Annotated in this window: 36 protein-coding genes, 2 tRNA genes, 3 rRNA genes and 6 pseudogenes; 31 read left to right on the top strand and 16 right to left on the bottom strand. The window is 62.3% G+C overall.

Annotated features, from left to right (window positions below; all coding sequences use genetic code 11):
* From Q427_RS06425 to rrf, 5 genes are all read left to right on the top strand, one after another.
* Nucleotides 1-755, top strand: a 16S ribosomal RNA gene (locus tag Q427_RS06425); the annotation flags it as partial.
* A gap of 180 nt (nt 756-935) precedes the next feature.
* A tRNA-Ile gene (locus tag Q427_RS06420) sits at nt 936-1012 on the top strand.
* A 171-nt stretch (nt 1013-1183) separates the two neighbouring features.
* Nucleotides 1184-1259, top strand: a tRNA-Ala gene (locus tag Q427_RS06415).
* Between the two features lie 303 nt (nt 1260-1562).
* A 23S ribosomal RNA gene (locus tag Q427_RS06410) occupies nt 1563-4450 on the top strand.
* Between the two features lie 99 nt (nt 4451-4549).
* Nucleotides 4550-4665, top strand: a 5S ribosomal RNA gene (rrf, locus tag Q427_RS06405).
* A 345-nt stretch (nt 4666-5010) separates the two neighbouring features.
* Here the strand turns inward: rrf and Q427_RS06400 are convergent.
* Complete coding sequence (locus Q427_RS06400; RefSeq protein WP_081785854.1) at nt 5011-5292, bottom strand: hypothetical protein; 282 nt, start codon at nt 5290-5292, stop codon at nt 5011-5013.
* 101 nt (nt 5293-5393) lie between these two features.
* Here Q427_RS06400 and Q427_RS31040 point away from each other — a divergent pair, with 101 nt between their 5' ends.
* Nucleotides 5394-5552 (top strand): hypothetical protein, encoded by a 159-nt coding sequence (locus Q427_RS31040; protein WP_155833469.1) that lies wholly within the window; start codon nt 5394-5396, stop codon nt 5550-5552.
* Between the two features lie 156 nt (nt 5553-5708).
* Here the strand turns inward: Q427_RS31040 and gdhA are convergent.
* Nucleotides 5709-7060, bottom strand: a pseudogene (gdhA, locus tag Q427_RS06395) (NADP-specific glutamate dehydrogenase).
* A gap of 253 nt (nt 7061-7313) precedes the next feature.
* Here gdhA and Q427_RS06390 point away from each other — a divergent pair.
* Together Q427_RS06390 and rlmM are read left to right on the top strand one after the other, a co-directional pair.
* Nucleotides 7314-7754 (top strand): DUF2721 domain-containing protein, encoded by a 441-nt coding sequence (locus Q427_RS06390; protein ID WP_043512082.1) that lies wholly within the window; start codon nt 7314-7316, stop codon nt 7752-7754.
* The gene (gene rlmM, locus Q427_RS06385; RefSeq protein ID WP_442905463.1) at nt 7751-8842 is read left to right on the top strand and encodes a 23S rRNA (cytidine(2498)-2'-O)-methyltransferase RlmM; all 1092 of its coding nucleotides are present in this window, start codon (nt 7751-7753) and stop codon (nt 8840-8842) included. Before Q427_RS06390 ends, rlmM begins: the two co-directional genes overlap by 4 nt.
* 68 nt (nt 8843-8910) lie before the next feature.
* Here the strand turns inward: rlmM and Q427_RS06380 are convergent, their stop codons facing one another.
* Complete coding sequence (locus tag Q427_RS06380; RefSeq protein WP_043512077.1) at nt 8911-9198, bottom strand: antibiotic biosynthesis monooxygenase family protein; 288 nt, start codon at nt 9196-9198, stop codon at nt 8911-8913.
* A 31-nt stretch (nt 9199-9229) separates the two neighbouring features.
* Between Q427_RS06380 and tusA the strand changes: the two genes are divergently transcribed.
* On the top strand, nt 9230-9481 hold the full coding sequence (tusA, locus tag Q427_RS06375; protein WP_043512075.1) for a sulfurtransferase TusA: 252 nt from the start codon (nt 9230-9232) through the stop codon (nt 9479-9481).
* Between the two features lie 91 nt (nt 9482-9572).
* Here the strand turns inward: tusA and Q427_RS06370 are convergent, their stop codons facing one another.
* The 3 genes from Q427_RS06370 to Q427_RS06360 all read right to left on the bottom strand — a co-directional run bounded on the left by Q427_RS06370 (nt 9573) and on the right by Q427_RS06360 (nt 12898).
* Entirely contained in the window at nt 9573-10283 is a 711-nt protein-coding gene (locus Q427_RS06370; protein WP_043512074.1) for a hypothetical protein, read from the bottom strand.
* 136 nt (nt 10284-10419) lie between these two features.
* Entirely contained in the window at nt 10420-11478 is a 1059-nt protein-coding gene (locus tag Q427_RS06365) for a DUF3080 family protein (protein WP_051496178.1), read from the bottom strand.
* The gene (locus tag Q427_RS06360; RefSeq protein WP_043512071.1) at nt 11450-12898 is read right to left on the bottom strand and encodes an MATE family efflux transporter; all 1449 of its coding nucleotides are present in this window, start codon (nt 12896-12898) and stop codon (nt 11450-11452) included. Before Q427_RS06360 ends, Q427_RS06365 begins: the two co-directional genes overlap by 29 nt.
* Before the next feature lie 153 nt (nt 12899-13051).
* On the opposite strand from Q427_RS06360, the gene Q427_RS06355 reads away from it, so the two are divergent.
* On the top strand, nt 13052-13612 hold the full coding sequence (locus Q427_RS06355; RefSeq protein ID WP_043512065.1) for an elongation factor P hydroxylase: 561 nt from the start codon (nt 13052-13054) through the stop codon (nt 13610-13612).
* Here the strand turns inward: Q427_RS06355 and Q427_RS06350 are convergent.
* Nucleotides 13537-14445, bottom strand: coding sequence for a LysR family transcriptional regulator (locus tag Q427_RS06350; RefSeq protein WP_051496177.1), 909 nt, complete (start codon nt 14443-14445; stop codon nt 13537-13539). The two genes, Q427_RS06355 and Q427_RS06350, sit on opposite strands and share 76 nt — an antisense overlap.
* 107 nt (nt 14446-14552) lie before the next feature.
* Between Q427_RS06350 and Q427_RS33465 the strand changes: the two genes are divergently transcribed.
* From Q427_RS33465 to Q427_RS06340, 4 genes are read left to right on the top strand one after another with little or no spacing between them, the layout of a single operon-like run.
* A complete protein-coding gene (locus Q427_RS33465) occupies nt 14553-15746 on the top strand; it encodes a thiamine pyrophosphate-dependent enzyme (protein WP_231613478.1) in 1194 nt (397 codons plus the stop codon).
* Complete coding sequence (locus Q427_RS33460; RefSeq protein ID WP_231613477.1) at nt 15710-16321, top strand: alpha-ketoacid dehydrogenase subunit beta; 612 nt, start codon at nt 15710-15712, stop codon at nt 16319-16321. The genes Q427_RS33465 and Q427_RS33460 overlap by 37 nt, the downstream gene beginning before the upstream one ends.
* Nucleotides 16279-16785: a transketolase C-terminal domain-containing protein gene (locus Q427_RS33455; RefSeq protein WP_231613475.1), complete on the top strand. Its 507-nt coding sequence runs from the start codon at nt 16279-16281 to the stop codon at nt 16783-16785. Before Q427_RS33460 ends, Q427_RS33455 begins: the two co-directional genes overlap by 43 nt.
* Nucleotides 16782-17837 carry an ACP S-malonyltransferase gene (locus tag Q427_RS06340; RefSeq protein WP_043512063.1) on the top strand — a complete coding sequence of 352 codons (1056 nt, stop codon included), beginning with the start codon at nt 16782-16784 and terminating at the stop codon, nt 17835-17837. The genes Q427_RS33455 and Q427_RS06340 overlap by 4 nt, the downstream gene beginning before the upstream one ends.
* 18 nt (nt 17838-17855) lie before the next feature.
* Here the strand turns inward: Q427_RS06340 and Q427_RS06335 are convergent, their stop codons facing one another.
* Together Q427_RS06335 and Q427_RS06330 are read right to left on the bottom strand one after the other, a co-directional pair.
* On the bottom strand, nt 17856-18335 hold the full coding sequence (locus Q427_RS06335) for a hypothetical protein (RefSeq protein WP_043512061.1): 480 nt from the start codon (nt 18333-18335) through the stop codon (nt 17856-17858).
* A 1-nt stretch (nt 18336) separates the two neighbouring features.
* Nucleotides 18337-19259 (bottom strand): annotated as a pseudogene (locus tag Q427_RS06330) (TatD family hydrolase).
* 97 nt (nt 19260-19356) lie between these two features.
* Between Q427_RS06330 and Q427_RS06325 the strand changes: the two are divergent.
* Nucleotides 19357-21281 (top strand): annotated as a pseudogene (locus tag Q427_RS06325) (ATP-binding cassette domain-containing protein).
* A gap of 115 nt (nt 21282-21396) precedes the next feature.
* On the opposite strand, the gene Q427_RS06320 reads toward Q427_RS06325, so the two are convergent.
* A complete protein-coding gene (locus Q427_RS06320; protein WP_043512060.1) occupies nt 21397-21852 on the bottom strand; it encodes a universal stress protein in 456 nt (151 codons plus the stop codon).
* Nucleotides 21853-21957: 105 nt separating this feature from the next.
* Between Q427_RS06320 and Q427_RS06315 the strand changes: the two genes are divergently transcribed.
* A complete protein-coding gene (locus tag Q427_RS06315) occupies nt 21958-22500 on the top strand; it encodes a hypothetical protein (protein ID WP_043512058.1) in 543 nt (180 codons plus the stop codon).
* A 23-nt stretch (nt 22501-22523) separates the two neighbouring features.
* Here Q427_RS06315 and slyA read toward each other — a convergent pair whose 3' ends face one another.
* Together slyA and Q427_RS06305 are read right to left on the bottom strand one after the other, a co-directional pair.
* A complete protein-coding gene (gene slyA / locus Q427_RS06310) occupies nt 22524-22967 on the bottom strand; it encodes a transcriptional regulator SlyA (protein WP_043512057.1) in 444 nt (147 codons plus the stop codon).
* A 103-nt stretch (nt 22968-23070) separates the two neighbouring features.
* Nucleotides 23071-24318 carry a DUF5924 family protein gene (locus tag Q427_RS06305; protein WP_442905458.1) on the bottom strand — a complete coding sequence of 416 codons (1248 nt, stop codon included), beginning with the start codon at nt 24316-24318 and terminating at the stop codon, nt 23071-23073.
* A gap of 201 nt (nt 24319-24519) precedes the next feature.
* On the opposite strand from Q427_RS06305, the pseudogene fadB reads away from it, so the two are divergent.
* From fadB to Q427_RS06290, 3 genes and pseudogenes are all read left to right on the top strand, one after another.
* A pseudogene (gene fadB / locus Q427_RS06300) lies at nt 24520-26705 on the top strand (fatty acid oxidation complex subunit alpha FadB).
* 28 nt (nt 26706-26733) lie between these two features.
* Nucleotides 26734-27912, top strand: a complete 1179-nt coding sequence (gene fadA, locus Q427_RS06295; RefSeq protein ID WP_043512055.1) for an acetyl-CoA C-acyltransferase FadA — start codon at nt 26734-26736, stop codon at nt 27910-27912.
* A gap of 132 nt (nt 27913-28044) precedes the next feature.
* Nucleotides 28045-28230, top strand: a complete 186-nt coding sequence (locus tag Q427_RS06290) for a CCGSCS motif protein (RefSeq protein WP_043512054.1) — start codon at nt 28045-28047, stop codon at nt 28228-28230.
* Nucleotides 28231-28345: 115 nt separating this feature from the next.
* Here Q427_RS06290 and Q427_RS06285 read toward each other — a convergent pair whose 3' ends face one another.
* Entirely contained in the window at nt 28346-28807 is a 462-nt protein-coding gene (locus Q427_RS06285; protein WP_043512051.1) for a flavodoxin family protein, read from the bottom strand.
* A gap of 144 nt (nt 28808-28951) precedes the next feature.
* Here Q427_RS06285 and Q427_RS06280 point away from each other — a divergent pair, with 144 nt between their 5' ends.
* The 4 genes from Q427_RS06280 (at nt 28952) to Q427_RS06265 (ending at nt 32575) form a co-directional block, all read left to right on the top strand.
* Nucleotides 28952-29428: a YbhB/YbcL family Raf kinase inhibitor-like protein gene (locus Q427_RS06280; RefSeq protein ID WP_043512049.1), complete on the top strand. Its 477-nt coding sequence runs from the start codon at nt 28952-28954 to the stop codon at nt 29426-29428.
* A gap of 307 nt (nt 29429-29735) precedes the next feature.
* A complete protein-coding gene (gene thpD, locus Q427_RS06275; protein ID WP_043512095.1) occupies nt 29736-30644 on the top strand; it encodes an ectoine hydroxylase in 909 nt (302 codons plus the stop codon).
* A 192-nt stretch (nt 30645-30836) separates the two neighbouring features.
* A complete protein-coding gene (locus Q427_RS06270) occupies nt 30837-31451 on the top strand; it encodes a transglycosylase SLT domain-containing protein (protein ID WP_197030528.1) in 615 nt (204 codons plus the stop codon).
* A 68-nt stretch (nt 31452-31519) separates the two neighbouring features.
* Nucleotides 31520-32575, top strand: a complete 1056-nt coding sequence (locus Q427_RS06265; protein ID WP_051496176.1) for a hypothetical protein — start codon at nt 31520-31522, stop codon at nt 32573-32575.
* Nucleotides 32576-32670: 95 nt separating this feature from the next.
* On the opposite strand, the gene Q427_RS06260 is transcribed toward Q427_RS06265, so the two are convergent.
* The 3 genes from Q427_RS06260 to Q427_RS06250 all read right to left on the bottom strand — a co-directional run bounded on the left by Q427_RS06260 (nt 32671) and on the right by Q427_RS06250 (nt 35437).
* Nucleotides 32671-33651 (bottom strand): ribose-phosphate diphosphokinase, encoded by a 981-nt coding sequence (locus tag Q427_RS06260; RefSeq protein ID WP_197030527.1) that lies wholly within the window; start codon nt 33649-33651, stop codon nt 32671-32673.
* Nucleotides 33652-33720: 69 nt separating this feature from the next.
* Entirely contained in the window at nt 33721-34488 is a 768-nt protein-coding gene (locus Q427_RS06255) for a class I SAM-dependent methyltransferase (protein ID WP_043512041.1), read from the bottom strand.
* The gene (locus tag Q427_RS06250; protein ID WP_043512039.1) at nt 34481-35437 is read right to left on the bottom strand and encodes a 2-dehydropantoate 2-reductase; all 957 of its coding nucleotides are present in this window, start codon (nt 35435-35437) and stop codon (nt 34481-34483) included. Before Q427_RS06250 ends, Q427_RS06255 begins: the two co-directional genes overlap by 8 nt.
* A gap of 189 nt (nt 35438-35626) precedes the next feature.
* On the opposite strand from Q427_RS06250, the gene Q427_RS06245 reads away from it, so the two are divergent.
* The 8 genes and pseudogenes from Q427_RS06245 to Q427_RS06215 all read left to right on the top strand — a co-directional run.
* Complete coding sequence (locus Q427_RS06245; protein ID WP_081785852.1) at nt 35627-37222, top strand: thymidine phosphorylase family protein; 1596 nt, start codon at nt 35627-35629, stop codon at nt 37220-37222.
* On the top strand, nt 37222-38127 hold the full coding sequence (locus Q427_RS06240) for a ribose-phosphate diphosphokinase (RefSeq protein WP_043512037.1): 906 nt from the start codon (nt 37222-37224) through the stop codon (nt 38125-38127). The genes Q427_RS06245 and Q427_RS06240 overlap by 1 nt, the downstream gene beginning before the upstream one ends.
* A gap of 79 nt (nt 38128-38206) precedes the next feature.
* On the top strand, nt 38207-41497 hold the full coding sequence (locus Q427_RS06235; RefSeq protein WP_051496175.1) for a chemotaxis protein CheB: 3291 nt from the start codon (nt 38207-38209) through the stop codon (nt 41495-41497).
* 22 nt (nt 41498-41519) lie between these two features.
* Nucleotides 41520-41906, top strand: a complete 387-nt coding sequence (locus tag Q427_RS06230; RefSeq protein ID WP_081785855.1) for a response regulator — start codon at nt 41520-41522, stop codon at nt 41904-41906.
* Nucleotides 41907-42042: 136 nt separating this feature from the next.
* Entirely contained in the window at nt 42043-42672 is a 630-nt protein-coding gene (locus Q427_RS06225; RefSeq protein WP_331280559.1) for a substrate-binding domain-containing protein, read from the top strand.
* A gap of 26 nt (nt 42673-42698) precedes the next feature.
* Nucleotides 42699-42947, top strand: coding sequence for a hypothetical protein (locus Q427_RS36060; protein ID WP_331280558.1), 249 nt, complete (start codon nt 42699-42701; stop codon nt 42945-42947).
* Between the two features lie 43 nt (nt 42948-42990).
* Nucleotides 42991-44123, top strand: a pseudogene (locus Q427_RS06220) (ABC transporter permease subunit).
* Nucleotides 44120-44947 (top strand): annotated as a pseudogene (locus tag Q427_RS06215) (phosphate ABC transporter permease PstA); the annotation flags it as partial. The pseudogenes Q427_RS06220 and Q427_RS06215, both read left to right, overlap by 4 nt.

Here is a 44947-nt window from a genome sequence, read left to right as displayed (position 1 = left end):
TTAGATACCCTGGTAGTCCACGCCGTAAACGATGTCGACTAGCCGTTGGGTCCCTCGCGGACTTTGTGGCGCAGTTAACGCGATAAGTCGACGCCTGGGGAGTACGGCCGCAAGGTTAAAACTCAAATGAATTGACGGGGGCCCGCACAAGCGGTGGAGCATGTGGTTTAATTCGATGCAACGCGAAGAACCTTACCTACCCTTGACATCCTGCGAACTTGGTAGAGATACCTTGGTGCCTTCGGGAACGCAGAGACAGGTGCTGCATGGCTGTCGTCAGCTCGTGTTGTGAAATGTTGGGTTAAGTCCCGTAACGAGCGCAACCCTTGTCCTTATTTGCCAGCGGGTAATGCCGGGAACTCTAAGGAGACTGCCGGTGACAAACCGGAGGAAGGTGGGGACGACGTCAAGTCATCATGGCCCTTACGGGTAGGGCTACACACGTGCTACAATGGTCGGTACAAAGGGTTGCCAACTCGCGAGAGTGCGCTAATCCCATAAAGCTGATCTCAGTCCGGATCGGAGTCTGCAACTCGACTCCGTGAAGTCGGAATCGCTAGTAATCGTGAATCAGAATGTCACGGTGAATACGTTCCCGGGCCTTGTACACACCGCCCGTCACACCATGGGAGTGGACTGCACCAGAAGTGGTTAGCCTAACCTTCGGGAGGGCGATCACCACGGTGTGGTTCATGACTGGGGTGAAGTCGTAACAAGGTAGCCGTAGGGGAACCTGCGGCTGGATCACCTCCTTAAACGACGTATCACGCCTCGCGGCAAGTGCTCACAATGAATTACCTGATCGACCAGAGCAAAGACTGTGTTGTAAGCTGGGTCTGTCGCTCAGTTGGTTAGAGCGCACCCCCTGACCTTAAATGGAAAGCAGGGTGAGGTCGGCCAGCCGATTGCCAGCGAGCTTGCAGCGGTACAGTGCCGGGTCTGTAGCTCAGTTGGTTAGAGCGCACCCCTGATAAGGGTGAGGTCGGCAGTTCAAATCTGCCCAGACCCACCAAATTTGCGTGATACGTCGTTGCTTCAATACTCGCATAGCAGGCTATGCGTCGCATTGAAGCGCCTAGTCTCACACAAAATTACATTTTATCTAGTTCCGCGTATGTTCGGTGTTACCGATGCAAGCGCCTTGTCCTGAATAAAATTCCCCATGTCGCGTCGGGAAATCAGAGGGGCCATAGCTCAGCTGGGAGAGCGCCTGCCTTGCACGCAGGAGGTCAGCGGTTCGATCCCGCTTGGCTCCACCAAACTTCCTGATGCTGCGTTGAAAGGCTTCTCGCATAGCGAACTATGCGTCGTCACCTTTCGCCTTGCCTCAGATCGTTTGGTCGCTGCACCCCCACAGTCGAATTACCTGATCGGATCCACAGTCATAAGCCACCGTCGCACAGCGCGATGATAGGTTTATGACTGTCGATTGACAGTCTGCTCTTTAACAATGTGAATCATGCTGACAAGTTCTTCCAGAAATGGAAGGACAACGTGATACGTCTCAAGCGTATCCGGCAATTGTCGTGAGTAATCGCGGACCAGACCCTTTCGGGTTATATGGTCAAGCGATTAAGCGCATACGGTGGATGCCTAGGCAGCCAGAGGCGATGAAAGACGTGGTAGCCTGCGATAAGGCTCGGCGAGGTGGCAAACGACCTGTGACCCGGGCATTTCTGAATGGGGAAACCCACCCAGCATAAGCTGGGTATCCCACACTGAATACATAGGTGTTGGGAGGCGAACCAGGGGAACTGAAACATCTAAGTACCCTGAGGAAAAGAAATCAACCGAGATTCCCCCAGTAGCGGCGAGCGAACGGGGACCAGCCTTAAGCGTGTGACTGATTAGACGAACGAGCTGGGAAGCTCGGCCATAGTGGGTGATAGCCCCGTAGTCGAAAATCTGATCACGTGAAATCGAGTAGGTCGGGGCACGAGAAACCTTGACTGAACATGGGGGGACCATCCTCCAAGGCTAAATACTCCTGGCTGACCGATAGTGAACCAGTACCGTGAGGGAAAGGCGAAAAGAACCCCGGAGAGGGGAGTGAAATAGATCCTGAAACCGTATGCGTACAAGCAGTGGGAGCAGACTTGTTCTGTGACCGCGTACCTTTTGTATAATGGGTCAGCGACTTATATTCAGTGGCGAGCTTAACCGTATAGGGGAGGCGTAGCGAAAGCGAGTCTTAACTGGGCGACCAGTCGCTGGATATAGACCCGAAACCGGGCGATCTATCCATGAGCAGGTTGAAGGTTGAGTAACATCAACTGGAGGACCGAACCAGGATCTGTTGAAAAAGATTTGGATGACTTGTGGATCGGAGTGAAAGGCTAATCAAGCCCGGAGATAGCTGGTTCTCCTCGAAAGCTATTTAGGTAGCGCCTCACGTATCACCGCCGGGGGTAGAGCACTGTTTCGGCTAGGGGGTCATCCCGACTTACCAACCCGAGGCAAACTCCGAATACCGGTGAGTGCAAGCGTGGGAGACACACGGCGGGTGCTAACGTCCGTCGTGAAAAGGGAAACAACCCAGACCGTCAGCTAAGGTCCCGAAATCCTGGTTAAGTGGGAAACGATGTGGGAAGGCTCAGACAGCTAGGAGGTTGGCTTAGAAGCAGCCATCCTTTAAAGAAAGCGTAATAGCTCACTAGTCGAGTCGGCCTGCGCGGAAGATGTAACGGGGCTAAACCAGGTACCGAAGCTACGGGCTTGCCGAATGGCAAGCGGTAGAGGAGCGTCGTGTAAGCCGATGAAGGTGGATTGAGAAGTCTGCTGGAGGTATCACGAGTGCGAATGCTGACATGAGTAACGACAAGGGGAGTGAAAAACTCCCCCGCCGGAAGACCAAGGGTTTCTGTTCGACGCTAATCGGAGCAGAGTGAGTCGGCCCTAAGGCGAGGCCGAAAGGCGTAGTCGATGGGAAACGGGTCAATATTCCCGTACCTCACATGGTTGCGATGGGGGGACGAAGAAGGCTAGGTGAGCCAGGCGTTGGTAGTCCTGGTGAAAGTCAGTAGGCTGGGAGTTCAGGCAAATCCGGACTCCTAAGGCCGAGAGACGAGACGAACACCCCACGGGGTGGAAGTCATCGATGCCACGCTTCCAGGAAAAGCCTCTAAGCTTCAGATCATGTGGGACCGTACCCCAAACCGACACAGGTGGTCAGGTAGAGAATACCAAGGCGCTTGAGAGAACTCGGGTGAAGGAACTAGGCAAAATGGTGCCGTAACTTCGGGAGAAGGCACGCCGGCGTAGTGTGAAGGGCCTCGCGCCTGGAGCATGAACCGGTCGAAGATACCAGGTGGCTGCAACTGTTTATTAAAAACACAGCACTCTGCAAACGCGTAAGCGGACGTATAGGGTGTGACGCCTGCCCGGTGCCGGAAGGTTAATTGATGGTGTTAGCCCTCGGGCGAAGCTCCTGATCGAAGCCCCGGTAAACGGCGGCCGTAACTATAACGGTCCTAAGGTAGCGAAATTCCTTGTCGGGTAAGTTCCGACCTGCACGAATGGCGTAATGATGGCCACGCTGTCTCCACCCGAGACTCAGTGAAATTGAAATCGCAGTGAAGATGCTGTGTACCCGCGGCTAGACGGAAAGACCCCGTGAACCTTTACTATAGCTTCACACTGGACGCTGATGTTGCCTGTGTAGGATAGCTGGGAGGCTTTGAAACCCGGACGCCAGTTCGGGTGGAGCCAACCTTGAAATACCAGCCTGGCATCATTGGCGTTCTAACTCAGGTCCGTTATCCGGATCGAGGACAGTGTGTGGTGGGTAGTTTGACTGGGGCGGTCTCCTCCTAAAGAGTAACGGAGGAGCACGAAGGTACCCTCAGCACGGTCGGAAATCGTGCAGTGAGTGCAAGAGCATAAGGGTGCTTGACTGCGAGACAGACACGTCGAGCAGGTACGAAAGTAGGTTCTAGTGATCCGGTGGTTCTGTATGGAAGGGCCATCGCTCAACGGATAAAAGGTACTCCGGGGATAACAGGCTGATACCGCCCAAGAGTTCACATCGACGGCGGTGTTTGGCACCTCGATGTCGGCTCATCACATCCTGGGGCTGAAGTCGGTCCCAAGGGTATGGCTGTTCGCCATTTAAAGTGGTACGCGAGCTGGGTTTAGAACGTCGTGAGACAGTTCGGTCCCTATCTGCCGTGGGCGTTGGATGTTTGAGAAGAGCTGCTCCTAGTACGAGAGGACCGGAGTGGACGCACCTCTGGTGTTCCGGTTGTCACGCCAGTGGCATTGCCGGGTAGCTATGTGCGGACAGGATAACCGCTGAAAGCATCTAAGCGGGAAGCCCCCTTCAAGATGAGACATCCCTGAGGCCTTGAGCCTCCTGAAGGGCCCAGCGAGACCAGCTGGTTGATAGGCCGGGTGTGGAAGCGCTGCAAGGCGTTGAGCTAACCGGTACTAATTGCCCGTGAGGCTTGACCATATAACCCCAAGGGGTCTGCGCATTACGCGCGCAATTGCGGATACGCCGTCGAGAAATCGACGTGAGACGATCACGCCAGCATGATTCCAACCAGTTTTGCCTGACGACCATAGCGTTCGGGAACCACCTGATCCCATGCCGAACTCAGCAGTGAAACCGTTCAGCGCCGATGGTAGTGTGGGGTCTCCCCATGCGAGAGTAGGTCATCGTCAGGCATTTATTCAGAAACCCAGCTTCGAAAGAGGCTGGGTTTCGCCGTTTGGGGGTCTCCCATGTAGAGTAGCGGGAGGCCGCCCCCCGGAGCGCCGGCCGGGACGTCAGGCATTTATTCCAAAAACCCCGAGTTCGAAAGAGCTCGGGGTTTTTTCATGGGCATGGGAGACCCGCTCTTTACCTGGTGGGGACCGCTTCGCGGTCCAGGCTCGGGAGGGGGCGTTATCGGTCTGCACAAAACCAAATCACCCCCGGCAATGCCGGAGGTGATTATCATGGTCCAACCTGAGGAGTGATTGGTTACCCGTCCCTGGGTATAGTAGAGCGTCCGTATGGTCTATCAGGCATTACCAGGCCTGATCGTCATCATCCTCTTCTTCCCACTCTTCCTCTTCATTCTCCTCTTCTTCTTCCCACTCCTCGGTATCCCACTCTTCCTCTTCGTTCTCATACTCGGTATCAGCGCCAGTGCCAAAGCCGTCATCAGCTTCGCCTTCAGGGGCGGTTTCCTGCGGAACCGGCTCATGCTCCTCTTCCTCATGGAAGTCGGCAAATGCCAGCGGGCTGGCTGCAAGGCCAAAAGTGATACCAACAATACCGAGTTTCTTGAGGAATTCCTTGGACATCATGTGCATACCTCCATTGGGGTCTGACTTGAAGTACCTTGGTTTGGTGAAGCTTTTGGCTTCGTTCGTCATGGCGGTGAAGAGAGACCTTGGGAATGGCCTTGATGGTAAAGCTCTACCCGCATGTCTTGCTCCTCCTGGGTAGAGCAGATTACGGGCCAACTTTGCCAGTATTCAAAAAAAGTTTTATATATCAAAGTTATGGTGGTGTGCTGCGGTTCGGCAGTGTCGATGAAGAGGGCGAACAAGGTGGTGACATCTGACACATGCGCCTATGTAACACGTGCGATTCGTTCTCACTTATGCCTTTGGCTTGATCATCAGTGGGTGAGTGGGGTGAGCGGGGTGAGCGGGGTGAGAAGGCAAAACCCGGTGCCAAGGGCACCGGGTATGGTAGAGGGGACGTTGGTGAGTGATGTCTAGACGACACCTTGCTCTATCATGGCATCGGCTACCTTGCGGAAGCCGGCTATGTTGGCGCCGAGTACCAGGTTCGTTGGCTGATCAAATTCCGTGGCAGTATCGGCACACTGCTTGTGGATATCGGCCATGATGGCCTGGAGCTTGGTGTCGACCTTTTCCAGCGTCCATTGTTGCATGCTGCTGTTCTGGGCCATTTCCAGCTGGCTGGTGGCTACTCCTCCGGCGTTGGCGGCCTTGCCGGGGCCGTAGGCGATACGGGACTCGAGAAAGCGATCCACCGCCTCGGCGGTGGAGGCCATGTTGGAGCCTTCGCTGATGCAGTGAATGCCATTGTCCAGCAAGGCCCGCGCGTCGGCTTCCGTCACCTCGTTCTGTGTGGCGCTGGGGAAGGCAACATCGCCTTTGATGCGCCACACCGCATGGCCATCCGAAGGGTAGTCTTTGGCATCGATGTAGTGCGCCTCCGGATGGTGCTCGACATATTCACGCAGGGAGGCGCGCTTGACCTCCTTGAGCAGCTTGAGGGTGTCCAGGCTGATGCCTTCCGGATGGTGGATGGTGCCACGGGAGTCAGAGCAGGTCACTGGCCGGGCGCCGAGGTGGTAGAGCTTCTCGATGGTATAAATGGCCACGTTACCCGCACCCGACACCAGGCAGGTCTTGCCCTCGATACCGTCCCCCCGTGCTTCGAGCATGTTCTGAGCAAAGTAGACCGCACCATAGCCGGTGGCCTCCTTGCGACCCAGGGAGCCACCCCAGTTCAGCCCCTTGCCGGTGAGAATGCCTTCGTAGCGCCCCGTGAGGCGCTTGTACTGACCGTACATGTAGCCAATCTCGCGGGCGCCAACGCCGATGTCACCGGCCGGTACGTCGGTAGTGGGGCCGATATGGCGATACAGCTCGGCCATGAAGGCTTGGCAGAAGCGCATGATTTCGCCATCGGACTTGCCCTTCGGGTCGAAGTTGGAGCCGCCTTTGCCGCCACCTATCGGAAGGCCGGTCAGGGCATTCTTGAAGATCTGCTCGAAGCCCAGGAACTTGATGATGCTGGCGTTGACGCTCGGGTGAAAGCGCAGCCCGCCCTTGTAGGGCCCCAATGCGGAGTTGAACTGGATGCGGTAGCCTTGTTGACATGCACTCGTCCGGCATCATCAGTCCAGCTGACCCGGAACATGATCTGCCGCTCAGGTTCGACAATGCGCTCGATAATGCTGTGCTGATGATAGCGCGGCACTGTATCGAGCAACGGGCGCAGGCACTCGAGAACTTCCTCCGCTGCCTGATAGAACTCGCTCTGGGCAGGGCTGCTTTTCCTGAGCCCTTCAAGGGTATCGTGGACGTAGGTCATGTGGGTTCCTGATCGAAAAAAGGTTGAGCCCACTATAATCCAATGCACCATTATGCAGCAACTGTATAGGGCATGCTGAGATTAGACATAGATATGAGGCGAAAAGTCTTCAAAAATGACGAAACCTGTGCACCATCATTGCGCACTAATTGTTTCTCATAAACGATAGATAAACGTAAAGCCTCTTCGCACCCATGCCCGGCAGATGGCTGGTATCATGTGCTGCCTTGATTAACCTGGGAGTTCCGGAGCCTTGACCCTGACGACGCCGGCCCTGCTGTTTCCTGCCATTTCGCTGCTGCTGCTGGCCTATACCAATCGATTCCTGGTACTGGCTCAGTTGATCCGCAAGCTGGCGGAGCAGGAGCGCAGCCTTCATCAGGACGCTACGGCACGCCAGATCCTTCTGCTGCGCCAGCGAATTTCGTTGACGAAGCGCATGCAGGTTGCCGGCGTGCTGAGTTTCCTGCTTTGTACCCTGTCGATGTTCGCCCTTTTTCTCTCGTTCGAGATGCCGGGCATGATCCTGTTCGGGGCAAGCCTGGTGACGCTGTCCGTGTCCCTGGTCTATTCGCTGTGGGAGGTGACGATTTCGACCAACGCATTGAACGTGCAGTTGCAGGATATCGAAGCGCTGAGCGAGGAGCAGAAGCGCGATGAGGGTATTTCGAAAGAAACCAAGGAGGCTCCTTGACACGGGACACAGAAGAACACGCTCCGCGACCTGGACAGATGCTGTTCTACTGCCGGCCCGGCTTCGAGGCGGATCTGGCGGCTGAAATCGACTTTCGTGCCAGTGGGCTCGGTTGGCCCGGGCGGTCGGAATACACTCCCCAGGCCGGATACGTCTGCTTTCATGCGGAGGACGAGCGCCCCATCAACCTGCTGCAGCGTGAACTGCCGCTGGAGGGGCTGATATTCGCCCGGCAGAGCCTGGTTGCACTTCCAGCGCTGACGTTGTCACGAGAGAACCGGCTGACGCCGATCATCGAGCAGGTAGTGGCTAGCGGTTGGAGCTTCGATGCCATCTGGCACGAAACGCCAGACACCAATGATGGCAAGGCCCTATCGGGACTGATCAAGGCGCTGACGCGTCCCCTCGAATCGATGCTGAAGAAGCGCGGGGCGCTGCGGCGCAAGGCGTCCGGGCGCAGGCTTCACCTGTTCTGGAGCGATGGCGATCGGGTGCAGCTGGGGATGAGCTTCCCCGGAAATCGTAGCGAACTGCCGAGTGGCATTCGTCGGCTGCGTTTCCCCCATGCGGCACCGAGCCGCTCGACCCTGAAGCTGGAGGAGGCATGGCACGAGTTTGTGCCGCGGGACCAGTGGGACGAGCGATTGGCCGAGGGTATGCAGGCAGCTGACCTCGGTGCCGCGCCGGGCGGCTGGACCTGGCAATTGGTGGCCCGAGGCATGCATGTCTTTGCCATCGATAATGGGCCGATGGACAAGGCATTGATGGCGTCGGGGATGGTGGAGCATCTGCGCGAGGATGGCTTCGTTTGGCAGCCACCGGGGAGACTCGACTGGCTGGTGTGCGATATCGTAGACAAGCCTTCGCGGGTCACAGCCATGGTGCAGCGCTGGCTGGAACGACGCTGGTGTCGCGAGGCGATATTCAACTTGAAGCTGCCGATGAAGCGTCGTTGGGAAGAGGTGACGCGCTGCCTGTCGGGGCTGGAGGTGGCGCTGCTCGATGCCGGCGTGGGGGCGGAGATTCGCTGCCGGCATCTTTATCATGACCGGGAAGAGGTCACGGTGCATGTCAGGTTGTTGGACTGATTCCATCGACAACGATGGTTGATGTTAGAATCAGCCCGGTTAATCGAGAGCGGTTCGCTGCGGAGGGGCTAGTAGGACGGCTCATAGATGCGAATGGACTCATCCTCGGTCAGCAGTGGCCAGATACGCTGCATGACCCGAGAGCGCTCCTCGCTGTTGTACCACTCCTTCCAGGCGCGAAGGTCGCGCCATTTGGTGATCATCAGGCGTCTGTCGCTGTGCCCGAGTTCCATGAGCGTCTCGCCGCCCACGAAGCCCCTGGCCCCCAAGGACCAGCGGATGGCCTCCCGGGCGGCCTCCTCATACTCCTCCTCCAGGCCGGGCATGATGCGACGTTCGATAATGATCTTGATCATCTAAGCTGGCTCCCTACACCGAGGTCAATCGATGGTTGATACTGCCGACTCCCTGCCGGACTTTCAGGCTGAACTGGACACCAGCGGACTTTACTGCCCGGAACCCATCATGCTGATGCACAACAAGGTCCGTGACATGCAGTCCGGCGAGGTGCTGAAGGTAGTGGCCACCGATCCGGCCACTACCCGGGACGTGCCGAAGTTCTGCAGCTTTCTGGGTCATGAGTTGCTGACTCAGCAGGCGTCGGGCGACCGGTACCTCTACTTTATCCGCTTAGGCTGATGTATCGCCAGACCTTGCACGAAAAGCGCCTGCGTTTGCTGTCTTTCGTACTTGGCCTGGCGGTGGTTGAACGTTACCGGTGATGGACGTCTCAACCGGAGGTCGCCGATGCGTCGGGAATTACCATCAGGGCCAGGGCTTCCAGCGTGCCGGGGTCCTGCTCGCGGATGCGACTGGCGATGCTGCGCTGAAAGAAGTAGACCAGGCGGTGGCGGCTATGACCGGGATAGAGGCAGGGGTCTCCCGGGAGCACGGGGGTGGACTCGATCAGTTTCTCGTCGGCCAGCAGCGCTTCAACGTTGCCGTCACTGTAGAGGCGCCAGCCGAACACCTGCTTCAACTGCCATGGGCTGCGGTCGTCATCGACGCATAGGGCATGTGTACCCAAGGTGTCCGGCAGTTGCTGGATCAGGGTAATGTCGCGGGTCTCTTCATAATCGAAGTAGGCGGCGGCATGCTCCAGTTCGTAGGCCTTGTGGGGCGGTGCCGTCTCCATCAGTTCTTCGGTTTCCGGGTCACGATAACCGACGAAGCTGCCATGCTCGGCGTCGTCGATGTGATGGCAAGGCGTGAGCGACTCCATCCAGGGCACGAGGCCAACCACCTCACCATCTTCGCGAAGGCCCCAGGCGAGAATCGGCATGCCATAGAAGGAGTCGGGGTCGGAGGCGAGACGATAGACCATCTCCAGGCCGTCGAGCTCTGGAGAAAGTCGTATCAGGCGGCGCTTGGCCAACTGTTTCTGGCGCATCGTTTCCAGGTCGATGACCCGGGCAGGGCGGGGTGACATTGTCATACCCATGATCTCCCTCCAGATTCTGCATGGGCCGAGCTGTAAAGGGTCACGGCTGCGGCAAGGCTGACGGGATCCACACCTACCTACTCCTCCCACCAATATCACAGAGTCACCGTGTAAGTTAAGCCTGACGCAAGGTTTTTCACTCACACTGCTCGGCGAGAGCCTGCCAGTAGCGTCGATGCTCATCGCGTGCCGCGACAAAGGCGGAGAGCGGCGCCTCGGGATTATCCAGCGACAGCCAGCGGTCGCGATAGCGAGCGATGGCCTCGGGAGGGGGGACATGGCTCTCCAGCAGCTCGTCGACAGCACCGAGCCAGCGGCTGGCTAACGCTTCAAGGTTGTCGAGCCACCCGGCAGTCGGCTTCTGCTGAAACTGCGACTTCAGTTCGGGGCCGGACTCAGCCAGCAGTTGACAGCTTGCCGTATCGGCCAGGCTGGCTTCCAGCAGCGCATTGGCCTCACCAAGGCGTTGCTCGGCCAACAGCAGGGCCCGCAGGATTTCTGCCGTGAGAGGCCGACGCCGCAGGGTATCGAGATACCCCTCGAGGGTTGATGACTCATGCTGCCACTCCTGGCTGAACTGGTTCAGGGTGGCGGCTTGCAACCACTCGATGGCTGACACCTGTTCATCGATGGCGGCGCTTGAGTCTGGCTCCAGGGGAGAGCTGGCCCGGGAGAAGCTGCCGGTCCACTCATCGGAGTCGAACAGGGTGTTCCAGCTGACCAGTGGCAACTGCTCGGTCTTGGCTGCGGTAAGTCGTGCCAGGCGGTCGCGGTTGTTCTCGGAGAGAGACTCTGGCACATCACTGTGCCAGCAGGCATGTAGTCGCCGCCAGAGCTCCAACTCATAGATCCAGCGCTGACTGGGGGGCGCTACCCGTCCAAGCTGGTTGTTGCGCGCCGCCACCAGGGAGGTGATATGGCACTCACGCAGGGCGTAGAGATCGAGCATACCCTCGCGGATTTCGGGAATATCGAACAGGCGCTCGCGACGATCGGGAAAGGCACCGATATTGACGGGGTCGGCGGGCTGCGGCTGTGGCTGCCCCAGCGCCTGGGCGAGATCCCGCTGGTAACTCGTCAGCAGGGCATCCCCTTCGCCACTGCCGCCGCAGCCGACCAGCAAGGCGGCGATCAGCAGCCCGGCCAGGGGGCGCAGCAGGCGGTGCTCAGCTACGCGGGATCTCGATTGCACCATTCGCCACCCCCCTGGCCAGTCGCCGCAGTCGCTCGCCGAGCAACATGGCGGCTACGGTCAGTCCGGCGATCAAGCCGATCCAGTAGCCGTGAACCCCAAGGGGCTCGCTCCAGCCGGCAAGGCCACGCATGCCCAGCCAGTGTCCCCCACCCAGCCCGACCAGCCAGTAGGCGATCAGCGTGATCACCATGACGATCCTCGTATCCTTGTAGCCACGCAGCGCCCCGGCCAGGTTGACCTGCAGCGAGTCGGAAACCTGATAGACCATTGCCAGTATGACCAGTGAAACCGCCAGTCGTTGCACCTCGAGGTCGTGGGTATAGAGAGCGATGACCGGCTCGGCGGTGAACCACAGCAGCAGGCTGTTGAGCCCGGCCACCAGCAGGCAGATGGCGATACCGTTCCAGGCCACCAGGCGGGCATGGTCGGGGCGGCCCTGCCCCAGGGTATTACCGACCCTCACGGTCAACGCCATGCTCAGCGACAGCGGCAGCATGAACAGGATCGAGGTGTAGTTGAGTGCGACCTGATGAGCCGCTACCGTCACTTCGCCGAGGCTGGCGATGAATAGTGCAATCAGGGTGAACAGTGTCACTTCGACGAAGATCGCCACCCCAATGGGCACGCCGACATAGAGCAGCTCGCCGATCAGCTTCCAGCGGGGAGGTGAGGGGTCACACCAGAGTTCGACATCGCCATAGGCCCGTGAGCGCCGGGTGTAGGCGATCATCGCCAGGCTCATTACCCACATGGAGAGCGCAGTGGCGATACCGCAGCCGAAGGCGCCCAGTGCGGGGAGCGCCTGCACCCAGGTGGGTAGCCAGTCGCCGAACAGTGCGGTGAGTCCATCGCCGCCGTAGATCAGCACATAGTTGCTGGGAATGTTCACGGCCAATCCCACCAGGCTGATCCACAGCGCCGGGCGGGTGTGGTTCATGCCGTCGGAGAAGGCTCTCAGGGCCTGGAACAGTGCCACCCCGGGCATGCCGAAGGCCACGGCGGAGAGGTAGGCTGCCGAACGCCTTGCCACTTCGTCGGGCACCTCCATCAGCCGGAAGATCGGCATCACCGTGAACCACAGCAGCAAGGCTGCGCCCAGGCCGAGTGCCAGGGCCACCCAGAGGGCCTGATGCACGTTGGGGCGGATGCGGGCGGTAGTGCCTCCCCCGAGCAGCTGGGCGACGATGGGGGTCAGTCCCATCAGAGTGCCGGTCATGAACAGCATCAGCGGTAGCCAGATACTGGAACCCACGGAAACCGCCGCCAGGTCGGTGGCGCTCAGGCGTCCGGTCATCATCACATCGGCAACGCTCATGCCGGCCTGGGCCAGCTGGGCGCCGCATATCGGTAGCGCCAGGGTGATCAACGGCCGCGTTTCCTTGCGGCTGACGCTGACGAGTTGGCTGAGGAAGGTGGCCAAGGATAGTGCTCCATGCAGGCGACAGTAGCCGCCATGACGTCGTAATGCCTCGCTCAATGAGCGAGGGAACCGGTTATGTTAGCAATTGCCGGTGGTTTTCGCGCGCTGACTCACTGGCTTATAATGAATTCTTATCAATGACCCGGAGGCCACGTGACCCACCGACTCGACGATCTGATCGCCCTGTTCGATGGACTCTTCCAGGACGCCTTCAATACGCGGTTGGTGCGTGGTGGCGATGAGCCGCTGTATCGGCCGGCCGATGCTGACTGCTCCTTTCATCGGGTGATCTTCGCGCATGGATTCTATGCCAGCGCCCTGCACGAGATCAGTCACTGGTGCATCGCCGGGGAGCGGCGGCGTCGGCAGGAGGACTATGGCTACTGGTATCTTCCCGATGGCCGCGATACCGAGCAGCAGCGCGCCTTCGAGACTGCGGAGGTGGCACCCCAGGCGCTGGAGCTGCTGTTCACACGGGCCTGCGGTCGCCAGTTCAATGTCAGCGTCGACAATCTGGGTGGCGAGGCGGAGGTGGATCGTGACGCCTTCCGTGCCCGGGTCGAGGCGAGGGCCGTGCGCTATGAGCGTGAGGGGCTGCCGGACCGGGCGGCGGCGTTCCACGCCGCTCTGAAGGCATTCTACCGCGAGGGGCGAAGCCTGGACGATGCCGTGGCGTCGGGTCGCGATTGGCTACCCTCGTCGCTGCCGGCCTGACCCCACGCCTCCTTGCCCAGGGTCAGCAGCGGTGCCAGGGCGGGAGGGGGATTGCGGGCCGGATAGGCGACGCCAATGGTCTGATGGATGGCCAGGCCATCGATGGGGCGGCACTGCACGTCGTGTCGCGCGAGGATCTCCGGCCATGCCGGTACCAGGGAGGCCCCGACCCCCGCGGCAACCAGGCCCAGGGTGTACTCGATGGTGCGCAGCCGCGCGCGGATCTGACAGCGCAGCTCCGCCGCGTTCAGGGCGACGGCGAGCTGCTCCATGGCGGCGCAGGGGTGGCGCCAGATGAAGGGCAGTCCATCCAGGTCGCCCAAGGCAATCGATGTCTGCATGGCCAGGGAGTGTCCGCTGGGCAGTGCCAGGCGATAGCTGTCGTGCCAGATCGGCTGGAAACGCTCTCCCTGAGCCAGGTCCTGCTCGCCAATGATGCGTGCATCGCATCGCTCCTCCGGATTGACCAGCGTCAGGGCCAAGTTGTCACCACGGCCGATGTACTCCTTGAGCAGCGTCGTCATGCGACTGGCCCCCAGAGAACGCATCAGGCCCAGGCGAACCGGGGTGGGCGGTGAATCGGTGCGAAACAACCGGCCGATGGCGTCCAGGTTTTCGCTGACCTGGCGCGCCAGGGGGTAGAGCCGGTGTCCCTCTTCGGTGGCGGTGATGCCGCGTCGGTGCCGCTCGAACAGTGGGGTGCCGAGCCTCTCCTCCAGTTGGCCCAGCGCCGTGGAGATGGAGGGCTGGGCCACATGGCAGCGTCGGGCGGCGGCGCTGATCGAGCCGCTCTCGTAGGCGACGATGAAGTAGCGCAGGCTGCGCACATCCATAAGGGTTGCCTATGCCTGATGAAGGATATCGATATTATCCCTTTATCAGGCAGGCGCGCTAGGCTGTAGGCATTCACCCTCGCGAATGCCGACAGGAGCCCGTTACCGTGGCCGACCCGCTGCCCCAGGAAAAACTGTTCTTCTCTGCCTTGCGTACCGGCGACTGGCCAGAACCCGAACAGGCGTGGACGCTCGACGAGGCTGGGCTCAGCCCCGCTGGCCTGGCCGAGCTGTTCGAGAGCCAGTTGATGAGTCGCCACCTGGACCTGCATGCGCGCCGCCTGCAGGCCAGAGGCGAGGCCTTCTATACCATCGGCAGCGCCGGCCACGAAGGCAATGCCGCCATCGCCCGGGCCTTTCGACCCACCGATCCCGCCTTCCTGCACTATCGCGACGCTGCCTTCCTTATCCAGCGAAGCCGCAGCGTGCCGGGGCAGACGCCGCTCTGGGACCTGCTGTTGAGCTTCGCTGCCTCGGCCGACGACCCCGTCTCCGGTGGTCGCCACAAGGTGCTCGGCTCGAAGACGCTGCATATACCGCCCCAGACCAGCACCATCGCCTCGCACCTGCCCAAGGCGATGGGTGCCGCCTACGGGCTCGGCCTTTGGCGACGCCTGGGCGGCGGCGGTGAATGGCCGGCGGATAGCGTGGTGGTCTGCAGTTTCGGCGACGCGTCGTTCAATCACTCCACCGCCCAGGGGGCACTCAATGCCGCCGGCTGGGCCGCCTACCAGGGCGCCCCCATGCCCCTGGTGATGGTCTGCGAGGACAACGGCATCGGTATCTCCACCCCCACGCCCGACGGCTGGATCGAGGCGAGCATGCGCGCTCGCCCCGGTTTCCATTACCTGAGCTGTGATGGCCTCGATCTGCTCGATACCTGGCAAGCCGCCCGTGAGGCGGCGCGCATCGCTCGCCGCCACAGGCAGCCGGTGTTCCTGCACATGCGTTGCGTGCGGCTGTTCGGCCACGCGGGCTCCGACGCCCAGCAGGCCTACATGCCGCCACAGCGGATCAAGGCCGACGAGGCGCGCGACCCCTTGCTGGTCAGCGCCGGGCTGCTCCAGCGCCACGACGTGCTCGGCCAGGTACAGATTGGCGAGCTCTATCGAGCGTGGGAGACCGAGTTGCCCAGGTCGCCGAAGAGGCGATTCGCCGTCCCCGGCTCGAAAGCGCCGAGCAGGTCATGGCCAGCATCGTGCCGCCGCTGCGGCCAGGTCGCCAGCAGCCGTGGCAGGGTGACATCGACAACGCCCCCGCGCCCATGGCCAAGCTGCTCAACCAGTCGCTGCATCGCCTGATGAGCCGCTATCCGCACCTGGTGATGGCCGGTGAGGATATCGGCCGCAAGGGGGGCGTCTACGGTGTCACCCAGAAGCTGCAGGCACAGTTCGGCCCCCATCGGGTGATCGATACCCTGCTGGACGAGCAGAGCATCCTCGGGCTCGGTATCGGCCTGGGTCACAATGGCCTGGTGCCGATTCTGGAGATCCAGTTCCTGGCCTACCTGCACAACGCCGAGGACCAGCTGCGGGGCGAGGCGGCCACGCTGAGCTTCTTCTCCAACGGCCAGTACACCAACCCCATGGTGGTGCGTATCGCCGGGCTTGGCTATCAGAAGGGCTTCGGTGGTCATTTCCACAACGACAACGCCATCGCCGTGCTGCGCGATATTCCCGGCCTGCTGGTGGCCTGCCCGTCGAACGCCGCCGACGCCGTCGGGCTGATGCAGGAAGCGGTTCGCCTGGCCGACGAGGAGCAGCGCGTGGTGGTCATGCTGGAGCCCATTGCCCTGTACCACAACCGCGACCTGCTCGAGGAGGGTGACCAGCAGTGGTGTTTCACCGACCGGGGCCGGCGCACTACCTGCCGGTAGGAGAGCTGGGTCAGTGGGGGGCGGGGCGCGAACTCGCCATCGTCACCTATGGCAACGGCGTCTACCTTTCGCGGCAGGCCGCCGTGCGCCTGGAGGCCGAAGGCATTGCCCTGCGTATCGTCGACCTGCGCTGGTTGACCGCCATCGACCATGAGGCCGTTCATCGCCACGTCGCCGACTGCGACCAGGTGCTGGTGGTGGACGAGTGTCGCCGCAGCGGCTCGATTAGCGAGGAGTTGATGACCGGCCTGGTGGAGCGCGGCGTGGAGAGTCACCGCCTGCACCGGCTCACGGCCGAGGACAGCTTTATTCCGCTGGGACGGGCCGCCACGGTGACCCTGCCCTCGGCGGATGCCATCGTCGAGCGGGCGCGGCGAGCCGTCGCCAGGCCTGCGTCGGCCGGTTTCGAAGGAGTGGTGGCAGCACCGAGCAGTAAGGTATCGGCAGGGAGTGACAGCGAATGACAGCCTCGAATTCGACAGCGGTGCGTGAACGGCTCCTGGTGGTCTGCCCCGGTCGCGGCACCTACAATGCCCCGGAGTGGGGTAGTCTGAAGCGCTTTGCGGCGGGCAGCGAGTGGCTGGCCCGTTTCGATGCCCAGCGCCGCGAGGCGGGCCTGCCCAGTCTCAGCGAGCTGGACAGCGAGATACCCTTTCGCCAGGGCCTGCATGGCCGGGGCGAGCACGCCTCGCCGTTGATCTATGCCTGTGCCCTGGCCGATATGCAGGCCATCGACCCCGAACGCTATGAGGTGGTTGCCGTTACCGGCAACTCCATGGGCTGGTATATCGCCCTGGCGGGCAGTGGTTCCTTGGAACCGGAAGACGCCCACCACCTGATCGGCACCATGGGGCAGATGATGCAGGAGAGCCTGATCGGTGGGCAGGTGCTCTACCCTTGGGTGGACGACCAGTGGCGGCCGCAGTGGTCGCTGCGCCGTGACCTGCTGGCGCTGGTCGACCGGCTGCACGGTGTGCAGGGGGCGGCGCTCTACATCTCCATTGACCTGGGCGGGATGCTGGTCTTCGGCGGCAACGAAGCCGGGCTGGCCAGGCTGACCGAGGCCTTGCCGCCACGGGAGCGCTTCCCGATGCGGCTGCATCAGCACTCGGCCTTTCACACCCCGCTACAGGAGGAGGTGCGGGAGGCGGCTCGCCAGCGCCTGACCGCTGCTCCATTCCAACCGCCGAAGGTGCCAATGATCGACGGGCGTGGGCATATCTGGACGCCCTGGAGCACCGACCCCAAGACGCTATGGGACTACACTCTGGGTGAGCAGCTGGTGGCGCCCTATGACTATACGGCGGCACTGCGGGTCGGGGTGAGGGAGTTCGCCCCGGATCGCATCGTCATTCCCGGCCCTGGCGCGACCCTGGGCGGTGCCACCGCCCAGGCGCTGATCCAGCTGGGTTGGAAGGGGCTCGACAGCAAGGCGCGCTTCCAGGCCTGCCAGGCCGACGACCCCCGCCTGATCTGCATGGGCATTCCCGAGCAACGGGACTGGCTGCTGCGCTGACGCCTGGCCACAAGGTCACTACTCGGCGAGGCCCAGGCGCTCGTGCAGTCGCAGCATCACCTCGACCTCGTGCTCGGGCCGCATCGGCTCGAGCCCCATCTCGCCGAACAGCTCGTTGCGGGCACGGCTCCATTCACCGCCGGCCAGAGCGGGATAGAGGCTGTCGGCCGGGGCGAGTTCGACGAAGGGGTCGAGGCCGTAGGTGTCGAAGAGGCGAGCCAGGGCGGCCTCGTCGTCGCTGATGCCGGCGGTGAACAGCGTGGCGTTGAAGTGGTCGTTTTCCAGTTCCCTTATCACGTCCAAGGGGCTTGCACCGAAGCTGGTCAGCTCTTCCATGCTGTAGCCGTTCAAGGCATTCATCTCGTCGTCGAGCCAGTCGTCATCGGGCTGGATCAGGGTGTGCTTGATGCGTCCGTCCGGTAGCACCCAGGCAATGGCCAGGGGCAGGTCGCTGTCGTCGCCGGTCTCCACGGCAATGAATCCGGGAATGTCGGCCATGTCAGTGCTCCTCCTGCTGGGAATCGCCAGCAACGATAGGCTCCTCGGTCTCTGCCAGTCGGAAGAAGGCCTGAGCGGTTCGGGTAGTGGCGTGGGCCAGCTCGACTTCACTGACACCCTGCCAGTGTGCGATCTCTCTCACGATCCAGGGCAGCAAGGCCGGCTCGTGTCGCCTGCCCTTGAGTTTGGCAGGTAAATTGCGCGGTAGCAGGTAGGGGCAGTCGGTTTCCACCATCAGTCGATTCAACGGAATCTCGCCGACCAGTTCGCGCAGGTGGTGACCGCGCCGCTCATCGCAGATCCAGCCGGTCAGGCCGATGTGCAGATCGAGGTCGCGGTAGCCGAAGAGCGTCGCGCGGTCGGCGGTGAAGCAGTGGATGACGGCGTCCGGGATATCGTCGCGCCAGGCGTGGAGGATATCGCGCATGCGACTGCCGGCGTCGCGCTCATGGATGAACAGCGGCTTGCCGCACTCCACCGCCAGACCCAGCTGTGCCTCGAAGGCGCGCTCCTGCTCCGCGGGCGTCGAGAAGTTGCGGTTGAAATCCAGCCCGCATTCGCCCACCGCCACCACCTCGGGCTGCCGGTGCAGGTCCTGCATGGCCCGCTGCAGCCCGGCATCCCAACGGCTGGCGTCATGGGGGTGGACCCCGGCGGTGGCATGGAGACCAGGGTGGCGTCGCGCCAGCTCCACTGCCTGCTCGGCATGCTCGCGGTCGGTGCCGGTGAGGATCAGGCCGGTGACATTGGCCGCCCGGCTCGCGCCAATACCGCGTCGAGGTCACGGGCAAAGCTCTCATGGGTCAGGTTGGCGCCGATATCCACCAGCGGGGCGGGGGAGCGAAACCGCAGCGCCTCGGGCAGAAAATCATCGCAGGTCTCGGTCGTGTCAACCAAGGCGGAACTCCTCGTCGCATCTGGCATCGGGGCGAGTGCCTCCGGGTGTGCCGTATTGTACAGGACCACGGCGAGCCGGCCATGCGTTACACTAGCCGCCTCGATGATTGGATGAGGTAATCGCGTGACCCTGCTACGTCTGGAACGGCTGCAACTGGCCTATGGCAACCATGTACTGCTCGACGGTGCCGACCTGGTGCTGGAGAGGGGCGAGCGACTGGCGCTGGTGGGCCGCAACGGCACCGGCAAGTCGACGCTGCTCAAGCTGGTGGCCGGCGAGATCCTGCCTGATGGCGGCAGCATATGGCGCGCGCCGGGACTCAAGATCGGCGTGCTGGCCCAGGACCTGCCGGCAGCGTCCGGCGAGACCATCTTCGATGTGGTGGCCGAAGGGCTGCCCCAGGCCGGCAAGCTGCTCGCCGAATATCATCACTTGATCCAGGACCCTGACCCGGATATGAACCGCATGGCCCAGCTCCAGACCCGGCTGGAAGCCATCGACGGCTGGTCCTTCCACCAGCGCATCGACGTGGTGCTGACGCGGCTGGGGCTTCCCGCCGACGACGAGATGGCCTCGCTGTCGGGTGGCTGGCGTCGTCGCGTGGCCCTGGCCCGGGCCCTGGTCGCCGAACCAGACCTGTTGCTGCTCGACGAGCCCACCAACCACCTGGACCTGGACACCATCGCCTGGCTGGAGGAGCAGCTTGCTGCCTTCCCCGGCTCGGTGCTGTTCATCACCCACGACCGGGCCTTCCTGTCGAAGCTGGCAACGGCGATCCTGGAGCTCGATCGCGGCCGCCTGGGACGCTATCCCGGTGACTATGCGAAGTACCAGGAACAGAAGAGCCATGAGCTGGAGGTGGAGGCACGGGAGCACGCCGAGTTCGACAAGAAGCTCGCCCAGGAGGAGGCGTGGATTCGCCAGGGGATCAAGGCCCGCCGTACCCGCAACGAGGGCCGGGTGCGTGCCCTCGAGCAGCTGCGTCGAGATCGCAGCCAGCGTCGCGAGCGCCAGGGCAAGGCCAACCTCAGCGTGGACGGCGGCGAGCGCAGCGGCAAGCGGGTCGTCGAGCTCAAGCATGTTACCCATCGCTTCGGCAACGAGGTGGTGATCCGCGACCTCAGCCTGGAGATACAGCGTGGCGACCGCATCGGCCTGATAGGGCGCAACGGGGCCGGCAAGACCACCCTGCTCAAGATTCTGCTTGGCCAGCTCGAGCCGAGCGAGGGGGAAGTCCGCCTCGGCACCAACCTGCAGGTGGCCTATTTTGACCAGCTTCGAGCCGGTCTCGAGCCGGAGAAGACCGTCTACGACAACGTGGCCCAGGGTAGCGATCGGGTCACCGTGGGTGGCAAGGACAAGCATGTCATCAGCTACCTGCAGGATTTCCTGTTCACCCCCGAGCGTGCCCGCCAGCCTGTCAAGGCGCTCTCCGGCGGCGAGTCCAACCGCCTGTTGCTGGCCAAGCTGTTCACCCAGCCGGCCAACGTCCTGGTGCTCGACGAGCCGACCAACGATCTCGATGTGGAGACGCTGGAGCTGCTGGAAGAGCTGCTGCTCAACTTCGAGGGCACCCTGCTGCTGGTCTCCCATGACCGCGCCTTCATGGACAACGTGGTGACCGGGGTGCTGGCCTTCGAGGGCGAGGGTCAGGTGCGCGAATACGTGGGCGGCTATACCGACTGGGTTCGTCAGGGCGGTAGCCTGCCGCCGGCGCCTGGGAAGGGGCGGCCCGCCAGGGTATCGAGCCCACGCATCAGACAGCTGAGCCGGCCGAGGGGAAAAGGAAACCTGAGCCAGAAGCGGCGAAGAAAGCGGTCAAGCTCTCCTACAAGCTCCAGCGCGAGCTGGACATGCTGCCATCACGGATCGAGAGCCTGGAGGCCGACGTGGCTGAATTCGAGTCTCGCGTCGGAGATCCTGGCTTCTACCAGCAGGACGCCGACAGCGTTACCGCCACCCTGCAGGCGCTGAACGACAAGCAGGCCGAGCTGGAGGCGGCCATGGAGCGATGGATGGAGCTTGAGGCGATGGCCGCCGGGGAGTAAGCGAAAATCGCTGCTGTGCTCCGGCGGCGGCCTACCTGTCATCGCCCGCTGCGCGAACTCTCTGCTTGCCCGAGGCGGAGCGATCCAGGAGAAGCGCGCCGATAAAGCCGGGGACCTACTCGGCGCTCTTCTCGCCCTTCTTGCCGACACGTACGGCAAGAACGTCGCACTGGGCGCCGTGCAGCACGCCGGTGGAGGTGGAGCCGAGCAGCAGGGCGAAGCCATGGCGTCCATGGGAGCCCACCACGATCAGGTCGACGCTATGCTCCTCCGCGAAGCGGTGGATCTCGGTATCGGGCATGCCCACCACCACATGCTGGTTCTCCTTGGCGACGTGGGGGTCGGCTATCTCGGCCAGGCGCTGTTTGGCATGCTCGTCAAGCTGATCCTGAATACTGGTGAGATCCATGGGGATATCGCCGCCGTAGGCGAAGCCCAGCGGCTCCAGGGTATGCATGATGGACAGTTTCGCCTGGTTGCGTTCGGCGATCTGCAGGGCACGCTCGAGAACCTTGTGGGAGTCCTTGGTCAGGTCGACGGCGACCAGGATGTGGCGGTATTCATTGCTCATGTCAGGCTCCTGCGAAACGGCATGGTTAGAGAGGCATGCCTTCACTCTAGGACGACTGCCGAGCCAAGACAACGACTTGCGTCAAGATTCATTCAGGAGAAGCTGATGATTTGGGCGATGATAATCGGGGTGCTGCTATTGATGGTCGCACCAGTAATGTGGCTCAAGCCCAGCCCCAGGCAGCGCCGCATCGCACCGCTGCGCAATGCCGCGGCGAAAGCCGGGGTCAGGGTGAAGCTGGAGGCACCGCCGCTGCATGGGATTGGTACGGCCATGCCAGGCTATCGCTGGACCTATCCTGTCGAGTCCCCCGGCCCCCGGTTCCTGCTGGTGCGTGATAGTGACGCCAGCGACGCGCTGAAGCCCTACCTGGCGGGCTGGCGTTGGCGTATCGAGCCGCTGCGCGCATTGCCGGATGAGGCGCGGGAGCCGCTGGAGTCACTGCTGATGCGCCTGCCCCAGGATGCCCTTGTGGTTGAGTCCAGCGAACATGGGCTCACGCTCTGGTGGTGGGAGTCCCAGGGCGCCGAGCGCTTCCTGACCTATGTGGCCGACTTTCGCCGCCTGCGCGATGCCCTGGCAGGCCATGCCGACCGGCCCCCCGTCACCCGTGCCTTCGGCGAGGGAGAAGGCTCCACCCCCGGCTAAGGTCCGAACTCAGGATGAGGGGGTCAGGCGCCGCTTTCGCGGGCCTGTATTGCCAGGCCATTGTTTTCGATGTGGGCCAGCAGGGCGTCCAGTTGCTTGACGTCGTCATCGCTGAGGCCTGACAGCATCTCGCGTCGCGCCTGGGTCACGACTTCATCGATCTGCTCAAGCAGTGGTGTTGCTTCGGGGGTGAGGAAGACGCGCTTGGTGCGGCGGTCCTGCTCGCAGGGCCGCCGTTCGATCAGGCCCTGCTCCGAGAGCTGGTCGAGGGTGCGCACCAGCGACGGCGCTTCCACGCCGATGGCACGGGCCAGGTCGCACTGGGGCTGCCCGTCGCCGAGGCGCCAGAGATGGTAGAGGGTGATCCAGCGCGTCTGAGTCAGGCCCAGGGGCGCCAGTCGCTCGTCGATGATGGCCCGCCACAGCCGGGGAAGGCGGGAGAGCCGGAAGCCGATGTTCTGGTGCATGGGACTCCGCAATTGCGTTGAATTTGCCGAATTGTCCGGACCCGAAGCGTGTAATGCAACTCCCGGCAATTTGCGCCGGGCGCCGGGGGGTATCAAGGCGTCGCTAAGCGTCCGAGTCAGCCTCCGGATCCTGGGCTTCATGAGACTCGGATTCGCCTGAAGTGTCCCCATCATCGGGCCGTTCACTCTGGCCGGTGCGATTCCCGGGGACAAGGCGGTGCAGGTCGAGTCCAGGTAGCCCCGGTGGTGGTGAGGACCTGCCATCGGCCAGGGTGGCCTTCGACGCATCCTGCGCTACCTGGAAGCGCAGCACGCCGATGCGCTGACCGCTATCCGTCATCACATCAATGCGCCATTTGCCGGCGGGATCCTCCGGGAAATTCAGCTTGTGGGTCCAGGCCCGATAGCCCTCCTGGCGTCCCCCGTCGATGCTCAGTGGAATGCGGTCGATCAGTTCGCCTTCGTGTCGCCATTCGTGGACGACCTCTTCGCGCAGCCCCCGTGGCGCACGAATGGCCGTGTAGGCGTAGAGTCCCTGGCGGCGAAGCGTGTCGGGCGTCAGCAGGGCGCTGCCTTCCGGTCTTCGCTCTGCAACATCGAAGGCCGGTGACAGGGCGCTTGCCGATATCCACAGATTGGCCGGTGGCACCCAGGCGCGCCCGCCCCAGGCCAGTAACGTCAATACCGGTAGTATGGCCACTACGATGGCCCAGCGTTGGATGGTCATCGGCCGCAAGAGCTGCAGCAGGCTGGGCAGGCTGAATATCAGCATGCACGCCAGGGCCAGCTTCAGGCTCTGGCCGGTGGTCAGCTGCAACATCAGCGGCATGATCACCAGTACCACCAGGAAGACGCACTGGGCATGGAAGGCGAAATAGAGCCAGCGGGCCCGCTCGGCCAGCTTGTAGTAGAGGGGGTCGAGTATCGAAAACACCGCCATGCCGAGCACCAGCAGGGCGAACAACCCCTGGCCGCTGGCCCAGACGGTCGTGGCGAGCACGAAGGGTAGGCAGAAGAAGAGCGTCTCCTGGTGCACCATCTGGGCGATGAAGGTGGTGACGCCCCGGGGCAGGCCCGGGTGGCCGCGGCGGGCCAGCAAACGCCCGATCAGACTCTCGGAGAGCAGCAGGATCCAGGCCAGCAGCATGCTCAGTGCCAGCACGACGCCCAGCCACTGCTGGCGATCCACCAGGAAGAAGCTGCCGACCCCGGCGGCAAACGCAAGGGGTGGCCATAGCCAGCTCCAGGGACGAACATGCTCGACCAGTCGTTCGATGCGGCCATGGAAACGCAGCATCCGGGGGGAGGTGCTGTGTGGCGGCGAGGAGGGCGCCGTATCGGGCAGATTCATTGACGGCACCTTGGCGGAACATTGCGACTATCCTATCAGCCATCCGGTAGTGCCGGTGTATCGTTCAGCGCTTGTGCTAGACCATTGGTGATGCATCCGGGGCTTGACGAACCGGCTGTAGTACACCAAGCTGCGAGAAATCAAACGGCCGTATGAAACTGGGCACTCCTCCAACGCCAACCTCTGTGTGGAGATTCGTGGATGATTTATCAAGGCAATGCCATCACGGTGGCACGCGGTACCAAGACCGGGGGCGACGACATCGCCATGCTCACCTTCGACCTGAAGGGTGAGTCCATCAATAAGCTGTCCAGCGCAGTCGTGGCCGAGCTGGACGATGCCGTCAAGGCGATCCAGGGCGAGAGCGGCCTCAAGGGGCTGGTCATCGGCAGCGCCAAGGGTGTCTTCATCGTGGGCGCCGATATCACCGAATTCCATGGTCTGTTCGATAAGGGCGAAGAGTATCTGGTCGAGATGAACCTCAAGGTTCATGACATCTTCAACGCCATCGAAGACCTGCCGTTCCCCACGGTCACCGCCATCAATGGCCTGGCGCTGGGCGGTGGCTGTGAGGTGACCCTGACCACCGATTTTCGCGTCATGGGTGAAAAGGCCAAGATCGGCCTGCCCGAGACCAAGCTGGGTATCCTGCCGGGCTGGGGCGGATGCGTGCGCCTGCCGCGGATGATCGGGGCCGACAACGCCATCGAATGGATCGCCGGCGGCACCGAGAACCGTGCCGATGCCGCGCTCAAGATGGGTGCCGTCGATGCCGTGGTACCGAACGAATCGCTCGAAGACGCCGCACTGGATATTCTGGCGCGTGCCTTCAGCGGCGAACTGGACTACCAGGCGCGGCGCGACGAGAAGAAAGGGCCGCTCAAGCTCAATCCCATCGAACAGATGATGGTCTTCGAGACCGCCAAGGGCTACGTCAAGGGCAAGGCGGGGCCGCACTACCCGGCACCGGTGGAAGCGATCAAGGTGATCCAGAAGGCGCCGGTGAAGAGCGTGCTCGTGCCCAGGCCATCGAGGCCAAGGCCTTTGCCAAGCTGGCGCTGAGCGATGTTGCCTTCAACCTCGTGGGGCTTTTCCTCAACGATCAGGTGGTCAAGAAGAAGGCCGGCAAGTACGAGAAGCAGGCCAGGGCGGTCAAGCAGACCGCCGTGCTGGGCGCCGGCATCATGGGTGGCGGCATCGCCTACCAGAGCGCCTCCAAGGGCACGCCCATCCTGATGAAGGACATCAAGGAAGAGGCTATCGAGCTGGGTCTCAAGGAGTCGCGCAAGCTGTTCGCCAAGCAGGCCGAGCGCGGCAAGCTGACCACCGAGCAGATGGCCGAGAAGCTGACCCATATTCGTCCGACCCTCTCCTATGGTGATTTCGGTCATGTCGACCTGGTGGTCGAGGCGGTGGTCGAGAACCCCAAGGTGAAGGATGCGGTGCTGACCGAAGTGGAAGGCCTGGTGGGCGAGGAGACCATCCTTACTTCCAACACCTCGACTATCTCCATCACTCGCCTGGCCCAGAACCTCAAGCGGCCCGAGAATTTCTGCGGCATGCACTTCTTCAACCCGGTGCATCGCATGCCCCTGGTCGAGGTGATCCGTGGCGAGAAGACCGGCGACGCCGCCGTGGCGGCTACCGTGGCCTATGCCCGTGCCATGGGCAAGACGCCCATCGTGGTCAACGACTGCCCGGGGTTCCTGGTCAATCGTGTGCTCTTCCCCTACTTCGGCGGCTTCAGCCTGCTGGTGGAGCAGGGCGCCGACTTCCAGCACATCGACAAGGTGATGGAGAAGTTCGGCTGGCCCATGGGGCCGGCCTACCTGCTCGACGTGGTGGGCATGGATACCGCCGTTCACGCGGGTGAAGTGATGGCAGAAGGCTTCCCCGAGCGCATGGCCCAGATGAGTGGCAAGGAGACCAAGACGGCAATCCAGGTGATGTACGAGAACGAGCGCCTGGGGCAGAAGAACGACAAGGGCTTCTACGCCTACGAGGAAGATCGCAAGGGCAAGCCGAAGAAGGTCAGCGACGATGACGCCTACGCGCTGGTCAAGCAGGTGGTGAAGGAGCAGAAGACATTCTCGGACGACGACATCATCGCTCGCATGATGGTGCCGCTGTGCCTGGAGACCGTACGCTGCCTGGAGGATGGCATCGTCGAGACACCGGCCGAAGCCGACATGGCGCTGATCTATGGCATTGGTTTCCCGCCCTTCCGCGGTGGCGCGCTGCGCTACATCGACGCCATGGGTGTCGGCGAGTTCGTCAAGCTGGCCGAGGGGCTCGCCGATGAGCTGGGGCCGCTCTACGCCCCCACCGACAAGCTGCGCAAGATGGCCGAAGCCGGCGAACGCTTCTATTCCCAGGCCCAGGGCTGAATCCACCACGAGCAGGAGGTGAGTTGAAATGAGTTTGAATCCGAGAGATATCGTGGTGGTCGACGGCGTTCGTACTGCCATGGCGAAGGCCAAGAATGGCGCGTTCCGCAATGTGCGAGCCGAGAACCTCTCCGCTGCGGTGATGCAGGCGCTGTTCGATCGCAATCCCAATATGGATCCGTCCGAAGTGGACGACGTGATCTGGGGCTGCGTCAACCAGACCCTCGAACAGGCCATGAACATAGCCCGTAACGCGGCGATCATGACCGGTATCCCCCGCAGCGTACCGGCCCAGACCGTCAACCGTCTGTGTGGCTCTTCCATGACCGCGCTGCATATCGCCGCGGCCAACATCAAGGCCGGCATGGGTGACTTCTATATCATCGGCGGCGTCGAGCACATGGAGCACGTGCCCATGGCCCACGGTGTCGACGTCAACCCGGCGGCCAGCAAGTATGCTGCCAAGGCGGCCATGATGATGGGCCTGACCGCCGAGTTGCTGGGCAAGATGCACGGTGTCACCCGCGAGGAGCAGGACAAGTTCGGCGTGCGTTCGCACCAGCGTGCCCTGGCGGCCAACGAGAAGGGTTATTTCGACAACGAGATCATCGGTGTCGAAGGTCATGACCAGCGGGGCTTCAAGACCCTGTTCAAGCATGATGAAGTCGTGCGCAGCGATGCCAGCCTGGAGAAGATGGCCGAGCTCAAGCCAGTCTTCGACCCGCGGGGCGGCACCGTCACCGCAGGGACTTCCTCGGCGCTCTCCGTGGGTGCCGCGGGCATGGCGGTGATGAGCTACGAGCGTGCCCAGGCGCTGGGTCTCGAGCCGATCGCCAGGGTATTGTCGACCGGCGTAGCCGGCTGCGATGCCTCGATCATGGGCTACGGCCCGGTTCCCGCCTCGCAGAAAGCGCTCAAGGCGGCAGGTCTCTCCTCTGCCGACATCCAGACCGTGGAACTCAACGAGGCCTTTGCCGCCCAGGGTATCCCGGTGCTCAAGGACCTTGGTTTCCTCGACGCCATGGACGAGAAGGTGAACCTCAACGGTGGCGCCATCGCCCTGGGCCATCCGCTGGGCTGCTCCGGTGCTCGTATCAGCACCACGCTGCTCAACGTGATGCAGCAGCGTGATACCACGCTGGGCCTGGCCACCATGTGTATCGGCATGGGGCAGGGCGTGGCGACGGTATTCGAACGCTTGAAGTAAGTCCTTCCAGCAGTTGGTGGCCCCCCTCCTTCGGGAGGGGGCCTTTTTCATGGGATTCGTTGACGACCTGTTCGCCGAACAATAAGATGCATGTTTTATGCATCTTTTAATTCCACTGCAGAGGTCACCCCCATGAGCCGGCTCAAGAACCTGTTCAAGAAGGACAAGGTAGAAGAGAAGCAAGTCGTGCAGACCCAGGAGCCGGTTCCGGCAACAGCGTCAGGTACGGATGCCAGTGCGGGCGAAGCTGCCAGCGCCGACGCAGAAAAGAAGGCAAAACATGGGGAGCCTGGCGTGTGCTGCGGGTCCTGTCACTAACCCGGGCCAGCACTTGTAAGATAGTCATCACCAAACGATCAGCAGCGGGCGTGCCCTTCCAGGCATGCCCGTTTTTCATGGGTCGCTGAGTCGACCGGTAGTGGCTATCGGTGTGCTACAGCACGCCCGCCTCGAGCCCCGCTGCCAGATAGAGGCCTAGCTCCTCAACCTGGTCGACGAAGGATTCTTGCCATTCGCCGCGCAGAATCAGCGGTGCCTGCACCCACTTCCAGCGAAGCCCGGTGACGATGCCTTCCACCGCCCGGCGTGTGCCCGTGCCATCATGCCCGGCGCGGACATAGAGGGCGCAGGGCAGCCCCTGTTTCTCTTCCAGTACCGGGTAGTAGCAGCGGTCGAAGAAATCCTTCAGCGCACCGCTCATGTAGCCCAGGTTTTCGGTGGTCCCCAGCAGGATGGCATCGCAGGCCCGCACGTCGTCGGGTCCCGTTTCCAGGGGGGGCTTGACGATGACGTCCACCGTCTCGACCTCGGGGTGTCGTGCCCCGCGTTCGGCGGCTTCGCGGAGCCTCTGCGTATTGGGGGAGGGCGCATGGGCCACGATCAGAAGCTGTTTCATATTGACAGTCTAACGGCTTTTTCCGACGCTGTTTCAGCACCTCGCCTATTCTCTTCCAAGCGCTGAAATCACGCGTACGATTTACAGGAACCATTCACAAGCTATTTACCGGAACGATCACTGGAACCAAGGAGGACGTCTGCAATGGCCTTTGCACTGTCGAACATGCAGCTGGAGAGTTCTGCATTCAACGCCCATGGCGCGATACCGGAGAAATTCACCGGTGAGGGAGATGATGTGTCACCGGCGTTGAGCTGGCACGATGCGCCTGATAACGCCAGGGGGTATGCCATCATCTGCCACGACCCGGATGCCCCCCTGGTGCAGAACGGTGGCTACGGGTTCGTCCATTGGCTGCTCTATAACCTGCCGGGCTCGACCACCTCCCTGGCGGAGAACACCGGTGAAGGCACCCGGGGCAAGAACGATTTCGGCAACATGGGCTATGGTGGCCCCATGCCGCCGGAAGGACACGGACAGCATCACTACTACTTCTGGGTGCTGGCCCTGGACAAGCCGACCGACCTTCCGGAAGGCCTCGGCCTGCCCGAGCTGCTCAAGCAGCTCGAGCCCCACCTGCTGGGCATGAACCGCCTGATCGGAACCTACGAGCGAACCTGAAGCAAGGCGCGCTTAGGTAGCCTCACGCGCAGCGCTCCCGACCCGGGGCGGGCCTCGCGTTGGCAGTTTTCCACTTGAACAGAGAGGTCGAAGCGTTGAACGCAGCGAGCGACCTCTCGCTTGGCAGATGGGCTCGGAACGATTATCTCGGCGAACATTTCGGCACAGTCAAGAAAGGGGCTATGCCAAGTGTTTACAGCCGCAATGTCATGAAACAAAGTCGCTTTGCATGGCGCTACCGGAGTGTCTAGGGTGGGATTACCCATCAGGAAATGGGTGGTTCCAGATGATCAAGGAGGAGCATGCAATGAACGACGCTCAGGATCTGTTTCCGACCCGGTTGGAGCGTAAACTGGGAATGTTTGAGCGCATCGACCCCGTTGTATATAGCGAGGGAGCGCGACGCCGGGATGGCCCGCTGAACGAGGAGCAGCTCAGAGAGTACGAGCAGAAGGGTTTTCTCTCCTTCGAGGATTATTTCGACAAGGGGGAGATGGACGCCTTCATTCAGGAGTTGAGTGACTACGAGGAGGATGAAGACCTCAAGCTTTCCGAGGGCACTGTGCTCGAGCCCGGGCGCCAGGAGATCCGCTCGATCTTCGGAATCCATGAAATTTCCGAACGCTTCAGCCGCTTGACCCGGGATCCGCGACTGCTGGCGATGGTCCAGCAACTGCTGGGCAGTGACGTCTATATCCATCAGTCACGCATCAACTACAAGCCCGGATTCAAGGGCAAGGGCTTCAACTGGCACTCCGATTTCGAGACCTGGCACAGTGAAGACGGCATGCCCCGCATGCGCTCGTTGAGCTGCTCGATCATCCTGACAGAGAACGGCGAGTTCAACGGGCCGCTGATGCTGGTGCCCGGCTCCCACAATTTCTTCATTCCCTGCGTGGGACGCACTCCCGAAGACAACTACAAGGCGTCCCTGAAGAGCCAGGACATTGGCGTGCCTGACAATGCCAGCCTGCGCAAGCTGATGCTGGAGGGGGACATCGAGGCGCCCAAGGGGGGGCCGGGTTCGCTGGTGCTGTTCGAATGCAACACCATGCACGGTTCCAACATGAACATGTCCTGCTGGCCCAGGAGCAACCTTTTCTTCGTCTATAACAGCGTCGAGAATGGCTTGTTGAACCCTTTCTGTGGCAACCGGCCTCGCCCTGAGTTTCTGGCCAACCGCTCTGACTGGAGCCCGTTGAGGCCTATCAGCTAGGGATCGGGTAATACGCATGGGGCCCTGCGGGATGGGTTTGCCGGCCGACCGGCACTAGAGTAGCCTCCCAGGCTGAAGAGGCCGACCGATAGGTGCGTGATGAGGCAAGGCTACGTGGCTCAGACAGGCAGGGACCAGCACCGTCCGCGGTGGCTTTTGCGCGGATTTCGGCGCCTGGCACCGGGCATATTGATGATGGCGGTCGGCCTGCTGTCATCGGGCTGCGCCATGATGGCCCCATCGCCGCCGCAGGACCAGACCAATATCTGCAAGATATTCCATGAACAGCCGAAGTGGTACGACTACGCACGCGAAGCGGAAGAGCAGTGGGGCACTCCCATCGCCACCCAGATGGCCTTCATTCAACAGGAGTCCTCCTTCAGGAGTCATGCTCGACCGCCCAGGAATCGCATCCTGGGCTTCATCCCCGGGGGGCGGCCATCCTCGGCGCGAGGCTATTCGCAGGCTCTGGATCCGGTCTGGGGTGAGTACCGGGAGGAGGCGGGCAGTGCCCTGGCACGCCGCAGCCATATGAAGCACGCCACCGACTTCATTGGCTGGTACAACCGCCGCACCCATGATCAGCTCGGCATATCGCTGCAGAATCCCGAACACCTCTACCTGGCCTATCACGAAGGCCAAGGGGGTTACCGTCGAGGCACTTTCCGCAGCAAGCCTCAGGTTATCCGGGCGGCCAGCCAGGTGAGTGCACGGGCCGCACGTTACCAGTCGCAGCTGCCTGCCTGCGAAGCGGAGCTTCGTTGCCGCCGCTTTTACCAGTTCGGTCCCTTCTGCTCGACGGGATGATCTATGCTGGCGCATAGCTCCGCGCTTCCCGCTAGCCCGCGGCAATCCATTTCGCGAGGAGGTTGCCAATGGTCGAGCATGCGTCCGATCCACACTCTTCATGTCAAGCGAGTCAGCCATCGGAGCGGGACAAGGTGGCGTTTCTCTCCACTCAGGCCTCCTATCACGGGACCACGGGCGAGGTGGAGGTCCGTGAGACGCACATGGCGTGGGTCTTTCTGGTAGACGATCGGGCCTACAAGCTAAAGAAGCCACTCGCTTATGGCCATGGCGACGGGCGCTCGCTGACGATGCGCGAGTTCCTCTGCCGCGAGGAGGTGCGCCTCAATCGTCGCTTGGCGCCGGATGTCTATCTCGACGTCGTGCCACTGGGGCTGGACCTGGCCGGTAATCTCGTCCTGCGCGGCAGGGAGCGCGTCGTCGACTGGTTGGTGGTGATGCGTCGCCTGCCGGAGCCTCTGTTGCTGGATGTGGCTTTGAAGAAGGAAAGCGTCCTCCCCGCAGACATCGATCGCGTCGCCGAGCTCCTCATTGACTTCTATCGCGGACTCAAGGCCGAGCCCATTTCGCCCGACGCCTACCTCGACCACTTTGCTCGAGAGCACGCCAGCAACCGGGAGGTGCTTGAGGACGAGCGACTTTCGCTGCCGCGAGAGAGGGTGAAGGCTGTTCTTTCCCGGCTTGAGCATCTGATCGAGGAGGTGCCGGATCTGCTTGGAGACCGCGCCCGGCAGGGGCGCATCGTCGAAGGGCACGGCGACCTGCGTCCCGATCATGTCTGTCTCTCGCGGCCTCCAGTGATTATCGACTGCCTCGAGTTCAGCCATGCCCTGCGCCAGGTGGACCCCTTCGACGAGTTGAGCTTCCTGGGCATGGAGTGCGAGCGGCTGGGGGCGGGCTGGATTGGGCCCCAGCTTCTCGAGCGCTGTACTCGGGCGCTGCACGACTCTCCCGACCCCAGGCTGCTGGCGTTCTATACCGCTTATCGAGCTTGTCTTCGGGCGCGCTTGACGCTGCTGCACCTGCTCGAGCCTGACCCGCGCAAGCCGGAAAAATGGCGGGCGAGGGCCAGGGAGTATCTGGCTCTTGCCGAGCGGGCCTGCCATGTCCTTAACGTCCCTTGAGCAGGACATCTGCCCTGGCCGGACCGGGCGCTGGCCAGGCCTAGGGTGATGTGCTCCCGGCGCAATTCGCCATGTCATTCACTATTCCGGGGCCTTCAATATTCAGGCCCTTCCAGCAACTCGCTGAGCGAGCGGTTTTCATGGACGCGTCGAATCGCCTCGGCAAAGAGCGGTGCGGCGCTGACCACCTCCAGATGATGATGGACGACCTGGTCGTCCAGCCGGGTCGGCGGGATCGTATCCGTGACGATTATCTTGGCAAGCGCCGGGTCGCTGATGACGTGGCCTGCATCCCCAACGAAGAGACCGTGTGCCGCCAGGCCGTAAACCGTCTGTGCGCCGCGTTCCCGACAGGCTCTTGCGGCACGCAGCAATGTGCCGCCCGAGCTGACCAGGTCGTCCACCACCAGCACCGTGGCGTTATTCACCTCGCCGGCCAGCAGGGTGCCGCTGACTTCGCCTTCACTGCGACGTTTTTCCATGAAAGCCAGGCCCACGTCCCTGTCCAGCATGGCCGCCAGCATCTCTTGAAAGCCCTGGGCCCGTTTTACACCGCCTGGATCGGGGGAGGCCACCACCACAGGCCCCTCGCCACAGCGCTCCATCATATGAGTGGCGAATAGTCGGCGGGTATCGAGGGTATGGGAGAGGCAGCGAAAGGCGTTCTGGAATGCCGCGGGATTGTGTACGTCGAGGGACATGATCCCATCGATACCCATGGTTTCCAGCAGCATGGCCAGATAGCGGGAGGTGACCGGGTCGCGCGTCTTGGTGCGACGGTCCTTGCGGGCATAGGCGAGATAAGGGGCCACTGCGGTGACCCTCCGGGCTCCGGCTTCGCGGACGGCTCCGAGGAAGAACAGCAACCTGCAGAGCCGCTCGTTGACGCTCTGTTCGGGGTTGCCGTTCAGGCTCTGCAGCACGTAGACATCGTCGCCGCGCACGCTGACCAGCGGCCGCGCCTTGTGCTCGCCATCTTCGAAGTCTCGCTCTTCATGGTCGGCAAGGACGACATCCAGTTCTCGGGCCACGGCTTCCCCGAAGGGGCGGCTGGCATTGAGTGCAAAGAGTTTCATGCTGCTCAATATAGGACAGTCCGGCCCAATTGAGCCAAGACGCTGTCATCGACAACCGTTGGGAAGCTGTCAGCGGTGTGCCTTGAGCCTCAGGCGAACGTAGTCGGCGGTCCAGTTTCCGTGGCTGTCGCACAGGGTATGGGATAGCAGGCGCAGGGCATCGTCGAGGATCGCTTCGCGCACCTCTTCATCGAGCCCGTGGAGGAAGGCATTGGCGAAGGTGGCAAGCCATCCGGACATCCCGGTGGGCAAAGGGGTGGGGCGTGGTATCAGTTCGATGGTATCGATGGTGAAGCCGGCGGCCCTCAGGCTGGTGCCGTACTCTTCCACCGTCGGAAAGAACCAGGGAAAGCGTGCCGTGCCACTGATCCCACGAGCCTGCAGCGCTGCCAGGATGGCGGTACAGATGGCGGCGACATTGCCGTGACCGCCGAACTCGGCGACGAAGCGTCCCCCGGGCTTGAGGGCGCGATGTATGCTGGCGATCACGGCTTCATGGTTGAGCATCCAGTGCAGTGCGGCATTGCTGAAAACGGCATCGAACTCATGATCGAAGGGCAGGTGGTGGGCGTCCACCACGCGCGCGTCAAGGCCGCGTGCCCGGGCCGCCTCGATCATATCGGGAGAGGCATCCACGCCGATGACCGTGGCGCCCGACCTGGCCAGGGCTTCGGTCAGGTTGCCATCGCCGCATCCCAGGTCGAGGATACGCTCGCCGGCCTTCGGGTCCAGCAGCTCGGCCACCTCACCACCCAGTGCGGGGACGAAATCGGCGTGGTGGGCATAGCGACTGGCTTGCCATTGCTGCCCAGGTGCGTTGTGGGGGGCGTCATTCATTGTGGGCTCCGGGGGAGTCGTTCGCGGCGCGAGCCGCCAGCTCCTGGGGTAGCAGGGCGGCGTGGATCAATTCATTGGTCGGAGTCTCAATGCCCACGGCACGGCCGAGCCGCACCACGGCACCATTCTGCGATTCCAGCTCCGAGGGCTGGCCGGCCATGATGTTGCGCTGCATGGAGGAGGTGCTCTCGGCCGGCATGGCATCGATGAACTGCATGGCACGGGCGGCAGCGTCGTCGGGAAAGGCCACGCCATGGGCACGAGCGACGGCATCGATCTCCTCGAGCATGCGTTCGATGATGAGGCGTGTCTCCGGTAGCTGTCGCGTCACTCCGATGGGTGAGCGGGTGATGCTACCTATGCCGCTCATGGCGCAGATGAACAGGAATTTGCTCCACTGGGCAACCTTGATGTCATCCGGTATCTCGGCGCTGACACCCCGGGCCTGGTCGAAGGCTGCCTTGAGTCGGGAAATCCGCTCGCTGCTGTGGTTGTCGCGCTCGCCGAAGCGAACGAATGGGTCGACGCCGGCATGGCGCACATGTCCCGGGGCCTCGATCCACGCCAGGATACCGCACAACCCGTCGATCACCGGGCCTTTGCCCAGCACTTCGGCCAGCGTGTCGGCAGCTTCGACCCCGTTTTCCAGGGGCAGCACGACGGTATCCGGCCCGACCATCGGGCGCATCGCTTCCGCCGCCTCGCGTACCTGCCACGCCTTTACCGCCACGATCACACAATCCACTACGCCGACGCACGCCGGGTCGTCGGAGGCCTGGGCAGGATGTATCGACACATCTCCCTTGATGCTGGTGACGGCCAATCCATCCTGGCGGATCGCTGCGAGGTGCTCGCCACGGGCGATGAAGGTCACGTCCTCGCCCGCTTCAGCCAGGCGAGCCCCGAAGTAGCCGCCCACACCGCCGCTACCCATGATCGCGAATCTCATCTTGCCTCCTTCGGTTGGGATAACACCCGTGGGTTATGAGTATCAGGATAGTGATAATGTCGATCAATGGCCGCACCGTTGATCAAGCCGACTTGTCCGATATCAAGCGGTCACGTCATTGCGCTGCCTTTGCCGGTGGAATTGATGCAGACTTGAGCGAGGCATAGTGCATAAGCGAGCAATCGGACCATGAACAAGCCCTCTCGTCCTGCTCCTGTCGCAACGGAAGGTACCCTGCAGGAGAACGGACTACCGCTCACGCTAAGGCGTGTTGCCATCGATACGTATCGCGAAAACGTCGCCTACCTGCACCGTGAGTGCGACCTGTATCGGGCCGAGGGCTTCCAGGCGCTCTCCAAGGTTGAGGTGCGGGCCAACGGTCGGTGCATCCTGGCGAGTCTCAACGTGGTGGACGACACCGCCATTGTCGGCCATGTCCAGCTCGGCCTCTCCGAGGACGCTTTCGCTTCCCTCGGTGTCGAAGAAGGTCACGCGGTCAGTGTCTCCCAGGCGGAGCCGGCGATCTCGATTCCAGCCCTGCATCGCAAGATCGCCGGTGAGCGTCTGACACGCCAGGACTTCCAGGAGATCATTCAGGATATCGCGCATTTGCGCTACTCCAAGATCGAGTTGACCGCCTTCGTCGTTGCCTGTGACCTGGGCGAGCTCGACCGCGAGGAGGTGTTCTATCTCAGTGATGCCATGAGCCGGGTCGGGCGACGGCTCGACTGGCACGAGTACCCGGTGGTTGACAAGCACTGCATCGGGGGCATTCCCGGCAATCGCACCTCCATGCTGGTGGTGCCCATCGTCGCTGCCCACGGGCTGCTCTGTCCCAAGACATCATCGCGTGCCATCACGTCGCCCTCGGGTACTGCCGACACCATGGAGGTGCTGGCCAAGGTCGAGCTCCCCTTCGATGAGCTGGGTGAGTTGGTGCGGACTCACCGAGGCTGTCTGGCCTGGGGCGGAACCAGTGAGCTTTCACCGGCTGATGATGTCCTGATTGCGGTGGAACGCCCCCTCTCCATCGATTCGCCAGGTCAGATGGTCGCTTCGATTCTCTCCAAGAAAGTGGCTGCCGGTTCGACGCACCTGCTGCTCGATATCCCCGTTGGTCCTCTTGCCAAGGTGCGCTCCATGCCCGAGGCGAGGCGTCTACGCAAGCTATTCGAGTTCGTTGCCGGTCGCATGGGGTTGACGCTGGATGTGGTGATCACTGACGGCAGCCAGCCGGTTGGGCAGGGCATCGGTCCCGTGCTGGAGGCTCGTGACGTGATGCGAGTGCTTACCAACCATCCGGATGCGCCCATGGATCTGCGCCAGAAATCGCTGCGCCTGGCGGGGCGCATGCTCGAATTCGACCCTGATGTCCGTGGCGGCGACGGTTTCGGAATCGCCCGGGACATACTCGACTCGGGGCGTGCCCTGGAGAAGATGCAGTCGATCATTCGGGCTCAGGGGAAGAAGCCCTTTGACCTCGACAACCTCGCGCTTGCGCCCCATGACTTCGAGGTGCTGGCTGAGTCGGATGGCGTCGTCACCGCTATCGACAACCTTCGCCTGGCGCGCATCGCCCGCCTGGCCGGCGCCCCCAAGGCCAAGGGCGCCGGCGTCGACTTGTACGCCCGGATCGGTGATGAAGTCGAGAAGGGCCAGCCACTCTATCGCGTCTACGCGGCCTACCGCAGCGAGTGTGATTTCGCGCGTCAGTGTAGTGAGCGCGAAAGCGGCTACAGTATTGGCGAGGCCCACCGGATCAGTCCTATGAACGTGGAGTTTTGATGTCTGCCAGGATGCTCTATTTCAAGGAGGATGCCCTCTCGGCAGGGCGGGTTGCCGCCGCCGCGGGCATCGAGTCAATTGCCATTGACTGCCACCGATTTCCCGACGACGAACTCTGCCTGGCGCTGCCCTTTGTCGAGGCCAGCGAGTTTCCGGAAACCCTGGTGATCTTTCGCAGCCTTGACAGGCCAAACGAGAAACTCTTCGAATTGATGCTGATGGCTCGCCACTTGCGTCAGAACGGTGTGAAGCGGTTGGTCCTGGTGGCTCCGTACCTCGCCTACATGCGTCAGGACATCGCCTTCAACCCCGGCGAACTCGTCAGTCAGCAGCTGGTGGGGGGATTTCTCGCCGAGTGGTTTGATGCTGTGATCACCGTCGATCCCCATCTGCATCGCATCGAACGCCTCGAGCAGGCAATACCTGTGAAGCACGCCATTGCCCTCTCCGGCGCGCCGCGGCTGGCTGAGTTCATAGTACAACAGCGTGGACAGGCGCTGTTGATCGGTCCCGATGAAGAGTCGGCACAGTGGGTCGAAAGTGCAGCGGAGGGGTGCGGCCTCGAGCACGGGGTGTGTCGCAAGGTGCGCAAGGGTGATCGGGAGGTGGATATTGAACTGCCCCGGCTTGATATCACTGGCCGGCAGGTGGTGCTGATGGACGATATCGCCAGTTCCGGCCATACGCTGGCCCGCGCCGCAAGGCAGCTGTTCGATGCTGGCGCCGAGTCGGTGGATGTTGCCGTGACCCATGCGCTGTTTGCCGGGAACGCCCTGGAGGTCATCCAGTCCGCCGGGGTAGAAAACATCTGGAGCACCGACTGCATCGCCCATGACAGCAATGTCGTTGCCATGGCCCCGGTGCTGGCCAAGGCATTGGAGCAGGTACTGGGCGCGCTGGGTTGAACCATCCAGCAATGGCCCCATGATTTTCATCAGGACATCCGGCACCGTGGATGTCTCACCCTCGGAACAGGATTGTAGGATGACAGGACCGGATGAGGCTGGGAGTGCTTTCGTGGAAGGCGACGAAAAGCTGACGGTGGTAGGTATCGGTGCCTCGGCCGGCGGCCTTTCAGCGCTGAAGACGTTCTTCGCGAACTTGCCGGAGAGCACCGGGCTGACCTTCGTTGTCGTGATCCATCTCTCGCCGGAGCACGAGAGTCATCTGGCCGAACTGCTGCAGCCCTTCTGCAAGCTTCCCGTCCAGCAGGTCAACGAGACCGTGGCGCTGCTGGCGGATCATGTCTATGTCATACCACCGGGCCGTAATCTCAACAGCATCGACACTCACCTGCGGCTCTCCGATCTGGAGGCGGAACGCCGTGACCGGGCGCCCATCGACCATTTCTTTCGTACTCTGGCAGCCACCCACGACGGACATGCGGTCGGGGTGATCCTGACCGGCACGGGATCGGATGGGACACTGGGCATCAAGGAAATCAAAGGGCGCTTCGGCTTGACGATCGTGCAGGACCCCAACGAGGCCGAGTTCGACGGCATGCCGCAGAGTGCGATCTCCACTCGGCTCATCGATCGGGTATTGCCGGTCGCCGAGATACCGGGCGAGATCCTGCGCTATACGCATACGCAGCCCCGCATCGTGGTGCCCGAGGACGAAAGCGACCATTTCGATGAGGGGCAGCGGCAGATCCAGCGGCAGATATTTACCCAGATTCGCGCCCGTACCGGCAGAGACTTCAGCCGCTACAAGCGCTCCACCATCATGCGGCGTATCCAGCGGCGAATGCAGCTGAATCATGTCGAGGAGTTGGGGCGCTATCTCGAACTGCTGCGCGATCAGCCGCAAGAGGCCCGAGCGCTGGCGGAAGAAATTCTCATCACCGTGACCAATTTCTTCCGTGACCGGGAGGTCTTCGAGACGCTGGAGAATGACGTCATACCGCAGCTCTTCAAGAACAAGGGCCCGGATGAGTCGATTCGCCTCTGGTCGGTTGGCTGTGCCACCGGCGAGGAGGCCTATTCACTGGCGATTCTGCTGTTGGAGAGTGCGGCACACCTCGACAATCCGCCCCGCCTGCAGGTCTTTGCTTCCGACCTGCATGAGCCTTCTCTCAGGGTGGCCCGTGAAGGACTCTACTCCGGCGATATCGAGATCGACGTCTCCGCCGAGCGGGCACGCCGCTTCTTCATCAAGGAGGAGAGCGGCTTCAGGGTACGCAAGGAAGTGCGGGAACTGGTGGTCTTCGCCCCCCACAACCTGATGGGGGACCCTCCCTTTTCCAAGCTCGACTTGATTACCTGTCGTAACGTTCTTATCTACCTGCAGCGTGACGTGCAACGGGACGTGATCCAGGTCTTCCATTATGCCCTCAATCCCTCTGGCTACCTGGTGCTGGGCACCTCGGAGACTTCCGACCGCTCCGACCTGTTCCATCTCGAAAACAAGCGGCATTGCGTGTATCGCAAGCGCAATGTGCCCACCCATGCCCTGCAACTTCCGGTGTTTCCCTTTACACGAGGGTGGCACAACCACGCGGAAGCGCATCCCGACACAGACCCCAAGGCGCCGGTCTCCTATGGTGCCTTGCATCAGAAGATGGTGGAGCGCTATGCCCCGCCGAGCATTTTGCTCAACCCCGCCAACAAGGTCGTACACTTCTCCGAGAAGGCCGGGCGCTATCTGGTGCACCCGGGCGGCGAGCCGACCTTCAGTGTCTTCAAGTTGGTGCGCGAGGAGCTGCGCCTCGAGCTGCGTGCGGCGCTGGTTGCGGCCAGCAAGGAGGGATGTCCGGTTCGCTCCAAACCGATAAAGCTTCTTCTCGATGGTGAGCAGCGTCATCTCGTCATACATGTGCGCCCGGCCGAAGAGCGGGAGGAGCAGGACCTTACCCTGGTCATTTTCGAGGAGCTTACGGAATCGAAAGAAGAGGGCGGCGGGTCGAACAGGGGGAATGGCACATCGACAACGGAGCTTCAGGCGGAGCTGGAACTGTACAAGCAACGCCTGCAGACGGTGATCGAAGAATACGAGTCGGGCCAGGAGGAGATGAATGCGGCCAATGAGGAGCTGCAATCGGCCAACGAGGAACTGCGTTCGACCATGGAGGAGCTGGAAACCTCCAAGGAGGAGCTGCAGTCGATGAATGAAGAGCTGGCCACGGTCAATCAGGAAAATCGCCACAAGGTGGAAGAACTCAGCCAGCTCTCCAACGATTTGCAGAACCTGCTCAGCGCGACCGATATCGCCACGATCTTCCTCGACTCGGAATTTCGCATCCTGCGTTACACCCCCCAGGTGGGCAAGCTGTTCAATATCCGCATGACTGACCGTGGGCGGCCACTGTCTGACCTGACCCACCGTCTCGGGTATGACCGGCTGAACGGCGATGCACAGGACGTGCTCGCCAGGCTGGTACCGGTCGATCGCGAGGTACAGGACCTCGAAGGCAACTGGTACCTGACCCGGGTACGTCCCTACCGCAGCACCAGCGAACATATCGGTGGTGTGGTGATCACCTTCGTTGACATTACCGAGCGCAAGCGCTTCGAAGAGCAGCTGGCCGAAGCCAACCGAACGCTGGAGGCGCGGGTCAAGGAGCGTACCCAGCAGGTCAGCGAACTGGCGTCGAAGCTGACCATGGCCGAGCAGGAGGAGCGCCGGCGGGTCTCCCAGGTACTCCACGACGACCTTCAGCAGCTCCTTTACGGGATACAGATCAAGCTGCGCCTGGTCGAGGAGAAGCTCAGCAAAATGGGGCAACCGCAGCTGACCGAGCTGGTCGCGGATACCCGGTCGTGGATTCTTCAGGCCATCGAGAAGACACGGCAGCTGACTGTCGATCTCAGCCCACCCATCCTCAAGACCGAGGGGCTGGCCGAAGCACTGGAGTGGCTACAGAGCCAGATGCAGGAGCTCCATGGCCTGAAAGTGGAGATGACGATTCATCGGGCGCCGTACACCCCGGACCATGACCTGCGCGTCCTCGTCTTCCAGATCGTTCGTGAACTGCTGTTCAATGTGAAGAAGCATGCCGATGTGAATCGGGCACATATCGAACTCGATCAGACCCGCGAGCATATCCTGGTTCGAGTCAGCGACCTGGGCTGCGGTTTCGACCAGGCAATGATGGAGTCCGAGCATGAAATGGACCCCGGCTTCGGATTGGTTGCCGCCCGCGAGAGGCTAAAGTTTCTGGGTGGCGCCCTGCAGATCGATGCCACACCGGGCGAGGGAACTTCTATCCTGATAAAGGTACCGGCACGGCCGGACTGGTTGCAGGAGGCCCATGCGCCACCTCCCGCGAAAACCTGACTACTTCGGGAGCACGGATGCCATGATTAAAGTGCTTGTCGTCGAGGATCACGCCTTCATGCGTGACATGTTGCGGGAATTCATTGACCAGGAGGCAGATCTGGAAGTCTGCGAGACCGTCGATTCGGGCGAGGTCGCCCTCGAACGCCTCGATGAGACGGGGCCGGACCTGGTGCTGGTCGATCTCTCCCTGGGGGGTATCAGCGGGCTGGATCTGATCAAGTCGATCAAGGTGAGATACCCGGCGCTGAAGTGTGCGATCCTCTCCGGCCATGGTGAACGACGCTACGTCGACCAGGCCTTCGAGGCCGGCGCCGAAGGGTATATCCTGAAAGGCGATCCGGATGAGGTGCCGGACTCCATTCGCCAGATGATGCAGGGTCGGCGCTACGTCAGTAAAACCTTGTAAATGAAGGGGGCATCTTGTTCGAGAGTCAGTTGCATGGCTGGTTGATGCTGGGTAGGGAGGAGTGAGGCCAGCTTTGAGGCGGCGGCTTCCACGCTGGCGGATTGGCCTGCTGACTTCGCTGGTTGGCCTTGTCCTGATGCTTGTTCAACCCCAGTCTCTGGCGCAGGTGCCGGCACGTTCCGATGTCCCTTCGGGAACGCTGGGTACGGTGGGCTCGGATACCCTGGCCGGGCTGATGCTGCGCTGGGGTGAGCAGCTGACCCACCGTTATCCCGGCGTGCGCCTGCAGCTCCAGGTCAGCGGTTCCGCCAGTGCCCCTCCTGCGTTGACGGCCGGGACCACGCGCCTGGGCCCCATGTCGCGTCCCATGACCGATGAGGAACGCGAGGTATTCGTCGCGCGTCATGGCTATCCACCGCTGGAGGTCGAGGTGGCCCGCGATGCCCTGGCGGTGGTGGTACATCGCCATCATCCACTCGATGCCGTCCCACTGGAGGCGCTGGATGCGATATTCTCGCGCACCCGTCGCTGTGGCGCCGAGCACGCCATCGATCGCTGGGAACAGCTGAACCTGGATGAGCCGACCCGGCGTATCGAGCTGCATGGTCGCAACCTGGCTTCGGGCAGCTATGGACTGTTCCGCCAGCGGGCGCTGTGCGGCGGGGAGTATCGTCGCCGGCTCAACGAGCACCCCGGAGCAGCAGCCGTGGTAGCGGCGGTCACCGAAAGCTCCATGCCATCGGCTATGCCGGCCTCAACCACCTGACTCCCGGGGTAAAGGCGCTGGCCCTGGTGGATGCCGATGGAGCCGTCCACACCCCCGATACCGAGAGCGTGCAACGCGGTGATTATCCCCTGGGGCGCTCGCTCTATCTCTACCTCAATCTCCCCCCGGGCGAGGCATTGCCGGCGCCTGAGCGGGCCTTTCTCGACCTGGTGCTTTCTCCCCAGGGTCAGGAGACGGTAACGGCCCTGGGTTTCGTGGCCCTGCCCGAGGCGACAGTGGTACGTCAGCGGCTAGACCTTGGCCTGGGGCCGTGAGCCTGTCATCCAATTGTCATCAAGCCGTTATACACTTCTGCTCATGACCAAGCCCTTTCCCGCTTCTCCTTCACACCGGTCTCCCCGGCGGCATCTGCTCGATCGCCTGGCATCGGGGTTGATCGCGGCGGGCGGCATCGGCGTGATCCTGGCGGTGTTGGCCATCGGCGCCTTTCTGGTAATCGAAGTGGTGCCGTCGCTGTTCAGCGGTGCGCTGGGCCAGGAACAGATCAGCCGTTCGTTGACGCCGCTGGCATGGGGCACGCTGAAGGCGGCCCTCTGGGCGCTGGTGTTTGCTATTCCCATGGCGTTGGGTGCGGCCATTCACTCCGCCGTATACATGTCGCCACGTTTGCGCAGCCGGATAAAACCCACGCTGGAGCTGATGGAGGCCCTACCCGGGGTGGTGATCGGCTTCGTGGCTGGACTGGTACTGGCCCCCTGGGTGGAGCGCCACCTGGCCGGGGCTTTCGCTCTGCTGCTGGTGATGCCGCTGGGGATCCTGGCGGCGGGAGGCATATGGCGCCTGCTTGGGGTGGCAGTGCGCCATCGTCTGCCCCTGGCCTGGGCCGGACTCTGGCTGGTGCCCTGGCTGGCGATGTTGGGAGCGGCGGCGCTGGCGCTGGCACCCTGGCTGGAAACGTGGCTGTTCGCCGGCGACCTGCGCGGCTGGCTGGATGTCGAGCTGGGGATCGACTATGCCAGCCGCAATGCCTTGATCGTCGGTCTGGCCATGGGGTTTGCGGTCATGCCCAGCGTCTACGCCCTGGCGGAGGATGCCCTGTCGGGGGTGCCGAGCAGCCTGGGTGAGGGCGCCCAGGCCATGGGGGCAACCCGGTGGCAGACCCTGTGGAAGGTGGTATTGCCGGCGGCGGCGCCTGGCGTTTTCGCTGCGTGATGATCGGTGCAGGCCGTGCTGTGGGCGAGACCATGATCGTGCTGATGGCCAGTGGCAATGCCGCGTTGATGAGCCTCAGCCCGCTGGAGGGGATGCGATCCATGGCGGCGGGTATCGCCATCGAACTGCCCGAGGCGGTGCTGGGAAGCGATAGCTACCGGCTGCTGATCCTGGCCGCACTGCTGCTGTTCCTGTTCACCTTCCTGGTGAACACGCTGGCCGAAGTGGTGCGGAGCCGACTGCGGCGTCGCTACCGTCGGCTGGGAGATCTGTCATGAATCTGGCCACGCTGACTGGCCGCGTTCGACTCGCTCGGGGCGAAGGCCCCTGGGCCTGGCTGGCTGCCGGCAGCGTGGCGCTGTCGCTACTTCTGCTCGGGGGGCTGCTGACGCTGATTGCCGTGCGTGGCCTGGGTCATTTCTGGCCGGCATCCATGTCGCTGGTGGAGCTCGACGATGGCCAGGTGCTTGCCGGCCGTGCCGTGCGTGAACTGCCCCTGCCGGAAAGCGGTGGCCCAAGTGGGGGCAGGGAGCGGCTCTACTTCACCGGCAATCGCGATCTCCATGGCCATGTCTGGCGATGGGTGGAGGTCGGTCGCATCGTTGCAAGTGACCGCCCCCGGGAGCTCGTGGTCATGGAACGGCTTCAACATGGTGATTTCATCGGTCGCCTGGTCGAGGTGCGGCCTGCGGGGCAGGTGGCGGCTCTGTCGGTCGACGATGGCGACGGGGTCTGGGCGACGCTCCAGGCGCGTCTAACCGCGGTCGAGGTGCTGCGTGGCGAGCGCGATGATCTTGTGCATAGCGTGATCCAGCCGTTGGTGCGCCGACTCGAGAATGACCCCGACGATAGGGCGGCACAGCGCAGGCTGGTCGAGGCCGACGAGCGAATCCGTGGGCTTCAGGAGACCATGCGGGCGGATGTCGTGGTACTGGAGAGTGTCGATGGCCGGCGACTGGCCCTGTCTCTGGACGAGGTGTTGCGCGCCTGGCGACCCAATGCCATGTCGTTGCCGGAAAAGGTCGGCGCCTGGTCGCGGGGAGTGTGGCGGTTTCTTTCCGAAGGGCCGCGGGCAGCGAATACCGCCGGCGGCGTATGGCCG

The organism is Halomonas sp. BC04 (genome assembly GCF_000568385.1).
Note: the sequence above shows the minus strand (reverse complement) of the source record. Positions and strands in the feature narration are given on the sequence as shown.

Excerpts from the sequence above, each read along its gene's own strand:
- Q427_RS06230 (WP_081785855.1), top strand. The coding sequence starts at position 41,520 with ATGATTAAAGTGCTTGTCGTCGAGGATCACGCCTTCATGCGTGACATG.
- Q427_RS06280 (WP_043512049.1), top strand. The coding sequence starts at position 28,952 with ATGGCCTTTGCACTGTCGAACATGCAGCTGGAGAGTTCTGCATTCAAC.
- Q427_RS06340 (WP_043512063.1), top strand. The coding sequence starts at position 16,782 with ATGACAGCCTCGAATTCGACAGCGGTGCGTGAACGGCTCCTGGTGGTC.
- Q427_RS06290 (WP_043512054.1), top strand. The coding sequence starts at position 28,045 with ATGAGCCGGCTCAAGAACCTGTTCAAGAAGGACAAGGTAGAAGAGAAG.
- tusA (WP_043512075.1), top strand. The coding sequence starts at position 9,230 with ATGGTTGATACTGCCGACTCCCTGCCGGACTTTCAGGCTGAACTGGAC.
- Q427_RS06370 (WP_043512074.1), bottom strand. The coding sequence starts at position 10,283 with ATGGGTATGACAATGTCACCCCGCCCTGCCCGGGTCATCGACCTGGAA.
- Q427_RS06365 (WP_051496178.1), bottom strand. The coding sequence starts at position 11,478 with ATGGTGCAATCGAGATCCCGCGTAGCTGAGCACCGCCTGCTGCGCCCC.
- fadA (WP_043512055.1), top strand. The coding sequence starts at position 26,734 with ATGAGTTTGAATCCGAGAGATATCGTGGTGGTCGACGGCGTTCGTACT.
- Q427_RS06255 (WP_043512041.1), bottom strand. The coding sequence starts at position 34,488 with ATGAATGACGCCCCCCACAACGCACCTGGGCAGCAATGGCAAGCCAGT.
- Q427_RS06285 (WP_043512051.1), bottom strand. The coding sequence starts at position 28,807 with ATGAAACAGCTTCTGATCGTGGCCCATGCGCCCTCCCCCAATACGCAG.
- Q427_RS06305 (WP_442905458.1), bottom strand. The coding sequence starts at position 24,318 with ATGAATCTGCCCGATACGGCGCCCTCCTCGCCGCCACACAGCACCTCC.
- Q427_RS06235 (WP_051496175.1), top strand. The coding sequence starts at position 38,207 with ATGACAGGACCGGATGAGGCTGGGAGTGCTTTCGTGGAAGGCGACGAA.
- Q427_RS06260 (WP_197030527.1), bottom strand. The coding sequence starts at position 33,651 with ATGAAACTCTTTGCACTCAATGCCAGCCGCCCCTTCGGGGAAGCCGTG.
- Q427_RS06225 (WP_331280559.1), top strand. The coding sequence starts at position 42,043 with ATGCTTGTTCAACCCCAGTCTCTGGCGCAGGTGCCGGCACGTTCCGAT.
- Q427_RS06240 (WP_043512037.1), top strand. The coding sequence starts at position 37,222 with ATGTCTGCCAGGATGCTCTATTTCAAGGAGGATGCCCTCTCGGCAGGG.
- Q427_RS06335 (WP_043512061.1), bottom strand. The coding sequence starts at position 18,335 with ATGGCCGACATTCCCGGATTCATTGCCGTGGAGACCGGCGACGACAGC.
- Q427_RS06250 (WP_043512039.1), bottom strand. The coding sequence starts at position 35,437 with ATGAGATTCGCGATCATGGGTAGCGGCGGTGTGGGCGGCTACTTCGGG.
- thpD (WP_043512095.1), top strand. The coding sequence starts at position 29,736 with ATGAACGACGCTCAGGATCTGTTTCCGACCCGGTTGGAGCGTAAACTG.
- Q427_RS06265 (WP_051496176.1), top strand. The coding sequence starts at position 31,520 with ATGGTCGAGCATGCGTCCGATCCACACTCTTCATGTCAAGCGAGTCAG.
- Q427_RS06270 (WP_197030528.1), top strand. The coding sequence starts at position 30,837 with ATGATGGCGGTCGGCCTGCTGTCATCGGGCTGCGCCATGATGGCCCCA.
- Q427_RS06320 (WP_043512060.1), bottom strand. The coding sequence starts at position 21,852 with ATGAGCAATGAATACCGCCACATCCTGGTCGCCGTCGACCTGACCAAG.
- Q427_RS31040 (WP_155833469.1), top strand. The coding sequence starts at position 5,394 with ATGGTAAAGCTCTACCCGCATGTCTTGCTCCTCCTGGGTAGAGCAGAT.
- Q427_RS06245 (WP_081785852.1), top strand. The coding sequence starts at position 35,627 with ATGAACAAGCCCTCTCGTCCTGCTCCTGTCGCAACGGAAGGTACCCTG.
- Q427_RS06380 (WP_043512077.1), bottom strand. The coding sequence starts at position 9,198 with ATGATCAAGATCATTATCGAACGTCGCATCATGCCCGGCCTGGAGGAG.
- slyA (WP_043512057.1), bottom strand. The coding sequence starts at position 22,967 with ATGCACCAGAACATCGGCTTCCGGCTCTCCCGCCTTCCCCGGCTGTGG.
- Q427_RS06400 (WP_081785854.1), bottom strand. The coding sequence starts at position 5,292 with ATGATGTCCAAGGAATTCCTCAAGAAACTCGGTATTGTTGGTATCACT.
- Q427_RS06315 (WP_043512058.1), top strand. The coding sequence starts at position 21,958 with ATGATTTGGGCGATGATAATCGGGGTGCTGCTATTGATGGTCGCACCA.
- Q427_RS33460 (WP_231613477.1), top strand. The coding sequence starts at position 15,710 with ATGGCCAAGCTGCTCAACCAGTCGCTGCATCGCCTGATGAGCCGCTAT.
- Q427_RS06350 (WP_051496177.1), bottom strand. The coding sequence starts at position 14,445 with ATGGATGTGCGCAGCCTGCGCTACTTCATCGTCGCCTACGAGAGCGGC.